Genomic DNA, 55,690 nt, shown 5'->3' on the forward strand with positions numbered 1-55,690 from the left:
TACCTGACTGATCAGCTCCCGTTTCTGTGAGGCAATTGTGTCGGCACGCTGATCAATTAGCGCCTGTAGCTGATGACGAATAGTGCCAAAGCGGCGACCAACGGCTTCTGAGCGGTCACGGGGTACCGGGCTGTAGTGACGCCATTGGTGGCGTGCCTTGTCGCGAATTTGCCGAAGGACATCGGGGTCGGCGTTTTCAGCCGGCTGGGCCAGCAAGCTCTCAAGTTGATCGCACAGCGCTTCGCGGGCTTGAAGGTTGGTCTCACGCTCTTTGCTAAGCTGATCCCGCCAAGGAGCGAGACGCTCATGAATACGGTCCGAGGCGCTGCGAAAACGAGCGGACTGTTCGCGGTTGGCCGCTGCATCACCTAGTGATTTCCACTCTTTAACCAACTGACGATGGTGACGGTCAAGCGCTTCTTCTGCCATGTGAAGGTCGTTGGCTAACGCTTCAATGCTGGCACATAGCTGCTCACGCTTTGGTCCGGCGACAAACCCACGCCAATCGCGTAACTCCGCTAGCCGTGCTGCTAAGTGCTTCAAGCGAGTTTTGAGCGGTTGAGCGGCAGCGCTTTCTAGCCCTTCAATACGAGGTTTAAGCCGCTGGTGTAGGCGGCTGGCACTTTTGAAGGCGCCACGCTCTAGCAAGCGCTCAAAGGAATCGAGTTCGCCCGCATAGGTCGTGAGTGTGGCTTGATCTTCCGCCGGAGGCGATGGGGCGGTAGTTTCGTCGCTAAGTACCGCATGGGCACGGCCCAGTAGCGCGGGGGGCGTTAACGTGTCGGGCCATTGGCACTCGCTAACCTGTGCCGCCAAGGTGGCGTGGTCACCATTAGCCAGCGCCGTTTCGATATTGGCGCTAACCGTGCACCAGCGTTGCCAAGCTTCCAGACATTGGTCGTAGTGTTGAATCGCTACCGTGTAACGCTGGCGTATGGTGTCGCTCGGCGGATGCATGTCGGAAAGCGCTTGCCAGCGCTGGCCGAGTAGCTGGCGCTGAGCGCGCAGGCTGTCTATATCCTGTACGGTCATGGCAGACGCGTGACGTAGGCCGTCGAGGGTTTCTTCAATCCCTTCCAGTAACTGTTCGCGCGTGTTTTCGGCTTCGTCGCGGCGCTCTGCTCTTTGTTGGCGAGCCTGCTCTTGTGTCTCATGATCGTGCAGTGTTTTGCGGCAATTGAGCAGCGCTTGGTGAAAACGCTGCTCCTGCTCAACGCTTGGCGGTTGAGTGAGTTGTTCCCATTGCCGTTCAAGATGCCGGAAACGGCCGCCGTAAAGCGGCTCCCACGGTGCGCGGGCATGCTGTTCCAGTTGGCTAAGCAGGGTTTCACGCTGCTGTGCTTCAGCTTCTAGCCACTGCGCATCGCTACGTAAGCGGTTAAGGCGTTCCCGCGCTAAACGAACCACTTGGCGGTCACGGCGTGCTTCTTTCAATAAGCGTTTGAGTCCCTCTTCATCCTCAATGCGCTCAGCAGCCTGGTGACGAACCGCGGCCACGCCGTTATGGCAGGCCTGATGTATCAGGTCGTTCTCATCAGTAAGCTTGCTCAATGCCATTAAGCGTAATGTTAGATTGTCGGCCTGTAAGGCCACCGCGTTTAACGCTCGCGGCTCTTCAACAAGCTCAACCAGCGCTTGACGCTGCTGCAGGTCGGTATGGCCTTCACGCCCGCTTAGCCGTTGGCAAACCGCATTGAACCAGGCTTCATTTTGCTGATGATGCGGATAAGCATCGACTAAGCCTGCGCAGTCATCCAACGCCAGCAGCGCAGCAAGGCGTATCTGGCTATCGGGATCTTGAGAGAGCGACTGCAGCGCCTGGCGCTGTTCTGATTGTTCAGGGTCGAGTCGCTGGAGGGCCTGACGACGTACTTCGGGGTCGGGATGCTGCCACCGAGGTGCGAACAGGCGTCTTAACAGTCCGTGCATGGATCATCCTGCTGGTGCGTAGCGTGAAAAAAATCGTTAGTCAGCAATACGGCGGTTGCAGTCGCCGACGCTGTCGCTTAGCTTGGCCTTACTATTTTGTAATAAGCATGGTGTGGTAAGCGACTATTTTCTAGACCACAATGCGTGATAGTACGCTACCTTTATCTTATCTGAACATGACAGGGAGTTCGGCCATGAGCCTTAACGTGGATAGTGCCGCAGTGGCCTTTACCTTTAAAGGCGGCATGCTGCCGATGACCGTCATGGAACTAAGTAGCGCTGACCCGGAACGAATCCGGCAGCAGTTGGCTGGCAAACTTTCCCAATCGCCTGCTTTCTTTCAGCATACACCGGTTGTGCTCAGCGTGGAAAAGCTAGATGAACCGCACTTAGCTCTTGAGCGTATTTGTGCCGTGTGCCGCGACCATAAGCTGCTGCCTGTAGCGGTGCGCGGTGGCGCTGAGCCTGTGCGCCAGTCGGCCTGGGCGCTGGGGCTGGGTTGGTTCCCGCCGATTGAAGAGGGGCGCCCGCGGGTACTCGAAAGCGTTAACAGTTCCGCTGAGCAGGAAGTCAGCCGTGAAGAGGCTCCCATAAGCGACGTGGACGCTCCTGCACTTGCCACTCGCTTATACCGTGGCACCGTTCGCTCGGGGCAGCAGGTTAGTGCTTCTGAGGGGGATTTGGTCGTGATTGGTGCGGTAAATGCGGGGGCGGAAGTATTAGCGGCTGGCAGTATTCATGTGTACGGTGCGCTGCGTGGCCGTGCTCTAGCGGGTATCCATGGCAATACCAAAGCGGGTATTTACTGCCGTGAGTTGGAAGCCGAGTTGCTGTCAGTGGCAGGCAATTACAAACGTTCCGAAGATATTGATGCACAGCTTCTGGGGCGTCCCACAGAAGTTCACTTTACAAAAGAACAGCTTGAAATTAAGCCATTAGGCTAATGTATTGGTATGAGGCTGCGTTGGTGTTTCATGACTAGCGACGCCGAAGACGCTATCCGTTACAGTATGGCTTGTTGATGACATTGACGTTCCCGTTATGCGCAGAGCGGCAAATGACTCGCGCTCGCGAAGAACGACTTCAAGAAGGAAGTGACTCTTGGCCAAGATAATTGTAGTGACCTCTGGTAAAGGAGGGGTCGGCAAAACCACCAGTGCGGCGGCAATTTCCACAGGGCTTGCGCTGCGCGGTAAAAAAACCGTCGTCATCGATTTTGATGTAGGTCTGCGTAATCTTGATCTCATCATGGGCTGTGAACGGCGTGTGGTATATGACTTAGTCAACGTGATTCAAGGCGAAGCGGGGCTTAATCAAGCGCTGATTCGTGATAAACGCGTCGAAAATTTGTTTATTTTGCCGGCTTCTCAAACCCGCGATAAAGATGCCCTGACCCAGGAAGGCGTCGCGGAAATTCTCGAGAAGTTGAAAGAAGACTTCGATTACATTCTTTGTGATTCACCTGCCGGTATTGAGCGTGGTGCTCAGTTGGCGATGTATTTTGCCGATGAAGCCATTGTGGTGACCAACCCTGAAGTATCGTCAGTGCGCGATTCTGATCGTATTTTAGGGTTGCTTGCCTCTAAAACCCGGCGTGCGGAGCAGGGCGAAGACCCTATCAAGGAGCACCTGCTGGTCACCCGTTATAACCCGGAACGCGTCACCTCCGGCGATATGCTGACGCTGGACGATATCCGCGAAATTCTGGCGATCAACCTGCTGGGTTTGATTCCTGAGTCAGAAGCCGTATTGCGTGCTTCCAACCAGGGCGTGCCAGTGACTCACGATATCGCGAGTGACGCGGGCCAAGCCTATAGCGACACCGTATCTCGCCTGCTCGGTGAAGACATGCCGCTGCGTTTCCACGAAATGCAACGTAAAAGCCTGCTGAGCCGCATGTTCGGGGGAGGTCGTCGATGAAACTGCTGGAGTTCTTGAAGCGTGAGCGCAGGAAATCCGCCTCGGTAGCCAAAGAACGTTTGCAAATTATTGTGGCGCATCAGCGTAGCCAGCGCGGTCAGCCCGACTATATGCCGCTGCTTGAGCGCGAACTGCTTGAAGTAATTCGCCGTTACGTGCATGTAGATGACGATGCCATTCAGATTTCATTGGATAGCGAAGACAACTGCTCCGTGCTGGAGCTAAACGTTACGCTTCCCAAGAGCGGATCTTGACTTGAGAGCGAGTATTAAGCGCTAGATCAAAGCGCGTAAGACGCGGCGAAAGGGGTGGCGGGTGTGCTACGCTTGGGCTTTTCATTGCCCAGCGGAGTGTTTGTTCATGGCGCCACCCAATGCTGCCCCTGCCAGTTTTCTCTGGCATGATTATGAAACCTTCGGGGCTGACCCGCGTCGCGATCGCCCAGCCCAGTTCGCAGCCCTGCGCACTGATGCCGAATTGAACGAGATCGGCGACCCGATTGAGCTCTACTGCAAACCGGCCGATGACTATTTACCGCAACCCGCCGCCTGTTTAATCACCGGTATCACTCCTCAAAAAGCCCAACGCCATGGCTTGCCTGAAGCAGAGTTCGCGGGCGAAATTCAGCGCCATATGAGCGAGCCAGGCACCTGCGTAGTCGGCTACAACAGCCTGCGCTTTGATGACGAAGTGTCCCGCCACCTGTTTTATCGCAACCTGCTCGACCCTTATTCCCGTGAGTGGCAAAACGGCAATTCCCGCTGGGATTTGATTGATGTGGTTCGCGCTTTTTATGCGTTGCGGCCTACCGGCATCGAGTGGCCACTGCGCGAAGATGGCGCGCCCAGCTTTAAGCTTGAGCACTTAACGGCAGCGAACGGTATTGCCCATGAAGGGGCTCATGACGCAGTGGCCGATGTGCGCGCAACAATCGCCTTGGCGCGTCTTCTCAAGGAGCGCAATGCAAAGCTGTTTGATTACTTGCTCGGCCTGCGCGGTAAGCGTGCGGTGGCTAAACAGCTCGACTTGCCCAATGCCAAACCGCTACTGCATATTTCCCGCCGTTATCCCGCTAGCCGTGGCTGCAGCGCCCTGGTGATGCCGTTGGCTGAACACCCGACCAACCCCAACGGGGTCATCGTTTACGATTTAAGCATTGATCCCAGCGATATGCTTAGTATGTCGGTGGAACAGATTCGTGACCGTGTGTTTGTTAGTCAGCAAGATTTGGCCGAAGGCGATGTACGCATTCCGCTGAAAGTGATTCATATCAACCGCTGCCCGGTGGTCTTTCCTGCCAGTGCCTTAAAAAATGTCGATGGGCCACAAAAGGGTGAGTATGGCTCTATCGTTGAACGTTTAGGCTTGGATGTGACGGCCTGTCGGCAGCATTGGAAAACCCTGCGTGATGCCAGCGGTGTGGCTGAGAAGGTCGCAGAGGTATTTAGCGCAGGCTATGAAGATGCGCCGCAAGACCCAGATCTAATGCTCTATTCAGGCAGCTTCTTTTCCGCCGCCGACCGCCAGCAGATGGAGCGTGTGCGTGAAATGGAGCCGTGGGACTTAGTGGGGCAGCGTTTTGCGTTCCAAGATCCACGCTTGGAAGAGATGTTGTTTCGCTTTCGTGCGCGTAGCTACCCCGACACCTTGGAAGGCGAAGAGCGTGAGCAGTGGGAGGCGTATCGCTGGATGCGCATTAATGACTCTGCGCTAGCGGGCTTTACGTTAAAGGCATTTGCGCGGGAGATCGCTCAGTACAATCAGCAAACGCTTACTGATCGCGAGCGGCAGATTCTGGAAGAGTTGGTGATGTTCGTCGAAGCCATGATGCCGGCTCAGGCGTTTGACGCCTGAGCCGTTATCAATAACGAGTCGTTACGATTAAGTGTTACGGGGTGGCTTGCGGTTCAAGCACGCTGGGCAGTGGTGAGCGGGCCTCCCGATAATCGCTGACATCGCTGGGTTCATCGCCTGGATTAAAGCGCACGTCTAGCATGTGTTCGCGTAGCGATGGCCAAAGGGCCTTGATGTCATCAAGGCTAACGTTAAGGACTAATTCCGCCAGTTGTTCACGGCGGTCAAAGCGCACGTCTTCCAGGGCCGTTGCCTGCCAGTAGCGGTTGGCCATTCCAGATAAGCTGGTGTCGCGCTGGCGCAGCTGGTCGTGAACTGCTTGGCGGTGGGGCGCTAACGCTTCGTCGCTTAACTGATCGAGTCGCTGGCCAGCGTCCTCAAGAAACGCATCCATCCGCTCGGCAATCGTATCGCTGTCGGCATCTGGCGATTGAACCACTAACGCAATGCCTGGTGCTTCTAGAAGGGGCGAATAGCGAGCGTTAACGATGTAGCCGAGTTGCTGTTCAGTACGCAGCTGCTGGTAGAACGGCGTATCCAACCACTGGGCAATCACGCTGGTCGTTGCTTGCTCTTCAGGGGTTTGATCACGAGCTTGCAGGTAGCGCAGCACCAACGATTCATCTCGCGAGCTATGTGGGTGCAGTACGGCGTGCTCTTCATTTACCGCCAGCGGGGTTAGGCTGGGTATCTCCTCGCGGGTTAAGCGTGGACGTAGCTCGGCGCGTATCAGCTCTGCTTGTTCGCGAGCCAGCTCGGCATCAAGATTGCCGACTGCCATGGCATCGACATAGAGGTCATCCAGAAAACGTTGGCGAAAATCCTCTAGGTGGTGACGGTCAAAGCGTTCGCTGGCGGCGAGCAGTTCAGCAGTGGACCACTGCGGTGTGAGCAAGGCTTCGCCCAGTGTTCGGCTGGCTTGTCCATACAGCGATGACTGAGGGGCATTGCGCCATTCACGCTGCAGCTGGTAACGCACACGCTCAAAAGCGCCGTCGTCAATCTCTGCATTTTTAAGCTGCTCAATCGCCTGTTCGATCAGGGGCGTTTGCCCATCCCGCCAGCCTGAGAATGAGAGCGTCATGCCGCGGGAGTGCGGGTAAGCGCTAAACGATTGGCCTGCCAGCCACGCCGGGTAGAGAGATTCATTCAGGCTATCGTTAAGCCAGCTGGCGAGCAGCCGGGTAAGCACCGCTTCGTGGGCGGAGTAGCTGGCGGTTGGATTTTGCAGGCTGACACGCCACTCGACGCTGGGGGTATTAAAGCGCGCAGCCTGCATGTGCCAAGCGGTAAACGATGGCGTATCGATTAGCAGGCTAGGGTGATCATCCTGTCCTTCCAGCAAGGTTAAATCATTGGCGATAAAGGGGTTGGGGCCGGGCAGTGCTAAGCCGCTTAAGGCTTGACCCGGCTGGTCGGGTGCTTGCTCGCGCCACTCAGTGTTAAACCAGGGGGATACAGTATCGCTCTCTACGTCCGGCGCTGAGTAGAAGCGCAGCATATTATCCGCCGTTAGTGCGTCCAGGTACTCTTGTTGACGCTCGACATCAGGGCCATCCATGCGGTAAGCCGCGTACTGCACATCTTCTACCGGGTAGCGCGATAGGTTCATGGAGAGGCGCGTCGCTTCCTGCTGAGGTGCGCCATGCTGCTGGAAACGGAACCCCTGCTCGTTAAGATCTGCCTGCTCCTCGTAGCGCCACTCGGCGAGGCCGTCGTTACGCAGTTGCTCAATGGCCGCCAACAGGGTGGCTTCAATATCGTCCAGGCGCTCGGCGCCCGCCGGGGTCAGGCTGATGGAAATAGTGAACAGTGCCTCGTTTCCGTCGCCCCGGCCAACGCCAGCGGAAAGACCGTCGGCAAGCCCTGCATCGCGCAGTACCGCCAGCAGACTGCCATCGCCTTCATCGCCGAGTAAATGGGCGATCAGTTGTGTTGGTTTTGTGCGGTAGTCGTCGGTTGGGTCGGGCACTGGGAAGTAGAAGCGTAGCTGGCGCCGGTTTTGCAGCGATTGGCGTTCGATATAGCGGGGGAGGGTATCCGACTCCACTAACGGCGCTTCTATACTCGGCACGTTCAAATCGTTGTCGGGAATAGCGGCAAAGCGTTCAACGACCCACTCTTCCAGCTGATCCAGTGGTTGGGGCGCGACAATGGCCAGGTTCATGACATTGGCGTCGTAATGCCGGTGATAAAAATCAATCACTCGCTCGCGCAGAGGTGTTTCGCCCTCAGGTGGGCTGGCTAATGTCTCGCGGCTACCGACGGCAAACCCAGTGGTGGGGTTATCAGGGTTGAGTAGCTGATTAAGGACATCGTTTTCACGCCGCGATTCGTCACGGATCCGCGCCATATACTCCGAGTGAACAATATTGCGCTCGCTTTCCAGGTGGTCCGCATTGAACAGCGGCGAAAGGAAAAACTCGCTGAAGCGGTCAAGCGCGCCCTGAAGTGCCGATGGCTCGATATCAAAGAAGTAGTTGGTGTCCTGCTGTGCGGTAAAAGCGTTGTGGGAACCCGCATTATTGGAAATGTAGCGCTGGTAGCCGTCGGATTCTGGGTAGGGTTCGGTGCCTAGAAACAGCATATGTTCGAGAAAATGCGCTAATCCCTGAAGATCATCGGGATCTTGGGCGCTGCCGACCCGTACATTCATCGACGCTGCCGCTTTGTCAGCTTCTGGGTCGCTGACCAGTAATACATTGAGGCCATTTTCAAGCGTCAAAACCCGGTAGTCGCGGCTGTCATACGGGCTAATGATCGGGGTGACTGTATCAGCAATGGCGTCGGCAACGGCGTCATCATTCGCGGCGAAGGCGATTGGCATCATCGCGATGCTGGCAATAACGCCAAGCAGTGCACGCTTGGGGAAAAGCCGCCGGCGGGTTAAGCAAGGGGATCGCAACATTACAGCTCCTGAGACACAGCCCATCGCAGCATCGACCCGGTGGGGTGGGCACAAGCCGATGACTGATAGGCGGGATTATTGACATATTTAGATACCGGAAAAGCGCCCAACAGTTCCAAAGGGGCGGGCGCTAGTAGTGAATTAAGCGTTTCAGTATCGGTATCGGGGTTGAGCCAGGTGGATAGCGCATGATTGGGAATCACCACCGGCAGGCGATCCGTTAGTGGTGATAGCAGAATATTAGCGGGCACGGTAATCAAGGCAGTGGAATCGGTGAACGCCGTTAAGGTGGTGTGATAGCGGCACCACAAAGCGCCCAGCAGTAGCGGTGCCCGGGACACCTGAGTCACTAAAAAAGGCTGTTTGCTGCGTGGCTGGGTTTTCCATACATAGAAACCGCTGACCGGAATAACGCAGCGGCGTGCAACGAAAGCATCGCGAAACATCGTCCGAGATTCCAAGGTTTCAGACCGGGCGCAGTGCGGTGCGTGATCCAGCACTTCCAGCCAAGGCGGCGTAAGGCCCCAGAAAACTGACGAGAGCCGATATTGGCCCTGCTCAAGGCGAATCGCCGAAATGGGCCGTCGAGGTGCTAGGTTCGGGGATTCTATCAGCGGGTCCTGAAGATCAAGTGTTGGCAATAAACGGGTTAGCGGTAAGTTTTGCACATGCAGTCGTCCCGTCATGCCTGTCTCCTTAAGCAAAATCGTCGTGGAAGTGGCCCTGGATGTGAGGAATTCGCGCAATTAAGCACGAATTGTAGCGTTTTAGTGTCGAAAACAGTGTTCGATGTAAGGTATCCTATAGTAACCCTTACTCCCGCTAAAGTGCAGTGAGGCATTCCTCCTCGTTTGCCGTTGACCTTAAGAGATCGCCATGGCCCGTCCTAGACAGCATGCGCCCGATGCCCTCCATTCGCAGGTCATGCACGCTTGTGATGAGTGGTTGGCTGAGCAGCCAGTCCATGGTCTTTCACTGCGTGCCCTGGCCAGGGAAGTCGGCTGCGCCCCCAGCACGCTACTCAAACTATATGGCAGCTTCAATAACTTGCTGCAGCACGTCAATGTGGAGACGCTGGCGCGCCTGCAGCACACCATTACTAGTTTAGTGGATGATGATCCTGAACCATGGTTACGTTCGTTAGCCCGTGCCTACTGGCTTTTCGCTGAACAAGACTGCTACCGCTGGCAGTTGCTTTTCGATTACCCGTTAGCCAAGGAAGGTGAACTTGATCAGCGCCAGAGCGATTTGATCGAAGCGCTGTTTACCCAAGTAGAAGCGTCGCTTAAATCCTACCAGCCAGCGCTGGATGATCTCGAAGCCCGCCGTTTGGGGCGCACGCTGTGGGGCAGCGTTCATGGTTTAGTCCAGCTAGGGCTTAATGAGCGATTGGGCTATTGGCAGGGTCAGCAATTAAAAGTAGATGAGCTGCTGGATCAACTGATGAGTACCATTCTGGCGGGTCTGCGCCATCGTGAGGCGGCGACGTGAGTGGGTGGGACAATGCGGCTCGCCAGGTGCTGCGCTGGCTGATTTTTATCTCCATGCGCCTTTGCTACCGGCTGCAGGTTCATGGGTGCCACCATATTCCTAAGCATGGGGCGGCGCTGGTGGTGTGTAACCACGTAAGCTTTATGGATGCCTTGGTGCTCGGCGGTGCTAGCCCTCGGCCGCTGCGCTTTGTTATGGATCAGCCGATTTTTGATTCCCCTTGGCTGAAGTGGTGGTTCCAACTGGTCGGCGCTATTCCCATCGAGTCTGATCGGCGCAGCCCCGGCGCCCTCAGGCGTGCCTTGGATGACGTAAGCGCAGCCCTTCGTCAGGGCCAGGTCGTGATGGTATTCCCTGAAGGCAGGTTGACCCCGGACGGTGAAATTCACGCTTTTCGCCGTGGCTTGGAGACAATCCTGGCGCGGGATGATGTGCCGGTAATCCCTGCTGGATTGGCAGGCTTGTGGGGTTCCTGGACGTCTCACCATGGTGGTAAGGCGCTGAAGAAATACCCCAAGCGGTTTCGTGCGCCGGTCAGCTTGCACTTCGGCCCACCGCTCAATCGTCTGGATGCCGATGATATGGCGCTGCGGCGGTTTCTTGAGGCAAGAGTAAGAGCGTTAAAAGCGGTGGCTGACCAGGATCTGGCCAACCGCCATTAACTTGCCTGTAACTGACTAGCGGCGTGGCAGGCGTATTTTTTGCCAGCAGCGTGCCGAGGTAATGAGATTGTCTCGGATCTCTAGAATCTCCATGCGCATATTGTCGATCTGCAGGCATGCCGGGCCTTCCGGGAAAGCTTCAAGGTGTTCAAGGATTAGCCCGTTAAGCGTCTTGGGGCCATCGGTAGGTAGCTGCCAGCCGAGCATCTTATTAATCTCTCGAATATTGGCGGTGCCTTCGATCACATGGCTGCCGTCGTCCTGCTGGTGAATCTCTTCATCTTCAGAGACATCGGTGGTGAACTCACCAACGATCTCTTCGAGAATATCTTCCAGCGTGACCAAGCCCTCAACATCGCCATACTCATCTACCACGATGCCAATGCGCCGCTTCTGCTTTTGAAAGTTGAGCAGTTGGGTATGGAGAGGTGTCGACTCGGGAATAAAATAGGGCTCGCGGGCTTCCTGAACAATGGATGCTTTGGTGACTTCATCCCGAGAGAGAAAGCGTGCCGCATTACGCAAATGCAGCATACCGATAATATTATTGATGTCGCCTTTATAAACCGGCAGTCGGGTGTGCTGACTGGTACGAATCTGAGTCAAAATATCTTCAAGCGTGTCATCCAGGTCGATACCCAAAACCTCATGGCGGGGCACCATAATGTCATTTACGGTGACGTTCTCAAGGTCAAGAATCGACAGGAGCATGGCGCGGTGACGGTAGGGAATCAACGTGCCAGCTTCGTGAACCACCGTGCGCAGTTCATCACGCGTTAGGCTGTCACCGCCGTTATCGACGCTTTTAACGCCCACTAGCCGGAGCAGGCCGTTAGACATCACGTTAACCAGCCATACCAGCGGGTAGAGCATTTTCAGCAGCGGCTCAAGGGCATAGGACGTGGGGTAGGCAATCCGCTCGGGCTTAATCGCGGCGTAGGTCTTCGGCGTCACTTCGGCGAAAATCAAAATCGTGATGGTCAGCAGGGCGGTAGAGATAGCAGGCCCTGATACGTCACCAAAGAAGTGAATGGCAATAATGGTCGCAATTGAGGCCGCCAGGTTGTTGACGAAATTATTACCGATCAGGATAACGCCAATCAGGCGGTCTGGGCGTGTGAGCAGGCGCATGACCCGTTTGGCTCTGCGATCTCCGCTGTTGGCTTGATGGCTCAAGCGGTAGCGGTTAATCGACATCATGCCGGTTTCAGAACTGGAGAAGAAAGCAGAAAGCACTATCAGTAAGGCTAGCAGGCCGAACAGTAACCCCAGGGGGAAGTCGTCGCTCAAGTCGAAAAGTCCTTTGTGGCGGATTAGGCTCGATTTGTAGAAGGTAGCGAGTGGTGTGTCAAGACAACCAAAGGCGTGGTCACGCCCCCGTTAGTGATTGAGCCGTTATCTGTTGAGCAGTATCTCAAGTACGAACTTACTGCCAAAGTAGGCTAACACCAGCAAGCCGCATCCGCCCAGCGTCCAGCGGACGGCACGCATGCCGCGCCAGCCAAAGCGGTAACGGCCAACTAACAGGGTCGTGAATATTACCCAGGCCAATAGCGAGAGTACGGTTTTGTGCGCCAAATGCTGGGCAAAGAAGTTGTCCAGAAAAATAAGCCCGCTCGCGATGGATAGGGTCAATAGAATAATGCCCGCCCAGACCAGCTCAAAAAGTACCCGTTCCATCGTGGTTAGCGGCGGTAACGACTGCACAATGCCGCGAATATGGTGGTGGCGTAACGCCTGGTTCTGTAAACCGACCAGCACCGCCTGAACGGCGGCGATCGCCAGCACGGCAAACGCCAGGGCTGAGCTTATCGCATGTAATAAAATGCCCGGTGTAAGGCCGGTATGGCCGCCCTGATTCGGTAGCCAAGTAGCGGCAAGTAGTGCAACACCCGCCAGCGGAAAGAGCGCAATACCGGCGTTAAGCACCGGTTTAAACAAGCTGGCCACCAGCACGACGTTGACAGCCACCGCCATTAATAGCGTGGCGCTAGTGGTAAAGCCTGGAAGCAGGCCAGGGGATTGGCCGACTAATTTGACCACCACAGGAATATGCAGCAGTAGGCCCAATACGGCGAGCAGGCGCACCATGCCCTGGCGGGGAGGCACACGCCGGAACAGCGTCATGCCCTGCCAAATGGCCGCGGCAACATAAAGAACAAAAGCAATCGTGGCGAAAGGGAGCGCCTGCATGATGCTATCCGTGCGCCTTGCAGCGCGTTGCTGTGAATAAATAAACGAATTAAGTGTGATTGCGACGAGAATCTATCCAACTACTATAACGAATCCAAGCGGCGTCGCCCAGCAGGGCAAACGTAGGAAAATAGGTATGGCGCTCAATGCACCCCATGGAGACTCAAAGCATGAGCGCGTATAATCTTTTTACTAATGAGTCCAGGGCGTGCGCGCCAACGGCAGTGACGGAGGCAGAGAGGCCCCATGTTCCAGAATCTAAGTGAGCGTCTTTCCCAGACGTTAAAGTCGATTAAGGGTCAGGCTCGCCTGACCGACGACAATATTAAAGATACCCTGCGCGAAGTACGCCGCGCACTGCTTGAGGCCGACGTAGCGCTGCCGGTTATCAAGGAGTTTATCGAACGCGTGCGCGAGCGGGCGGTCGGGCAGGAAGTATCCAAAAGCCTGTCGCCAGGCCAGCAGTTCGTCAAAATCGTCCAGCAAGAGCTGGAAGCGATTATGGGCGAAGCCAACGACGGCTTTGTGCTTAAAGGCTCCCCCGCCGTTGTGTTAATGGCTGGTTTACAGGGTGCGGGTAAAACCACCTCTGTGGCCAAGCTGGCCCGCTACCTGCGCGAACGCGAGAAAAAGAAAGTCTTGGTAGTGTCTGCCGACGTTTATCGACCGGCGGCCATCGACCAGCTTGAAACCTTGGCCAAAGAGGTTGAGGTAGATTTCTTTCCTTCCCGCTCTGACCAGCAGCCGGTCGCGATTGCCGAAGCGGCTATCAAACACGCCAAGATTCAGTTTCACGATGTGGTGCTGATCGATACCGCCGGTCGTCTGGCGATTGACGAAGCCATGATGGCGGAGATCCAGGCGCTGCATAAAGCAGTCTCGCCTCAGGAAACGCTGTTTGTCGTCGACGCCATGACCGGCCAGGACGCCGCCAATACCGCCAAGGCATTTAGCGAAGCGTTGCCGCTAACCGGGGTGATCCTCACCAAGGCGGACGGTGATGCTCGTGGTGGCGCGGCGCTGTCGGTACGTCACATTACCGGCAAGCCCATTAAGTTTATGGGTGTCGGTGAAAAGGTTGACGCCCTAGAGCCTTTCCACCCAGACCGGGTTGCCTCGCGCATCCTGGGCATGGGCGACATGCTGTCGTTGATCGAGGAGGCCGAGCGCACCGTCGATAAGTCCAAAGCCGAGAAGTTGGCCAAAAAGGTCAAGAAGGGTGATGGCTTTGACCTGGAAGATTTTCGCGACCAGCTCCAGCAGCTCAAGAAGATGGGTGGTATGGGCGGCCTAATGGGCAAGTTGCCGGGTATGGGGCAGATGGCTGAGATGGCTCAAGGCCCTGGGCCTGAGAAAGAGCTGGGCAAGTTGGAAGCGCTAATTAACTCCATGACGCCTAAAGAGCGCCGCAAGCCCGATATTATCAATGGTTCGCGCAAGCGCCGCATTGCCTCGGGTGCCGGCCTGCAAGTGCCTGATCTTAATCGTCTGCTCAAGCAGCATAAGCAGATGCAGAAGATGATGAAGAAAGCAGGCCAGAAGGGCGGCATGCAGAAAATGATGCGCGGCATGTCCGGCATGATGGGCGGCGGTGGCCCAGGCGGGCCCGGAGGAATGGGCGGACCCGGCGGTATGGGTGGCCCAGGCGGATTGCCGCGGCGTTAAAACACTAACAGTAACGTGCTGATGCGCTTGGTGAGGTTGACGGCCTGTGAGTTTTCTGGCTGTCAGGCTTTCCAAGCCGAGCGCATTTGCGTAGAATGCGGCCTCTTCATGCGTGGGTGTTGCCTAAAATACGTTAAAAACGTAGCGGTAACAGTCTCAGTGAAGGCCTTAATGGTACTAAGCATGCCTTATGCGGGCTTAGCGCCAAGAAAACAGCACGAAGAGTGTTCCGATAGCGGTTTGCGCTAACAACACACTCTCGTAACCTCAACCGAAGGATAGTTATCGTATGGTTACCATTCGTTTGGCCCGTGGTGGCGCCAAGAAGCGTCCCTTTTACCACCTGACCGTTACTGACTCTCGTAACGCCCGCGACGGTCGTTTCATCGAGCGTATCGGCTTCTTCAACCCGGTTGCCCGTGGTCAGGAAGAGCGTCTGCGCGTTGACCTAGATCGCGTTGTTCACTGGCAGAGTCAAGGCGCCCAGTTGTCTGGTCGTGTTGCTGAGCTGGTTAAAGAAGCACGCAAACAGGCGTAAGCCTGCATTGTGGGTTCTGTAATGTGACATTAGATGAATGCTGGGTTAGCTGAGGTCGTCAATGACGCGTTTTGAAATAAGCCAAACTGACGACACGCATGTGGTGCTAGGCAAGCTGACTAGCCCTTATGGGGTGAAAGGTTGGCTCAAGGTGTACTCCTACACTAGCCCGATGGACAGCATTCTCGAATACCCGGAATGGTGGGTGCGCCAAGGTGAAACCCTTAAGCGCATGAGCATTGTTCAGGGGCGCCGACAGGGCAAGGGAATTGTAGTGCAGCTTGAAGGGGTCGATGACCGTAGTGCGGCGGAAGCATTAGCCCAAACGGACATTCTGATGCCCAAAGAAACACTACCTAAGCTTTCTGACGGCGAATACTATTGGCATGAGCTTGAAGGCATGACGGTCTTCACTCAGGCTGGCGAGCGGTTAGGGCGGGTAAGCTACCTGTTTGAAACCGGCGCCAACGATGTCATGGTGGTTCGCGGCGATTCAGACGCAATCGACAAGCGCGAGCGACTGCTGCCATTTTTGCCAGATGATGTCATTGTTGAAATCAGTTCCCAAGAGGGCCGTATGGTCGTCGATTGGGATCCTGAGTTTTGACCAAACATATGAACAGTTTGAGCAATGATGCATCTACCGACTCAACTGAGTTGGATAGTGGCAACGTTCCGTCAACGGAGAGTGAAGCAGTAGCGCCTGCAATGTGGATTGGGGTTGTATCGTTGTTTCCCGAAATGTTCGACGCGTTAACGCAACAAGGCGTGGTCGGGCGAGCGGTAGAGAAACAGCGTATCGCACTGGAGTTTTGGAACCCGCGGGATTACGCCACTGACCGCCATCGTAGCGTCGATGACCGCCCTTATGGCGGTGGTCCAGGCATGTTGATGAAAGTCGACACTCTGCGCTCAGCGATCTTTGCGGCTCGTGAGCGGGCGCAACAAGCCACTGGCTTATTGCCGACGGTGATCTATCTATCGCCTCAAGGGCGCAAGCTGGATCAGCAGGGCGTTCAAGCACTGGCTTCCGCCGGGCCTTTAGTGGTCGTGGCAGGGCGCTATGAAGGCATTGATGAACGCGTGGTGGAGAGTGACATCGATGAAGAGTGGTCGATTGGTGACTATGTGCTGAGCGGCGGTGAGCTGCCGGCGATGGTGCTGATCGATGCAGCGGCAAGGCTGATACCCGGCGTGCTGGGCCATCAGGATTCCGCTGTCGAAGACTCGTTTAATGACGGTCTGCTAGACTGCCCGCACTATACTCGTCCGGAAATAATTGACGGGCGCCAAGTGCCAGATGTGCTGCTAAGCGGTAATCATGCAGCTATCAAGCGTTGGCGATTAAAGCAGTCGCTAGGCCGGACATGGCAACGCCGTCCAGACCTGTTGGAAGGGCGAACGTTAGATGCCGAACAGCGCACGCTGTTAAATGAGTTTATCGAGGAACACGCTCTGTCCACTAAGTAGCTTGTTTTTCAACTAGTTTTATCAATTAGGTTGTTATCAACTGCTTAAACCAGAGCGGCGGTGCAGGGCGGATACGGCAGTAGCTTACATAGAAGTCTATGTTTGAATAACTAGCCAACGTACCTGTGTCACCCATAACGACTCCCGCGAAGCTCGTTTCGAGCGCCGGGATCACGGCTTCCGCCACCCATGATTGAGCGGTTAAGCCAACACGTTATTCAGGAGTATGAAGATGAGCAGCAAAAGCAAAGTGATCCAGGCGATCGAATCTGAGCAAATGGGCAAGGAAATTCCTCCCTTTGCCCCCGGCGACACCATTATCGTTCAGGTAAAAGTAAAAGAAGGCACCCGCGAGCGTCTGCAGGCGTTTGAAGGTGTGGTCATCGGTAAGCGTAACCGTGGCCTGAACTCCGCGTTCACCGTGCGTAAAATTTCTCACGGCGTTGGCGTTGAGCGTACCTTCCAGACCTACAGCCCGCTGGTTGACTCGATTGAAGTCAAACGTCGTGGTGATGTGCGTCAAGCCAAGCTTTACTACCTGCGCGAGCGCAGCGGTCGTTCTGCACGTATCAAGGAAAAGCTGGCTTAAACGCCACTGTTCCGTGGGCGTACGCTGTGCTTCTATACGCGTGGCGCCCAGATACCAAGACCCCGTCACCGCTTTGCGGGGCGGGGTTTTGTTTATACAGCTGCTTGATAAAAAACAGCCGGAGACTGCTGCCGTATGAGCGTGATTGATGCTTTCCTGGATGCCCTCTGGCTCGAACAGGGCGCCAGCGATCATACGCTAGCTGCCTATCGGCGTGATTTAACCGCGTGGCAACGTCATTTGGAGAGCCATGGCGAAGCGCTTCTGGCGCCACCGCCGGAACGGATTAGCGAATGGTTCGTCAGCCGCCGGGAACAGGGCTATCAACTGCGTAGCAATGCCCGACTATTATCGACGCTGCGCAGCTTCTATCGTTGGGGGCGTTTAAACAACCAAGTGGCGAGCGATCCGCTCACTGATATCAAGCTGCCGCGCGTCATTCCTGGCTTGCCTAATACGTTGGAAGAAGACGAAGTAGAGCGCCTGCTGATGGCGCCAGATACGGAGACACCTTTAGGCGTGCGCGATCGTGCCATGTTGGAGTTGCTTTACGCCTGTGGCCTACGGGTATCAGAGCTGGTGGGGCTGACCGGTGATGCCGTCAACTTGCGCCAAAACGTGGTGCGGGTGCGCGGTAAAGGCGATAAAGACCGCCTGGTGCCGATGGGGGAAGAGGCTGCGGATTGGATTGCGCACTATATGGAGAACGCGCGGCTGGCGCTGATGAGCGACCCGACACGCCCAGCGCTATTTCCGGGCCGGGGCGATAAAGCCATGACTCGGCAGACGTTTTGGCACCGCATTAAGGTGCATGCCATCACGGCAGGGATTACCCGGCCACTGTCACCACACACACTTCGCCATGCATTTGCGACCCATTTATTGAATCATGGGGCCAATTTGCGGGTCGTACAGCTGCTATTGGGTCATAGTGATTTATCGACGACTCAAATTTATACCCATGTGGCCCAAGCGCGCTTGGAGAGCTTACATGCAGAACATCACCCACGAGGTTGAATTGATAATGCGTCAACGCCGTTTTTTAGTATTCCCATTACTGATCGCGGGCAGCCTATTACCCGCTGCCGCTCAGGCTGATGCGATAACAGACCGTCTTTCAGAATCCCTTAGCGTTAATGGTCAGGCGATGCCTGTGGAAACGGTGACGGAGACGCCCATGAGTGGCGTTTACCATGTGCGGCTGGAGAGTGGCGAGTCTTTCTACTCCAACGCGGACGGTAGCCACTTCCTGGTCGGCGACCTTTATGAAAATGCATCTGATGGTTTAGTCAATCTAACCGAGCAAGAGCAGAACCAAGCGCGCGCCGATGCGCTGGCGGCGGTGCCGGAAAGTGAGTTAGTGGTTTTCCGCGGTGCCGATGAACCCAAAGCAACGGTGACCGTGTTTACCGATCCTAGCTGCCCTTATTGCGCCCGCTTACACGATACCATCCCCGAACTCAATGAGCGCGGCATCGCCGTTCATTACATGGCGTTTCCACGTGCGGGCATGGCCAGTGACGCTGGCAAAACGCTGCAACAAGTGTGGTGCTCGGACAACCGTAGCGAAGCGATGACCCAAGCCAAAGAAGGCCAAGCTATTGCAAGCTCGGCCAATTGCGACAACCCCGTGGCAGGTCAGTATGAGCTGGGCAAGGCCTTGGGCGTGCAGGGTACGCCAGCGATTATTTTGCCCAATGGGCAGCTCGTCCCTGGATTTGTGCCACCCGAGCGGCTCACCGCCATGTTAGGCTTGGATGACGACTGACATAAGCAATAGTGCCGCGCATATAAACGGCACATCATGTTGAGCAATTGATTTAAGAGGCGGCACCTGCAGGTGCCCAACACAGAAGGGGAAGTATTTTGAAACCGGTGAGAGTAGGTATTTGTGGTTTAGGCACTGTCGGTGGCGGCACCTTTAATGTATTGACCCGCAACGCCGCCGATATTGCGCGTCGCGCTGGCCGCCCTATTGTGATTGAGCAGGTTGCTCACCGCAGTATTCACCCTGACTGCGATATTACCGGCATCAATGCTACCTCTGATGTGTTTGAAGTCGCCACCAACCCTAATGTCGATGTGCTGGTGGAGTTAATTGGCGGTTACGATATCGCTCGCGAACTGGTGCTGACGGCGATCGCCAATGGCAAGCACGTGGTCACCGCCAACAAAGCGCTGATTGCTGTACACGGCAATGAAATCTTCAAGGCCGCTCATGAGAAGGGCGTTATCGTGGCATTTGAAGCCGCGGTCGCGGGCGGTATTCCGGTGATTAAATCACTGCGCGAAGGCTTAGGTGCCAATCGTATTGAATGGGTGGCGGGCATTATCAACGGCACCGGCAACTACATTCTGACCCACATGCGTGATGAAGGGCGCGCCTTTGAAGACGTGCTCGCAGAAGCCCAAGCGTTGGGCTACGCTGAATCCGATCCCACGTTTGATGTGGAAGGTATCGACGCCGCGCACAAGTTGACGATTTTGGCCTCGATTGCCTACGGCGTGCCGCTGCAGTTTGAGAAAGCCTTTACCGAAGGCATTTCGCGGATTACCGCGGAAGATGTCGAGCAGGCCGATAACCTTGGCTATGTGATCAAACACCTGGGTATCTCCAAACGCACCGACCAAGGCCTGGAGCTGCGCGTGCATCCCACGCTGATTCCTAAAGAGCGCCTGCTGGCCAATGTGCATGGCGTGAAAAACGCGATTGCGATCATGGGCGATGCCGTTGGGCCGACGCTTTACTACGGTGCTGGTGCAGGTGCAGAGCCGACTGCTTCAGCAGTCGTGGCCGATTTGCTCGACGTAGCCCGGGATATCTCCACCGATCACCACTACCGGGTGCCTTACTTGGCGTTCAGCGGCATTGACGAAGATGTCAGCCAACTACCCATCATGCCGATGGAAGACATCATCACCGCTTACTATCTGCGTCTACTGGCGGTAGATCGCCCCGGCGTGCTGGCGCGAGTAGCAACGATTCTGGCCGAACAGGGCATCTCTATCGAAGCGCTGATTCAGAAAGAGGCTACCGAGGGTGAATTGGTGCCGATCATTCTGCTGACCCACCGCACCAAAGAGAAGCAGATGAACGAAGCGATTCGTGAAATTGAGTCGATGGCCGATATTGCTGGGCCGGTAACACGCATTCGCGTGGAAAGCCTGGACGAAGGGGAGTAGCCCAGATGCGCTATATCAGCACGCGTGGGCAGGCGCCTGCGCTCTCTTTTGAAGAAGTAGTGCTTACCGGCATGGCCAGCGACGGCGGACTGTATGTGCCGGAAACACTGCCTGAATTCTCCCGCGAAGAGCTCGCCGATATGGCCGGGCTTTCCTATGCGGAGATCGCTTTTCGGGTGATGAAGCCGTTTGTGAACGGTGAAATCGACGACACGACGTTCCGTAGCATTGTGACCGAAGCCTACGCGACGTTTAATCACGATGCGGTCGTGCCGCTTAAGCAGCTAGATGCCAATCACTTTCTGCTTGAGCAGTTTCATGGCCCGACGCTGGCGTTTAAAGATGTGGCGCTACAGTTGCTCGGTCGCTTGCTGGATCACTTCCTGAAAAAACGCGGCGAGCGCGCAGTGATCATGGGGGCGACCTCAGGCGATACCGGTTCGGCGGCGATTGAGGGCTGCCGCCACTGCGACAACCTGGATATCTTTATTCTGCACCCGCACAAACGCGTCTCGGAAGTTCAGCGTCGTCAAATGACCTCGGTACTGGCCAATAACGTCTTCAATATTGCTATTGAGGGTAATTTCGACGACGCCCAGGCGATGGTCAAGGCAAGCTTTGCCGACCAAACGTTCCTTAACGGCACGCGCCTGGTGGCGGTAAACTCGATCAACTGGGCGCGTATTATGGCCCAGATCGTTTACTACATCGCCTCAGGCGTTGCGCTGGGCGCACCGCACCGCGAGGTGAGCTTCTGCGTACCGTCCGCCAACTTCGGTAATGTGTTTGCAGGCTACATGGCCTACAAAATGGGCCTGCCGGTGAAGCAGTTCATCATCGCCACCAACGCCAACGATATTCTGCATCGCACGCTGGCTGCTAACGACTTCTCCAAAAAGGAGTTGGCGGCCACCCTGGCGCCTTCCATGGATATCGTGGTGTCGTCCAACTTCGAGCGCTTGCTGTTTGATGCTTACGACCGCGACGGTATGGCCGTGGCAGCCCTGCTTGAGCGTTTCCAGCAGGAGCCCTCGGCCCTGGCTGATGCGCCGCTGGCCAAGCTGCGCGAGAAGTTCTCAAGCTATAGCGTGGACGATGCAACGATTCTGGAAGTGATCCGAGACGCTCATAAACGCACTGGTGAGATGCTCGATCCGCATACGGCGACCGGTTATATTGCCGCTGAGCGCGCCCGGGCTGATCAGTCAACGCCGGTGATTACCCTGGCGACGGCGCATCCGGCCAAGTTTGCCGAAGCCGTGGTGAAAGCGGGCTTCCTGGGCGTGCCACTGCCACCGCATATGGAAGACCTGATTGAGCGCGAAGAGCGCTACACAGTGCTCCCTGCGGAACTTGCCGCCGTGCAGCAGTTCGTTGCGGAAAACCGGCGTTAACGAATTAATGGCCTCAGTGACTGATTTACCCCATCGCACGCTGTCGTCTAGCAAGAGCGAGCCGCGCTTAGAGCCTCGTCCAGTGGATGAGGCTCTCTATGCCCGTGCCCAGGAGGAGGGGCTAAGCGAACTGCAGGCGCGTTTGCTGGCCTCGCGCTTACCGGGCTACAGCGGTGAGTTGCTACCGTTAATTGCACCTAGCCTGCGTTATTTGGCCCACCCGGAGAAACTGGCTGACGGTCGCCGCGCCGCTGAGCGCATCGCTCAGGCGGTGGCAGAGGGTGAGGCTATCGGCATTCTCACCGACTACGACGTGGATGGCATTACCTCCCACGTGGTGATCCGGCGCACGCTGGTGGAGCTGTTTGGGGTGCCGGAAGGCAAGCTGCACAGTCTGATCGGCCATCGTATTAACGACGGCTACGGCATCAGCTTGCCGCTGGTAGAGCGCACCCTGGCGCAAAAGCCGTTTCCGACCCTGGTGATTACCGCCGACTGTGGCAGCTCCGATGAGCCACGGATTGCGCGCCTAAAAGCGGCGGGTATCGACGTGGTCGTCAGCGACCACCATGCGCTGCCTATCGAGGGGCCGCCCTCTTCTGCTTATGCCTGCGTAAATCCTACCCGCTCGGACTGTGACTATCCTGACAAAACCATCGCCGGCTGTATGGTGGCATGGCTATTGATGTCGCTTGCGCGCGGAGTATTGATCGAGTGGGGAGCGCTGCCGGATTCAACACCTAAACTGTCGCCCTGGCTCTCTTACGTCGCGCTAGGCACGGTAGCGGATTGCGTTTCCCTGGGTGGCAGCCCCGCCAACCGCGCGGTGGTTAATCATGGTTTAACGCTGATCAATCGCATGGACGCCGCGTGCTGGCGCGCCATGGCCACGCGCTTAGGCGCCGACAGCGTGCCGTTTAACGCGGAGACGTTAGCGTTTCAGATGGGGCCGCGTATCAATGCCCGCTCGCGGCTGGACGACCCCTACGCGGCGCTGCACTTTATGCTGGCCGAGAACGATGGAGTCGCCAATCGCCAGCTCGACGTGCTGGATCAGGATAATCAGTCCCGTAAAGCAATTGAGGCCGATATGGCCGCCGAGGCGCGCACTCTCGCCACAGCGGCTCTGGACGCCGACGAGCCCGCCGTGGTGGTGCTGCTTGAAGACGGGCACCCCGGCGTACAGGGTATCGTCGCCTCGCGGTTAGTGCAGGCCTACGGGCGCCCGGCACTGGTGCTAACTCAAGCAACAGCACCGGGCATGCTCACCGGCTCTGGCCGCTCAATTGACGGACTGCACCTGCGCGATGCTCTTCAGCGTACCTATGAGCTTGCTCCCGAGGCGTTGCCACGCTTTGGCGGCCATACTGGCGCGGCAGGGGTAGGCGTGCCACGGGATCAGCTTGACGCCTTTAAAGCGGCTTTCTTGAGGGCTGTAGGCGAGCAGTTGGAGGGACGAACGCTCTATCCGCGCCTATGGACGGATGGCGAGCTCTCCACGGCACAGCTTTCGCTGACCACCCTGCAGGAGATCGAAACCCTTGGCCCCTACGGGCGTGAATTCGACCCGCCGCTATTTGAAGGCCGCTTTATTGTCGAGGCGCTGCGCCCGGTGGGTGCCGACGGCGCGCACCTGATGCTGGAGCTCTCCACTGGCCCGGTGACCTGCAAAGCGATCTGGTTTCGTGCGTTAACACCGGGGGAGCTGCCAGGGTTTAACGTGGGCGATACGCTGCACTGTGCCTATAAGCTCAATCGCAACCGCTGGCGCGGCCGCGAGACGCTGCAGTTAATGGTCGAGCATGCCAGCGCTATCTAAACTAGCCACTTAACAACCTCAACAGCCTAAGTAAGGACGCTCCCATGCGTGTTGAAGATTTACCCAAGGATCAACATCGTCCCTATGAAGATGTGATGGCGATGCTGCTGGGCACGTTCTTTGTCGCATTGGGGGTGACCTTTTACACCCATGCGGTGTTGCTGACCGGCAGTACGGCAGGCTTGGCGCTGCTATTAAGCTATATGACCAGCAGCGTGACCGGCTGGGGCTTTGGGGTGTACTTTTTTGCCATTAACCTGCCGTTTTACTACTTGGCGGTTAAGCGCATGGGCTGGAGTTTTACCCTACGTACCTTCGCCGCTATTGGTCTGGTATCGCTGTTTTCGGAGCTAACCCAAGGCTGGGTGCAGTTTGACAGCGTGCCCTCGATCTACGCTGCGTTAATGGGCGGCGCGCTGATGGGCATCGGTATGCTGATGCTGTTTCGTCACCGCACCAGCCTTGGCGGTATCAATATTCTTGCGCTCTACTTGCAGGATAAACATGGCCTGCGTGCAGGCTACGTTCAACTGGCCATTGATGGCGTTATCCTGCTGATTGCGTTAACGCAGCTACCGCTGGATCGCGTGGGTTATTCGGTACTAGGGGCGCTGACGCTCAATCTAATTATCGCCCTGAACCATAAGCCAGGGCGCTATATTGGAGTGAGCTAAAGGCGTTTAGCCAAGCCAGAACCACCACACTATTAGTATGATGAGTCCCAGGCCTGCCAAATTGATCAATAAGCTCATGAGGCGTCCTCCTGGCTGGCTTTCCACAGCCGCAAGCGGTTGGCGTTACTCACTACGGTGATGGAAGAGAGTGACATGGCAGCGCCCGCTATCATCGGTGAGAGCAGCATGCCGGTGATCGGGTAAAGCACCCCCGCCGCGATGGGAATGCACAGCAGGTTGTAGCCAAAGGCACCCACCAGGTTCTGTTTGATATTGCGTAGCGTGGCGCGACTGATCTCTATCGCAGACGCCACCCCGTGCAGCGAGCCACGCATTAGCGTGATGCCCGCGCTCTCAATCGCCACATCGGTGCCTTGACCAATCGCAAAGCCCACATTTGCTCGGGCCAGCGCTGGGGCATCATTGATGCCATCGCCCACCATGCCAACGATTTCCCCCGCCTGTTGACGGCGCTCGATCTCGGCGTGCTTGTCTTCAGGCAATAAGCCCGCGCGAAACTCATCAATGCCCACTTCCCGGGCAATAGCTTTGGCGGTATGCTCGTTATCCCCGGTTAACATCACGATGGTTAAGCCGTCTTTTTGCAGGCGCTTGATCGCGGCAATAGTATCGTGACGAAGCGGGTCGCTGATGCCAAACAGGGCGGCCAGCTTGCCATCCACCGCTAGATACACCAGTGTGCGGGCCTGCTCCTCCATAGCGTGGGCCTGCTCTTCACCTGCTTTGAGATCCACTCCAGCCTCGCTTAACAGGCGTGCATTGCCCAGCAGCAGCGCTTTGCCGTCGGCGGTTTGGGCTTTTACCCCGCCACCGGTCACACTGTCGAAACCATTAATCTCGGCAGGGGCAGCGTTGTGTTCATCCGCATAGTTCATTAACGCCGCTGCCAGCGGGTGTTCAGAGCCGCGCTCAAGTGCGTTCACCAGCGCCAGTACGGTGGATTGCTCCACGCCAAACATTTGTGCATCGGTAACGCTGGGCTTGCCCTGGGTGAGCGTGCCGGTCTTATCAACGACTAGCGTGGTCAGCTTGCTAGCGGTTTGCAGCGCCTCGCCGCTACGTACCAGTACCCCGTGCTCTGCCGCTTTACCGACGCCGATCATGGTCGAGATTGGCGTGGCCAGGCCCAGCGCGCAGGGACAAGCAATGATCAGCACGGTGGTCGCCGTCACCAGCATATGGATCACCTGGGGAGCGGGGCCTAGGTTGAACCACACCAGGGCAGTCAGCACGGCAATAATCATCACCGAGGGGACAAACACGCTGGAGACCTGGTCGGCGAGCTCGCCAATCGGAGGCCGCGAGTTCTGAGCGCTCGCCACCTGCTCGGTAATCTGGCCCAGCCGGGTGTCGGCGCCTACTCGCGTTGCTTGATACACCAGCCCACCGCGGCCATTCACCGTGCCAGCGCTGACGTCATCCCCCTCACGTTTCGCTACCGGTAGGGGCTCGCCAGTAAGCATCGACTCATCAATATGGCTTTCGCCTTCGGTTACCTGGCCATCCACAGGCAAGCGTTCGCCGGGCCGCACTCGAACTTGGTCGCCTGCTTGCACGGCATCAATCTCAATTTCCTGCTCATGGCCGTCGCGAATAACCCTCGCTGTTCGGCTCTGTAAGTCAAGCAGGCGCTTTAAAGCATTGCTGGTCCGGCCGCGGGCGCGCAGTTCCATGGCATTGCCGAGCAGAATCAGCCCGATCACCATGGCGGAGGCTTCAAAATAGATGCCTTGAGCGACTTCCGGCAACCACGGGGCGAACAGCACCACCGTCATGGAGTAGAGCCAGGCAGTGCCGGTGCCTATGGCAACCAACGTATCCATATTGGCTTGGCGATGCTTAAATTGCTTCCAGGCGTTGACGAAAAAGTGTCGCCCAGGGAAGGCCATAATGCCCAGAGTTAATAGACCAATCACCAACCAGTAGAGACGCCCCAGCCCCATGGGATGAGGGTGGAAAAACAGCATGCTAACCATGAGTGGAATCGCCAGTGCCAACGAGATGGTGCTGCCGCGTAGCCGTTTTTGGTAGGTCTTGGCATCCTGCTCTGCCCGGGTGCGTTCGGCTTCCCGCATATCCACAATCGGCTCGGCACCATAGCCCGCTGACTCAACGGCGGCGATTAACGCTTGGGTCTCGGCACTGCCAAACACCTGGGCGGAGTGGCTGCCAAAGTTGACGCTGGCGGTGTCCACACCCTCGGTACGTTCAAGCGCTTTCTGAACGCTGTTGACGCAGCTGGCGCAGGTCATCCCGCTAATTGCCAAGCGCTGTTTCTTGCTTTGCCCTTGAGAATGGGAGTGAACACTTGCAGTTTTTTCAGCTTCGGCATCAGCGGGTGCCGCGGTTTCTGGCTGCTTATCAGCATCGTCTGGGGCTGCTTCCTCCAGCGCTGCTTCGCCTGGCGGGTAGCCCGCCGCGGTCAAGCGTTGATCAAGCTCGGCGTCGGTTAGAGTCGAAACAACCTCGAGGCGTTTTTCGCTAGGCATGCCGGTGACGTCTGCTTCAGGGTCACCACTTTGAATCGCCTCGCGCATACGCTTGACGCAGCCCTGGCAATTCATGCCGGGGATGGTTCGCGTGGTGGCTCCATTGGCAGGGCTTACGCTTGAGGCGGCTTCGGTAGAGGCGTCGCTCATGGGGTCTCCTTGGTAGACGTGGCGTCAGGAAAACTCTCAATCAGGCGGCACACGCTGTGGCCGTCGGGGGAACCGTCGGGCATCTGCTGCCAGCTCTCCATGGCCTGTTCCATTCGTTCGGCTAGCGCTTCCAGCTCGGCAATGCGTGCGCGAATTTGTGGCAGGCGGCTGGCAAGTAAGTCGCGTACCAAGGGGCAGGGGGAATCGCCTTGATCGGCATGAGTGAGGATGTCGCGAATTTCCGCCACGCTAAACCCTAGTTTGCGCGCCCGCTGGATAAACCGTAGCCGCTCTAAGTCGTTATCTGAAAATAGCTGATAGCCGTTATCCGGGTGGCGCTGAGGAGCAAGTAGCCGCTCACGAGCGTAGTGGCGCACGGTCTCCGCAGTAACCCCGCCACGTTTGGCAAGCTCGTTAACTTTCATGGCCTGTTCTCCCGACCGGTTAAATAGTCGCTATTGAGTGTAGAACCTATGGGTTACCCATAGGTCAAGGGTGCCTTTATTCAATCAGCTGAAATGACTAAAACACTGATTTAAAACGGTCGTGCGACTAATGTATAAGCCAGAAATAAAATAAAACGAACGTTTGCCCTTGAACCTTTGGCTCAGTTGCGAGAAAACAGTCATGTAAAAATAAAGAGGGTGGATCGTCGGTATCCACTGGATCATCGGGAAGAGAGGCCCACTATGAATAATAAATTTAATAAGCTCACCCTGGCTGCTGCCATTACGGCCGCTTTCGCTAGCCAAGCCCACGCGGGCGGGTATCAAATTAACGAGCAGAGCGTGAGTGGGCAGGGTTATGGCCATGCCGGGCGAAGCTCTAACATCCATGATGCAACCATTGTGTACGGTAACCCGGCGGGTATGTCGTTTTTGGATCGTGCGCAAGTGACGGTTGGGGGAACCTATCTAAACGTAAATACTGATCTTTCTAATGTCGAAGCTAGCCGCTTTATTGATTCGGGTGTGGCCGCTGGCGGGGCCCCCAATGGCAATCAGATTCCCATCGGCAGCATTCCTGGGGGGAATGATGGCGATATGGTGCCAGGTACTCCCATTCCTTTTGCATTCTATGCGCAGCCAGTGACTGATCAGTTAGCGTTTGGGTTCGGGGTATATGCACCCTTTGGCTCCAAAACCGACTACGAAGATGATTTCCAGGGACGCTATTTTGGCGACTATACCGAAGTCAAGGTGATCAGTGCGCAGCCGACGGTTTCTTATCGCTTTAATGATCAGTGGTCGGTTGGTGCGGGTATTACCTATAACCAAGTGGAAGGTGAACTGCGTCGCCAGCTACCCTCTGAAGCTACGTTTAATCCAGCTACCGATATCGACTCGCGCGTTGACGGCGAAGACGAAGCGTGGGGCTACAACTTAGGCGTGATCTATCGCCCGATACCCGAAACCACCTTGGGTCTGACTTACCGTTCAAAAGTGGACTACACATTGGAAGGGGATTTTAGCGCTACCGATCCCCAGGGTAATGTCCTTCGCTCAGATACCGCGAACCTGGATTTAACCACCCCGGAGACGGTTAACTTCTCCGTAACCCAGCAGATGACCGATCGTCTCAAACTGATGTTCGGGGCGTCCTGGGTTCGCTGGAGCCAATTTGATCAAATTTTGGTTACCGGTAGCCAAGGCGATACGATTACCCAAGAAGTTCAGAACTATTCAAACGCCTGGGCGTTTGCCTCCGGCGGCGAGTATCAGTTAACGAAGACATTAGCGCTTCGTGCTGGGGTAACGTTGGACTTTACACCCACCAATGATGAAGACCGCAGCGTGCGTATTCCTTCTGACGATCGGCGTATTTTCTCGCTGGGGGCAGGATGGAGCCCAACGCCTGATATGACCATTGACGTGGCGTACTCCTATCTCACGGAGCGAGGCACCTTTGTTGAACAGGATCGTAACGACCTGCTCCAAGGTGCAGGCGGCGCGTCCTACTCAGCCGACTACAAAAACGAAGCCCACGGTTTTGGTGCGCAGTTAACCTATCGCTTTTAAGCTTTAGAGAGCTAAACCCCCATGAAACCCGGCGCACGCCGGGTTTTTTATTGCCTTGTGACAGGCCATTGGATGCGGGGCGTGTCGGCTTTCGTTACACTATGCGCTTTTCTGATCGATACACCTCTGTACGACCAGATACAGACAAAGCTAGGGCGATCCCATGTTGGAAACCAACCCGATTCACAACCAGATCAAGGACCTGTCTGAGCGGACAGACGTTCTTAGGGGGTATCTTTGACTATGCCGAGAAGAAAGATCGGCTAGAAGAGGTCACCCGCGAACTGGAAGACCCCAATGTCTGGAATGATCCAGACTACGCGCAGAAATTAGGCAAAGAGCGTGCCTCCCTTGAAGCCATTGTGGCGACCATTGATGACCTTGAGCAGGGCCTGGGCGATAGCCGGGATCTGTTAGAGCTTGCCGAGATGGAAGAGGACGAAGGCACCGTTGATGAGGTGCGCCATGAGCTGGACGGCATGCAAGCCGCGCTGGAGAAGCTTGAGTTTCGGCGCATGTTTTCCGGCGAAATGGACCCAAATAACGCCTATCTGGAAATTCAGTCCGGTTCCGGTGGTACGGAAGCCCAGGATTGGGCCAATATTTTGCTGCGCATGTACCTACGCTGGGCGGAGAGCCACGGCTTTAAAGCCGATATCACCGAAATCTCCGCGGGCGAAGTGGCGGGCATTAAGTCAGCCACTGTGCATGTTCAGGGCGATTACGCCTTCGGTTGGCTACGTACCGAAACCGGTGTGCACCGGCTAGTGCGTAAAAGTCCGTTCGATTCCGGCGGTCGTCGGCACACCTCCTTTGCCTCGGTCTTTCTGTCACCGGAAATTGACGACAGTTTTGAAGTGGAAATTAATCCCTCGGACTTGCGTGTTGATACCTACCGCTCAAGTGGTGCAGGCGGTCAGCACGTTAACACTACCGATTCAGCGGTGCGGATCACCCACGAACCGACCGGCATCGTAGTGGCCTGTCAGGGCCAGCGCAGCCAGCACGCCAACCGCGACTTTGCCATGAAGCAGTTAAAGGCGCGGCTCTGGGAGCACGAGATGCAGAAGCGAAATGCCGCCAAGCAGGAGGCCGAAGACTCCAAGGCGGATATCGGCTGGGGCAGCCAGATCCGTTCTTACGTGCTTGACGACCAGCGCATCAAGGATTTGCGCACCAGCGTGCAGTCCAGCAATTGCGATAAAGTGCTCGACGGGGATATTGATCAATTTATCGTTGCTAGCCTAAAGCAAGGTTTGTAATTTTTTTTAGCGTTTGAACATGAACAGGGTGCCCCATGGCTAACCAAGACGCGTCTCCTGCAGACAACGAAAACCACCTGATCGCCGAGCGCCGTGCCAAGCTGACTGCTCGCCGTGAGCGCGCCGCTGAGCAGGGAAAGAGTGCGTTTCCCAACGATTTTCGCCGCGACAGCTTAACCGTTGAGCTGCAAAATGCCTTCGGCGATAAAGACAAGGCCGAGCTTGAAGCGCTGGATCACCACGCTGCGGTGGCCGGTCGTGTGATGCGTCAACGTGGCCCCTTCATCGTCATTCAGGACGTGGCTGGGCAAATCCAGCTCTACGTGGATAAAAAGGGCCTGCCCGCCGACGTACTGGAAGACGTTAAAAGCTGGGATATCGGTGACATCGTTGCTGCCCACGGGCCGGTGCATAAATCTGGCAAGGGCGATCTGTACGTGATGATGAAGGAGGCGCAGCTGCTCACCAAGAGCCTGCGTCCGCTGCCGGATAAGTTTCACGGCCTCACCGATATGGAAGCCCGCTATCGCCAGCGCTATGTGGATCTGATCATGAATCCGCAGTCGCGCAAGGTGTTTGAAACCCGCGCAGCGGTGATCAGCTCCATGCGACGTTTTTTTGAAGCGCGCGGTTTTATGGAAGTAGAGACGCCGATGCTCCAGCCGATCCCCGGCGGCGCGGCGGCACGGCCGTTCATTACCCACCACAATGCGCTGGATATCGACATGTATCTGCGTATTGCGCCAGAGCTTTACCTCAAGCGTCTGGTGGTGGGCGGCTTTGAAAAAGTGTTCGAGATTAACCGCAACTTCCGCAACGAAGGGTTATCAACGCGCCACAACCCAGAATTCACCATGGTGGAGTTCTACTGGGCGTACGCGGATTACCGCGACCTGCTGGATATGACCGAAGCCATGCTGCGCACCGCGGCTGAAGAAGTGCTCGGCAGCGCGGTGATTGAGTATCAGGGAGCGAGCTACGATTTCGGCAAACCTTTTGCCCGCTTGACGCTGCGTCAGGCGATTCTTGATCACGGTGACGGCATTGCCGACAGCGATTTGGATTCGCTGGAAGCGGCGCGGGCCACTGCTGAGAAACTCGGCATCAAGGTCAAGGAGAGCTGGGGCCTGGGCAAGGTGCAGACGGAAATCTTTGAAGAGGTGGCCGAGCACAAGTTGGATCAGCCCACCTTTATCACCGAGTACCCGGCTGAAGTGAGTCCGCTTGCTCGGCGTAATGACGCGAATCCCTTTGTCACCGACCGCTTTGAGTTCTTTGTGGGCGGGCGCGAAATCGCCAACGGGTTCTCGGAGCTCAACGACGCCGAAGACCAAGCAGAGCGTTTCCGCGCCCAATCAGCGGAAAAAGACGCTGGCGACCTGGAGGCGATGTACTACGATGCGGACTATGTGCGCGCACTGGAGTACGGCATGCCGCCTACCGCGGGAGAAGGTATCGGTATTGATCGTCTGGTGATGCTGTTTACCGACAGCCCTTCCATTCGTGATGTGCTGCTGTTCCCGGCGATGCGCCCCGAAGTGGTTTAAACCATTCGATAGCGGATGAAAAGTTGGTAAGGGCGCGTTATAGCGCCCATAATGGTCAACGTTTCGACGGCGAGGAGAATCCCATGAAACTGCTTAACCGCTCCGCACTGAGCGTCAGGCCGACCCAGCCCTTTGTGGACTGGATCAACGCGCTGGAACCCACCATGGGAGACGACGACCTGACCCTGGACGACGTCGAACGTGAAAGTACCATTTATCTGATTCCAGAGATGGATACTCCAGAGGCGCTGGAAACGTTTGTGCGCGAGCGCTGTGTGGAAATTCTCGAGACTGAGTTGCGCGCTTGGGAAGAGGATGAGCGCCAGTGGCCGGACAAGATAGATTGGGCACTGTTTCAAAAATTTGTGCGCGTTGAACATAGCTACCTAGCAATTGATTTGGACGACGAAACAGCCCTTGAGATTTCCGAAGTCGATGATGCATTGTTATTAGACAGTGAGCAGGATTAGCGTGCTAATATTTTAGGCAAGCTCAGTGCTGCCTGCGCGGCTGTTTGATACAGCCATTTAGCGCACTAGGAAACCGGCTTAGGCCGGTTTTTTTGTTTTCAAGTTAATTGTTTTGAAAACAATGGCTTTGAAGGCGGCGGTTTTGAAAATAAGCATTCTGAAAACAATGGTTTTAGCCGTTTCGTTTAGGAACACTCTTCCCTAGGACTTCGCTATGCGACTGTTTGAAACCCGCCCTGGCGACGATGGCCTGCCTGGGCCTGAGCGTGCCTTGGCCGTGCTGGCGTTGGTAACCGGTACCTTAATGGCGGTGGTGGACACCACCATGATCAATCTGGCGCTGCCCACCATCGCCGCGGATTTAAATGTGTCGGCATCTCGTGCGGTATGGATCACCAACCTCTTTCAAGTGGTCTGTGCGGCGTTTTTACTCGTGTTTGCGGGCATCAGTGAGCTGATCACACGGCGCAGGCTTTACCTGTTCGGGCTGGCGACCTTTGTTGCCGCTGCGCTGGGGGCAGCGCTATCGCGTAACCTGGAAACGCTGCTGGTATTTCGCGCTTTCCAGGGGCTTGGCGCCGCCGCGACGCTCTCCATTGGTCCGTCGCTGTATCGGGCTATTTTCCCTTCGCGATTGCTGGGCAGTGCGCTTGGCTTGAGCGCGTTGGTGGTGGCCGGTGGCTACGCCGCGGGGCCCACATTGAGCGGTGTGATCTTGTCCTTTGCTGATTGGCCCTGGCTGTTTGCTTTAAATGTGCCGCTAGGTCTCTGTTCGCTTTGGTTGGCCAAGCGCGCCTTGCCGCGTGAAGAGCCGCGCAAAGGCAGTTTTGATGTAGTTGGGGCGCTGCTCTCGGTCGTTATGCTGGCCAGTTTCTTTATTGCCATGGACGCTGTGAGCCACGCCGCGCCGATTTGGCAAAGCGGTGGCTGGGCGCTCCTGACGGTGCTGGCCTGTGGCGGTTTTATTGCCCGCCAGCGACGTGCGCCTTATCCATTACTGCCGCTTAGCGTATTTGCCGAGCCGCGCTTTACACTGGCCGTTTCTGCTTCAGGACTTGCCTTTATTGGCCAGGGTCTTACGTTTGTTGCCCTGTCATTTTTCTACCAGGAACAGATGGGGTTTTCACCGCTGGAAACCGCTTGGCTATTCACTCCTTGGCCGCTGGCTATCATGTTCGTTGGTCCTGTGGCCGGGCGCCTAGCCGACAGGATCAATCCCAGCATCCTTTCCAGCACAGGGCTTAGCTTGCTGATCATTGGCCTGATTGCGCTGGCGTTAGTTGATGAGTCGACCGGTGTAGCCGGCAGTTTATGGCGCACCGCGTTATGCGGCATTGGCTTTGGGCTGTTCCAGCCGCCCAATAATCGCGAAATGATGGGTAGCCTGCCGCCGGAGCGTAGCGCTAACGTTTCGGGGGTAATGAGCACAACACGCACGGTGGGCCAGTCGTTCGGCGTTGCTCTGGTTGGCGCCGCCCTGGCGTTAGGGTGGCCAGTGCAGGTAACGCTCTGGTTGGGGGCGATAACCACGCTGCTAGCGCTATTGGCAAGCGTTGCACGTATGCCACTGGCAAGGCGTGCATTACACGCTCGTCGGGCATCGTCTGCCGGGCAGTAAGCGCGTACAATAAAGTGGTTTGTGATCTCAAGGAGAACCCCATGACGCTGCAGACACAGATTGAGCAGAAGTTAGCGGCACTCGCGCCCGATGTGCTGCAGGTTGAAAACGAAAGCCACATGCACAGCGTGCCCGCGAACTCTGAAACCCACTTCAAAGTGACGCTGGTAAGCGATGCCTTCGACGGTATGATGCCGGTGAAGCGCCACCAGCAGATTTATGCGCTATTGGCCGATGAGCTGTCAGGGCCAGTGCATGCCCTGGCGCTGCATCTTTATACGCCCGCCGAGTGGCAGGCGCGTGGCGGAGAGCGTCCGAATTCGCCCAACTGTCGTGGCGGCGGAAAGTGAACCAGGAAGTTATTCGGCGCCACTATCTGGACGCCATGGGCATTACCGCCTGGGGCTCGCGCTACCAACTTCCCAATGCACTGCCTACTGAAGCCTGCGAGTGGGACGATGTTGCGCCGGCACCTACGCCACCCCGGGAGCGGCTGCAGGCGTTGTTGGATGATGCCCCTGCGCCAAGGCGGAACGCGCCTGAGCCTCAGGCGTCAGGCGAGGCTATCGCCTCGCCTTCGGCGGTACGCGCGTTGTTACTGAAGGATAAGCCCAGCTCAGAAAAATCGGACCAAGCCAAACAGAGCCAAACCAAGCAGGTTAGCGCCCAATCCGATACGGCTGAGCCTACTGCTGATGCAACACTTGCTACGCCAGCCAAGCCCCTTAAGTTCTCCCTCTCCTGTCTATGCCTTAATGGCCGCTGGCTAGTGCTACAAGCGGGCGAAATGAGTGCGCTTGAGCAGCAGTTGTTGGCTAATCTACTTCAAGCAGCGGCCATTCAGCAGAGCGCGTTGCCGGAGGTAACGCACTTTACCTGGCCGCAAATGACCAACGCCTTTGCTGTTGAGGACCCACTAGATGAAGCGCGTGAAGGGTTAGCGGCCTTTATTGCAGGCCAAGTAAGTCGGCAGGAGTGGCAGCTAACCCGGCTGCTCTGGTGGGGCGAGCTGGGCGCTGAACAAGCGCCGCTAGATCGTATAATGAACGTGAACGAAGGCCAAAGTCACACGCTTTCGCTGCCTGTATGGCAGGGCCCCTCGCTTGCTGCACTTCTCGACGGCACCCGCAGTAAGCGCGATCTATGGCCAGAGCTGCAGGCCTTAAACCAGCAGTGGACCCGCGATAGTTCACCCGGCGCTGAGCCAGCAGTTTGATGATCACTGAACTTAGCGTTGAGCATCTAGCCTTATTGAAGGCACTGGAGGGTCAGGCACAAAGCGGTACCTCCGACTCGCAAATGCTGGAAGCGCTGGGCAGCCAAGACACCTGTGTAGTGGGCTGGTGGCAGGATGAAAAGCTGCTGGGTTACGCCATCGTGGCGCGACTGCCGTTTGAGGCGGAACTTCAAACGATAGGGGTTGTGCCTGAGTGCCGCCGAAGTGGGGCGGGCTTTGCATTAATGGAAGCCGTTTTAACGCAGGCTAAGCGCTGGTCAAGTGAGCGTCTGCTGCTGGAAGTGCGAGTGGGAAATCTAAACGCTATTCGGCTCTATCAGCGCATGGGGCTTACCGAAGACGGGTACCGGAAAGGATACTACCCGGCTCAGGCCGCTCATTCGGCCCAAAGCGACCCGGCGGCACAAAGTACCGCCGGGCGCGAGGATGCACTGCTGATGTCGCGAACCCTCTAAGCTGGTCGTGAGACTCTGTCGGTCGCGAGTGGCGTCGATTAAGAGGCGCTGGCCGTGTCGAGACTATCGAATTTGCTGAGTAGGCTATTGAGGCGACGCTCCCACTCTTCGCGCTCCTCTTTCAGCTTGTCGTTTTCGCCACGCAGTTCTTCATTTTCCAGTTTCATCATTTCCAGCGCGTCAACAGTATCGGTGACTTTCTGTTCAAGCTGATTAAATAGTTCCAAACTCATGTATATCTCCCTAGCGTAAAAACGAGAACCCAAAAAAAGGTAGTCAAAAAGTACCCAAAAAAACAAGCGGAAAGCTTGTCTGCAGGGACGAATGAAGCGAGCGTAACGCCACCACCGCGCGGCGGCAAGCGCTGTTTACCGCTGTTGACGTTGATAAAGCCGTGCGGTGCTTTCACCCGCCTGGGTTTCGCGGTGTAACTGCCAGTTGGCGGGGACCTCTGGGGCAAGCGATGTCTCGGTTTCAAGGTAAATCATTGCCCCGTCACTCAGCCAGCCGCCACTCTCCAACGCCTTACAGCACGGTTCGGCCAACTGCTGATGAAAGGGTGGGTCGAGGAACACCAGTGAATAGGGCTGTGCAGGGCGTGTCAGGTAGGCCTGAACATCGTTAATATGCACCGTGCTTGAGGTAATATGCAGAGAGGCCAGATTAGTCGACAGCTGCGCTGCCACGCGTGGGTCGCGCTCGACAAAATCGACACAGGCCGCACCGCGAGAGACCGCTTCAATACCGAGTGCGCCGGTACCGGCGAAGAGGTCGAGCACCTGCTGACTATAAAGCTGCTGTCCTAGCCAATTGAACAGCGTTTCACGCACGCGGTCAGGTGTTGGACGCAGGCCTGGGCTATCCAATATGGGCAGCTGACGGCGGCGAAACTCACCACCGATAATGCGCAGTTTGCCAAGTGATTTACCAAGCGGCTTGCCACCTCGCTGAGCAGGCGTGCGGCGGGAGGCGGATGAGCGAGAGGAGCGTTGTCGTGTCATGAGGCGGATTGTAGCGGGCTGCTTATCCAAAGTCTCGGGTTAGGGTGTTAGCATAACCTTAATGTTCACTATTTATATCGAGTAACACACATGTTTGGTTTTTTTAAGCGTAAGAATAAGCAAGACCCGCAGCAGGCGCCCCAAGACTCGCAGCAGGCGCCAGAGGAAGAGCAGCGTCTAAAAGATCAGCCTCAAGAGCGAGCTGATGAGGGGGACATTGAGGCTCCAGATACCTCTTCGGAAGCCGTTGAAGAGACTCCGCCCGTGCCGGAAACTTTGCCAGAGCCAGAGCCAGAGCCAGAGCCAGAGCCAGAGCCAGAGCCAGAGCCAGAGCCAGAGCCAGAGCCAGAGCCAGAGCCAGAGCCAGAGCCAGAGCCAGAGCCAGAGCCAGAGCCAGAGCCAGAGCCAGAGCCAGAGCCAGAGCCAGAGCCAGAGCCCGTTCGTGAAACGGCGCAACGTCCTGCTTTACAGGAAAAGCCAGTCGCCGAAAAAAGTGAACAGCAAGGCGAACAGAAAGGCTGGTTTGCACGTATCAAATCAGGCCTGGGGAAAACCCGTGCCAATCTAACCGACGGCATCGCCGATCTGTTTTTAGGCAAAAAACAGATTGATGACGAGCTGCTGGAAGATCTGGAAACGCAGCTGCTAATGGCCGATGTCGGTATTGACGCGACGACCGAGATTATTGGGCGCCTGGAAGCGCGCGTCTCACGTAAAGAGCTAAATAACCCTGAGGCGCTTTACCGTGGCTTGCAGGAAGAGCTGTCCACCATGCTGGCGCCGGTCGCCAAGCCGCTGGTGCTGGAGAAGGCGGGCAAGGGGCCGTTTGTTATTTTAGTGGTAGGCGTTAACGGCGTGGGTAAAACCACCACCATTGGCAAACTTACCCAGCGTTTTCAGCGCGAAGGCAAAAGCGTCATGTTGGCCGCCGGTGACACCTTCCGTGCCGCCGCTGTCGAACAGCTTAAAGTCTGGGGTGAACGCAACCGTGTGCCGGTGATCGCCCAACACACCGGTGCGGACAGCGCCTCGGTGATTTACGATGCGGTAGCGGCTGCCACTGCGCGAGGTGTTGATGTGCTGATCGCCGACACTGCCGGGCGGCTGCACAACAAAAGCCACCTGATGGAAGAGCTGAAAAAAGTCCATCGGGTGATGCAGAAGCTAGATGACACCGCGCCACACGAGGTGATGCTGGTGTTGGATGCAGGCACCGGACAAAACGCTATTTCCCAGGCCAGCACCTTTAATGATGCCGTGCCAGTTAGCGGGATCACGCTAACCAAACTGGATGGCACCGCCAAAGGTGGCATTATCTTTGCACTGGCCAAACAGTTGGAAACACCCATTCGCTTTATCGGCGTAGGGGAGGGTATCGACGATCTGCGCCCCTTCGAGGCTAATGATTTTGTCCACGCGCTGTTTGACCGCCAAGGGGACGATGCCAACGCATGATCGCCTTTGAGCATGTGGGAAAACGCTACGGCGGTCGTTTCGAAGCCCTGGCGCATCTCAACTTTCGGGTCGCTCGGGGCGAGATGGTGTTTCTGACTGGCCACTCCGGCGCGGGTAAAAGCTCGCTACTACGCTTAGTGATGCGTCTTGAGAAACCTAGTCGCGGGCGCGTCGTCGTTGCGGGTCATGATATTGCCCAACTGCATGCCAGCCAGGTGCCGTTCTATCGGCGTCAGATTGGCGTGGTCTTTCAGGATCACCAGCTGCTATTTGATCGCAGTATTTTCCACAATGTTTCGCTGCCACTGGAGATCCAGGGGGTTGAGCCCCGTGAAGCCGCCCGTCGCGTGCGCGCAGCGTTAGATAAAGTGGGGCTGCTGCACCGTGAAAAGGCTTTGCCGATAGAGCTGTCGGGTGGCGAGCAGCAGCGCGTCGGCATTGCCCGGGCGGTGGTCAACAAGCCTGCGCTACTGCTTGCCGATGAGCCTACGGGTAATCTGGATCCACAGCTTTCAGCGGACATTATGGCGCTATTTGAGGATTTTAACCGAATTGGTACCACGGTAATGATCGCCAGCCACGACTTGGCCCTGATTGCCCGGTTGCGCCACCGCATCCTGCGTTTAAGCGATGGTCGTTTGGTGGCCGACGAGGGGGCAGCATGAAGTCCTCCGCGACGCCAAGGCGTCAGCAGGGAGCGGCATTAAAAACGCCGCGTAAAGCTGCTGCTAAACCACCGGCCGATAAACCCTCACAGCGAGGTGCACGTTCCCAACAAACGCGCTTTTCCAGCCGTCTGCGGGCCTGGGGACGCCACCATCGCAGCATGGCGTGGGATAGTTTTCAGCGCTTGGTACGTTATCCCTTGGGTAATCTGCTAACGATGTTAGCCATCGCCATTGCCCTGGTGCTGCCCGCTGCGCTGTGGTTGACCCTGGACAGTGCGCGTCTGCTGGATGCCGAGCTTGATGAAAGCGCCACGCTCACCGTTTATCTGGAATTGAGCACCGATGATGCCCAGGCGCAGCGTATCGAAGAGGCGGTCAACGCTGAGCAGAGCGTGCTTGAGACGCAGTTGATCAGCGCTGAACAGGGCATGGCGGAGTTTCAGGAGTCGCTGGGGCTGGATAATGCCTTGGCGGGTTTGGAGAGCAACCCGCTGCCCATCAGTATCGTGGTGCACCCGTCAAGCATCGAACCGGCCGCCATGCAGCAGTTAGCTGCTACGCTTGAAGCCTTTTCCGGGGTTGATGAGGTGCGTCTTGATCTGGCCTGGGTGGAGCGGCTGAGAAACCTGGCTGAACTGGGAAGGCGCGTTGCGCTGGCGCTGGGAGCGCTGTTTGGCCTGGGCGTTTTGCTGGTGGTTGGTAACACTATTCGCCTGTCGGTGGAAAGTCGCCGCCGCGAGATCGAAGTGGTGATGCTGATTGGTGCCACTCACGCCTTTGTCAGACGCCCATTCCTATACAGTGGGGCTTGGTACGGTATTGGTGGTGGGTTGTTAGCGCTCGGGTTGCTGGGCGTGGGGAACCACTGGCTGTCACTGCCGGTGGCCGCCCTGGCGGCGAGCTACGGTGCCAGCTTCTCGTTACCTCAACTCGACGTGACAGGCTCTACAATTCTGCTATCTTGCAGTACACTACTAGGCTGGTTGGGTGCTTGGTTGGCGGTAACTCGCCATCTCTCAAGTATCCGCCCAAAATGATTCAGCAGGCCGATTCAATAGCGCGTGAACCTTATTCTTGCGATAAGGTCTTTGTAAGACAGAATCATGGTAATGAGTTATTAATAAACGTGCTACGTCAACCACGATGGGTTACAGGGGAGACCACCTGCACATGAGCACTAGTCTTATACCGGTGGGGCAGCTTTCACCCGGCGGTGATTTGGGCGGTTATATCCGCGCAGTCAATGGAATTTCGGTTTTAACCGCCGATGAAGAGCGAGAGCTCGCCTATCGTCTTTACGATGACGGTGATCTAGAAGCTGCTCGGCGTTTAGTGATGTCACATCTGCGCTTTGTGGTGCACATTGCGCGTAGTTATTCTGGCTATGGGTTACCGCAGGCGGATTTAATTCAAGAAGGTAACGTCGGCTTAATGAAAGCCGTCAAGCGCTTCGATCCTAATCAAGGCGTTCGTTTGGTCTCTTTTGCCGTGCATTGGATCAAAGCGGAAATTCACGAATTTGTGCTGCGTAACTGGCGCATCGTCAAGATTGCCACCACCAAAGCGCAACGTAAGTTGTTCTTCAACCTGCGTAGCGCGAAGAAGCGCTTGGCGTGGCTGAGCAACGACGAAGTGTCCGCCATCGCCAAGGATCTCGACGTCAAGCCTGAGATCGTGCGCGATATGGAAGGGCGTCTCTCCTCTTACGATGCCGGTTTCGATGCGCCCGCAGGCGATGATGAAGAGAGTACCTATCAGGCGCCGGTGTACTTTCTGGATGACGCAGCATCAGACCCTGCCACGCAGTTGGAAGATAGTAACTTCGAGGAAGACTCGACGCGTCGGTTGCAGGTCGCTCTTGAGGGGCTTGATGAGCGCTCGCGGGATATCCTACAGCGCCGCTGGTTAGCCGATAGTAAAGAGACACTGCACGACCTGGCCGATGTCTATGGGGTCAGCGCTGAGCGTATTCGTCAGCTTGAAAAGAATGCGATGAAAAAGCTGCGCCAGAAAATGGGCGAGCCGATGGTAGCCTAACGACGTACTTGCTTATGCACTGATAAATAGTGTTGCCGCATGATCTTTCGTTTTGTTAGATGTTAAAAAACCGGCTCCTTTGTTAGGAGCCGGTTTTTTTATCGCCACCACTGCAACCGTTATTGTTGCCTAAGCAGGCTGCACCGAAGCGCGCAGTAATTGCGCAGAAAGTAGTGACCACTGATCTTCCCAGTGTTCGGTTGGCAGACGCTTGAAGTCGCTACGCACATACTGTGAAATGCGCCCCTCGGCCTGGGCTGCAAGCAGGTTTGCTGCGGCAGAAGCAGGGATGGTGGGACGCAGTCCTTCCCGTAGTTCGGCTTCGCGCAGTATCTGCTTGAGCTGCATCTCCAGGCGTTCAAAAAGCTGATTTATCCGCTGGCGTAGCCTTGCTGTTTCGCCGGTGAGTACGTCGCCTCCCATCACCCGGGCTAGCCCAGGATTTTTCTCGGCGAAGCCCAGCAGCAGCGCGAGGATTGTGCCGCAGCGGGTAGTGGCGTCGGGTACGTCGTCTAAAATGCGCGTAATGCGTTCAAAGATGCTCTCTTCAATAAAATCAATCAGCCCCTCAAACATGCGTGCTTTGCTTGGGAAATGACGGTAGAGCGCTGCTTCTGAAACACCTACCTGACGAGCGAGAGCGGCGGTCGTAATGCGTTTGCCACTGTCTTCTTCAAGCATTAATGCCAGTGCTTGGAGTATCTGCTCGCGGCGTCGAGGTTTTTGATCTTCGCTCATGATGTGCCTCCGTCGCGGTTAGCTCGCGTCCGTGATTAGGGTGCCCACCCCAGCATTGGTGAAAATTTCCAGCAATACCGCGTGGGGGACACGGCCATCAATAATGTGCGAGCTATTTACACCGCCTTTCACCGCATCCAGCGCGCAGCGAATTTTGGGCAGCATGCCGCCATAAATAGTGCCATCTTCGATCAGGGCATCGACTTGTATGGTGGTTAAGCCGGTGAGCACCTCGCCTTCAGCGTTCATTAAGCCGGCAACGTTAGTGAGCAGCATCAGCTTTTCAGCGTTAAGCGCTTCGGCAATCTTGCCCGCTACCAGGTCAGCATTGATGTTGTAGCTATGGCCCGCAGCGTCGACGCCAATCGGGGCGATCACCGGGATAAAGTCGCGCGCCGCCAGCATCTCAATCAGCTCGGTTGAGATTGACTCCACTTCGCCCACGTGGCCGATATCGATAATTTCCGGGGCCGTCATTTCAGGGCTTTGGTGCTCGACCTTGAGTTGGCGGGCACGAATTTGCGCGCCGTCCTTGCCGGTCAGGCCGATCGCCTTGCCGCCGCTCTGGTTGATCAGGTTGACGATGCTTTTATTAACCAAACCGCCCAGCACCATCTCAACCACGTCCATGGTTTGCGAGTCGGTGACCCGCATGCCGTTGACGAAGCGCGACTCGATGTTGAGCTTTTTGAGTAGGTCACCTATTTGCGGTCCGCCGCCGTGCACCACTACCGGGTTGATGCCGACTTCCTTCATTAACACGATGTCGCGGGCAAAGGAGTCAATCAGGGTGCTTTCGGTCATGGCATTACCGCCGTACTTGACCACCACCGTTTTGCCTGAAAACTGCTGAATGTAGGGGAGGGCTTCGGAAAGCACCTCCACAACGACCTGCGGGTCGCGACTGGTTGAACTCATGAGGTTGTCCCTTGCGAACGTTTATTATGCAGCTAACGTTTATGCTAATTGAGTAGTGAGGGTCGCACTTTCTAAGCGCGCGATCCCTTCAGCGCCTGACTTTGTGAAGAGCTATGTGAAAAGCTATTTGAATAGCTATTTCAAGAGCTATCTATCCAGCAATTTGCTTACTGGGGCAGCTCAATATCTGGCGCGACGCGCTGTAGCGCGTTATTAAAAACTGTTTTAATGCGCGCTAGCGCGGCATCGGTCTTACCTTCAAAGCGCATAACCAGAGCTGGTGTGGTGTTAGAGGCGCGACATAATCCCCAGCCATCCGGGTAATCAACGCGAATACCGTCCAGCGTAGTTTTGATACCTTCGCCGAAGTCGCCCTCGCGAGCAAGCTTATCCATTAGAGAAAATTTGTTAGCGTCGGTAACCGCAATATTAATCTCTGGGGTACCAACGTCTTGGGGAAATGTGGCGAAAAAAGTATCCGCATCGTCAGGCTGGTTGGCGAGAATTTCTACCAGCCTAGCGGCGGCATAGAGGCCATCGTCAAAACCGTACCAGCGCTCTTGGAAAAAAATATGCCCGCTCATCTCTCCACCCAGTTGTGCGCCCGTCTCCTTCATACGTGCCTTGATGAGCGAGTGGCCGGTACGCCACATCTCAGGCTCGCCTCCAGCCTCACTAATCACTTTAACTAGATTGCCGGTGCACTTGATATCAAAAATAACCTTGGCGCCGGGCTGGCGGGCGAGCAGGTCGGTGGCAAATACCATCAGCAGGTGGTCAGGATAAATCAGCTTGCCGGTGGGTGTGACCACGCCTACTCGGTCGCCATCGCCATCAAAGGCAAGCCCAATGTCAGCGCCCGTTTCTTGCACCTTGCGCATCAGGTCCTGCATGTTTTCCGGCTTGCCAGGATCCGGGTGGTGATTGGGAAAGTGGCCATCGATCTCATCGAACAGCGCAGTCGTATCAATGCCGAGGCGGGTTAGTAGCTGCGGGCCAAGCTCCCCGGCTACGCCATTGCCGCAGTCAACCACCGCTTTGATTGGTCGATTGATCTTAACGTCAGCTAAGATGCGCGCTAAATACGTTTCGCGGAGATCCTGCTGGCTGACACTGCCTTGACCGCTCTCCAGATCGCCGGACTGAATGCGCTCAAACAGAGCGGTAATCGCGGCACCAGAGAGTGTTTCGCCGCTCAGCACGATTTTAAAGCCGTTGTAGTCAGGCGGGTTGTGGCTGCCGGTAACCATCACACCTGACTGGGTGTTTGGCAAGATGTGGGTGGCGAAGTACAGCACCGGCGTGGGCACCATGCCGATATCAATAACGTCTCGTCCTGCAGCATTTAGGCCACGCATAAGCGCTGCTTGCAGCCGAGCGCCTGAAAGGCGACCGTCGCGTGCGACTACCACGCTGGATTCTCCCCGGGCGGCGGCTTCAGAGCCCACGGCGCGTCCGATCATTTCTACCGTCTCTTCGGTGAGCGTGTCGTCAACGATACCGCGGATATCGTAGGCGCGAAAAATCGAAGCGGGTACGGTCTGTGCGTTCATAAGCTTCCCAGCTAAACAGAAATTGCCTTGCAAAGGTTTCTTAACCACATCCTGCCAATCGCTACTGCTAATGGCTACTGACTGCCGGTGCTGCCAAACCCGCCGCTGCCCCGCAGGGAGTCTTCAAACGCGTCCACAAGAGCGAGTTCGGCTTGCACAACAGGCACAAGCACGTACTGTGCCAGGCGGTCGAAGGGAGCAAGGGTAAAGTCGCTCTGGCCCCGGTTCCAGACCGAAATCATCAGCTCGCCCTGGTAATCGGAGTCGATCAAGCCCACCAAGTTGCCCAGTACAATACCGTGCTTATGCCCCAAACCGGAGCGCGGCAGAATCATGCCCGCAAGGCTGGGGTCTTCAATATAGATGGCAATGCCCGTGCGCACGAGCTGGCAGTCGCCGGGCGCCAAGGTCAGTGGCGCGTCCAGCAGTGCCCGTAGATCCATGCCGGCAGAGCCTGCCGTTGCATAGGTGGGGAGATAATCGTGCAAGCGCTCATCTAACACTTTGCACTGCAGGCGGGGGCGGGCACTCATTGGGATTCTCCAGAAGCGTTAGTAGAGGTTGTTTCAGGTGCTGTCGTCGATAGCAGGGCGAGCGCCTGATGAATGATCGTAGCGGCCAGCTGGGTTTTTGGCTGGGGTGCTTCCGCCCGGCTTTCAACGCCTTCCGCGGTGCGCCACAGTAACCAGGCGGCATTCTGGTCGCTGCCAAACCCTAGGCCCGCCTGGGAAACATCGTTAGCCACGATCATGTCCAGCCCTTTACGTTGCAGTTTATCCTGCGCGTAGCGCTCTATTTCTTGGGTTTCGGCGGCAAAGCCAACTACCAGCGGGCGCTGCCCAGCGGGAAGCGCCGCTATGCTGGCGATAATGTCAGGATTTTTCACCAGGGTCAGGGTGAGAGTGTCGCTATCGTCCTGCTTCTTGAGCTTGTGCTCGGCGGGGGCTGGCGCACGATAGTCAGCAACCGCCGCGCAGCCGATAAATAGCGCCGCTTGGGGCGCTAACCGCTGTGCTTCACGGTGCATCTGCTCGGCTGACTCAACGTCAATTCGTGTAGCGCCCGGCGGGGTGGGTAAATTAACTGGCCCGCTGATCAACGTCACTTTAGCGCCTTGCGCCACTGCCGCTGCAGCTAAAGCAAAGCCCATTTTCCCCGAACTGTGATTGGAAATATAGCGCACCGGGTCCAGCGGCTCGCGAGTTGGGCCAGCGGTGATCACTACATGAGGGGCGCTGGCGGAGGAGTTGTAATAAGGAGAAGGTGGCGCTGCAAACAGTGCCATCACAGCGCTAAATATCTCTTCAGGCTCACTCATGCGGCCAGGCCCCACATCGCCACAAGCCTGATCACCCGCGTCCGGGCCTATTTGCTGCCAGCCATCTTGCTGCAGCTGCGTCACATTGCGCTGAGTGGCAGGGTGGCGCCACATCGCCTGGTTCATGGCTGGGGCAATTAGTTTAGGCGCTTCTGACGCCAGACAAAGCGTGGTGAGCAAATCATCAGCCATGCCGTGCACCAAGCGGGCGATTAAGTCGGCGGTGGCGGGGGCGATCAGCACCGCATCCGCCCAGCGGGCTAGTTCAATATGGCCCATGCCCGCTTCGGCTTCCGGGTCGAGTAAGGAGGTGCGCACCGGCTCGCCGGAGAGCGCCTGCAGAGTGAGCGGCGTAATAAAGGCCTGAGCCCCATCGGTCATCACCACTCGCACCTCGCAGCCCGCTTGTTTGAGCAGGCGCACAAGCAATGCGCTCTTGTAAGCAGCAATACCTGCGCTAACCCCGAGTAGCACCCGTTTGCCGGCGAGTGTTGAGGCAGTGGTGAAAGCGTTTATCTGGGTGCTTGTTGTGTCAGCAACAGAAGCCATGTTCAGTCATCCACATCAGCGTTCGTGAGGAGGCTTACCATACCACTGGCACCACCAATTTGGCATATTGAGGGGAAACAAGGGTAAGCTAGGTTTACTGAGGCTGATCGCGTGATTGGGTTTGAAGGCGGTTTGCGTTAATTACCAAGGGCGGACAACGCGGGAAGGTGCGATGGGAATCAATCACTGGCCAGAGGGTGAGCGGCCGCGGGAGAAGTTATTAAACACAGGCGCTCAGGCGCTTTCAGATGCGGAGTTGCTGGCGATTTTTTTGCGCGTCGGCGTGCAGGGGCGCTCAGCGGTTGATTTAGCGCGGGATTTGCTCACAAGCTTTGGTGGCTTACGCCAACTGCTCGAGGCTGATCAAGCAAGCTTCTGCGCTGCCCATGGGCTAGGTACCGCTAAGTATGCCCAACTACAGGCTACGCTTGAGTTGTCACGGCGCCATTTGGCTAGCCAGTTGGCGCGTGGCAATGCACTGACATCGCCTGCCTTGGTGCGCCACTATCTGAGCTCCCAGCTGCGTCATTTAGGCCATGAAGAGTTTGCGGTGCTTTTTTTGGATACGCAGCACCGAATTATTCGCTATGAATCGCTGTTTCGCGGTACCCTAGACAGCGCATCTGTTTACCCCCGCGAAGTTGCCAAGCGCGCTTTAGAACTTAGCGCTGGCGCTGTTATCCTGGCTCACAATCACCCATCGGGTGTAGCAGAGCCAAGCGATGCTGATCGACGAATCACCGAACGCTTGAAAGACGCGCTCGCACTGTTTGAAGTGCGCGTGTTGGATCATTTCGTGGTGGGAGATGGAGAAGTGGTCTCTTTTGCCGAGCGTGGCTGGCTATAAACAGAATCGACGCGCAGTACATTGCGCGACATTGTCTAAGTTAAGTGAGCAAAAAGGCGCTTATTTAACCTTTTTAGTGGGTTTTGCTTGCTGCTAGTCGGGTGCTCTGGTATAAAGTGCCACCTTTAAACTTGGGTTGAATAACGGATTTGGATAAAGCTTGGCGGTTAACGGCGCCGACACCTTCCCTGCTCCGGTTTGCCCGACAGTTTTGAACACTCAGGTTCTTATATCCTGGCCAAGCAGTTGGAGGCTCTAATGTCCAAAGTATGTCAGGTTACCGGCAAGCGTCCGGTAACTGGAAATAACGTTTCACACTCAATGCGTAAGACACGTCGTCGTTTCTTGCCGAACCTGCATACCCATCGTTTTTGGGTTGAGTCTGAAAACCGCTTCGTCAAGCTGCGCGTTTCCACTAAAGGAATGCGCATTATTGATAAAAACGGTATCGACGCAGTGTTGGTTGATATTCGTAAGCGCGGCGACGCTATCTAAGCCAGCTTTTGGCCAAGCGTTTCGGACCAAGCATTTTGGAAGGATTAAACCATGCGCGATAAAATCAAGCTGGTGTCTAGTGCCGGTACAGGTCACTTCTACACTACTGATAAGAACAAGCGGAATACCCCGGATAAGTTCGAATTCAAGAAATTCGACCCGGTTGTCCGTAAGCACGTTATCTACAAGGAAGCCAAGATCAAGTAATCGCGTAAGCGATGATGATCGGCTTTCTCTGCAGGCGAGCGTCTGTTCAAAAACCCGGCCTCAAGCCGGGTTTTTGCATGCATGCTTTTTATGCGCAGCATGCCTAGCGAACCCATCTTCATTAGGCTGTCATCACAAGCCGTTACGATGCTTAAATATGCCCGAACTCCCCGAAGTTGAAACCACCCGCCGCGGGATTGCGCCTTATATTGAAGGTCAGGAAGTCACCGAAGTACTGGTGCGTCAGCCGCGGCTGCGTGTTCCCGTGCCGGATGACTTGGCTGAACGGTTGGTGGGCGCGCGCATTGGCGTATTGAAGCGGCGGGCCAAATACCTGCAAATACCCATTCACTCTACACCGCCATCCGGTGGTAGTGCTGATGCTACGCTGCTGTGGCATTTGGGCATGTCGGGTAGCCTGCGTATTGCCCAGGTGGGGGATTTGCCTAAAAAGCATGACCATGTCGATGTGGTCACCGCTAACGGCTATGTATTGCGCTATCACGACCCTCGTCGGTTTGGCTTTGTGGATTGGCAGGCCGAGGACGAAGCGCAGGATAAGCGTCTTGCGCATTTGGGCCCCGAGCCATTGTCTGATGCGTTTAATGGCAAGTGGCTTTACACTCGCTCGCGCAATAAACGCGTGGCGGTAAAGCCATTTCTGATGGACAACCAGATAGTGGTGGGGGCCGGTAATATCTATGCTGCGGAAGCGCTGTTTATGGCGGGCATTGATCCGCGCCGTGCGGCAGGGAGAGTTTCCCGAGCCCGCTATGACGCCTTAGCCCTTGCCGTGAAAGAGGTATTGGCAGCAGCGATTACCCAGGGCGGCACTACGCTGAGAGACTTTGTTAGCGGCCAGGGCGAGCCCGGCTACTTTGCTCAGCGGCTAAATGTTTACGGCCGCCACGGTCAGCCCTGTTTGCGCTGCGGCGCGGAGCTTCGCCGCATTACGCTTGGCCAGCGCGCCAGTGTGTTTTGCCCCGGTTGCCAACGCTAATGCCTGCCTAATAAGTGCTAACGTTTTACTTAATTTTTACCTTGCCTTATTTTTGCTTTGTCCATGTTTTTAAGACCATGTTTTTTTGAGGCAAAGTTTTTAAAGACAAGGTTTTGAAAGACTAAGCTTTTTGGAGATTGCTGTGACCCAACGCCTGCGCCTGAATAAAAATGCTGACCGCCGCCTGAAAGCGGGCCATCTCTGGATCTACTCCAATGAAGTAGATATCAAAGAGACGCCGCTGAAAAACTTTGCGGCAGGCGAAACCGCCCTGGTAGAAGCCTCCAACGGAAAAGTCATGGCGGTGGCTTACGTTAATCCCCATTCGTTAATCGCGGCCCGGGTCATGTCGCGTGACCCTGAAATGCGCTTGGATCGTTCGCTGTTTGTGCACCGCTTTAACCAAGCGCTAGCGCTACGTCAGCGTCTTTATGAGCAGCCGTATTACCGCTTGATTCACGGTGAAGGCGATTTGCTGCCAGGCTTGGTGATTGATCGTTTTGGCGATGTTCTCGTCGTGCAGCTCAATACGGCTGGCATGCAGGCGTTGGCTGATGAGATTGTTGATGCGCTTGAAAAAGTCGTCAAGCCTGAAGTGATCGTTTTCCGTAACGACACTGGCGGTCGTCGTCAGGAGGGTCTCGAGGCCCACGTTGATGTTATCAAGGGCACATTGCCTGACGAAGTGGTGCTGGAAGAGAACGGCGCCCGCTTTGTCGTGCCGGTACTTAATGGCCAGAAAACCGGCTGGTTCTTCGATCACCGCGTTAATCGCGAATGGCTCAATCGCCAAGTGGCCGGTAAACGCGTGCTGGATGTCTTCAGCTACGTGGGCGGCTGGGGCGTACAGGCAGCCGTTCACGGCGCGAAAGAGGTGATTTGCCTAGACTCTTCGGGTCCAGCGCTAGATCAGGTCGCACGTAACGCCGAGCTCAATGGCGTTCAGGAAAAAGTGGCTGTTAGTGAAGGCGATGCATTTGAAGCCTTAGCAGCACTGAAGGCAGAGGGCGAGGAGTTCGACGTAGTCATTTTGGACCCGCCAGCGTTTATCAAAAAGCGCAAGGATATCCCTAACGGCGAGCGTGCCTATGCCCGCTTGAACCGCGAAGCTATGCGCTTGCTGGGTCGCGACGGCCTGTTGATGTCCGCCTCCTGCTCAATGCACCTAGCGCCCGAGCGGTTGATGGATGTGGTGCGTGGCGCTGTTCGCCACCAGGATCGTCATGGTCAGGTGATTTTTCAAGGCCATCAAGGTCCTGATCACCCAGTACACCCAGCCATTCCTGAAACGTCTTACCTGAAAGCGTTGGGTGTGCGCGTGTTCCGCGACTAGTCGACGGGAGCCAGGGTGCAGGGAGTTAGTCGATGGAGTGGGCGTTGCCCGATCCTTTTGTGATCGATATCCGTGTCGCTGATGAGGCAATTGATGCTTATCAGCACGTTAACAACAGCGAGTACCTGCGCTGGGTTGAGCAGATTAGCTGGGCGCACTCGGTTGCGCTTGGCCTCTCGCTTGAGCGTTACCGAGAGCTTGACCGTGCGATGGTGGTTCACCGTCATGAGCTAGATTACCTCGCGCCTGCTTTTGCAGGCGATGAGCTACAGTTGGCGACCTGGATTGTCGATTGCGATGAGCGCTTCAGCCTGACGCGGCGTTTTCAGCTAGCGCGCACTAGCGATTCCAAAACACTGCTCTATGCCCGCACGCGCTTTGCCTGCGTGGCGCTCTCAACGGGGCGGCCCAAACGCTTGCCCGAGGAGTATCGGCGCATCTATGGCGGCGCCGTTATCGTTGAGTGTTTGAAAGAAGAGTGGAATTTTTCGTGCAGAACCGGCAATCGTTAGATTTTTCTCCTAAAAAACGCCTTAACCGGCGTTTTTTTTGTTTTGCTTTGCTGGGGTGGTGGTCAACGTTAGCTGTGCTGTAATTTGCTTAACAAGACGACTGACCTTTAAAAGCACAGGGAAAAAACCAATGAAAATCGCCGTCCCCAAAGAGATCAAAAATCACGAGTATCGTGTCGCGTTGACGCCCACTGGTGCGCGTGAGTTAGCCGGTCGTGGTCACCAGGTCAGCGTTCAAGCTAGTGCCGGTGAAGGCGCTGGCTTTACCGATGCCGATTACCAGGCCGCCGGTGCTCAGATCGAAGCCGATGTGGACACACTGTGGTGCAATGCCGAGCTAATCCTCAAGGTGAAAGAGCCCCAGCCTGACGAGGTGGCGCGGCTCACTCCGCAGCATACCCTGTTCACCTATCTTCATCTGGCCGCCGAAGAGCCCCTTACCCGTGGGTTGATGAAAAGCGGCGCCACCTGCATCGCCTATGAGACGATTACCGATGCCCGTGGCGGCTTGCCACTACTCGCGCCGATGAGCACCGTAGCAGGGCGAATGGCCGTTCAAGCCGGTGCCCATAGCCTGGAAAAAGCCCAGGGCGGTGCAGGCGTGCTGCTGCCCGGTGTGCCCGGTGTGGCGCCGGGGAAAGTGACGGTCATCGGTGGTGGCGTCGTCGGTGAAAACGCTGCTCGCATGGCATTGGGGTTAGGCGCAGAAGTCACCATTCTGGATAAATCTCTGGCGCGGCTGGAAGTGCTGGATGACCGCTATCAAGGACGCATCAAAACGGTTTATTCCACCGCCGATGCACTTGAAACGGCCACCCGTGAGTCGGATATGATCATTGGCGCGGTGCTAGTGCCCGGCGCCGCTGCGCCAAAGCTGATCACCCGCCGCATGCTGGCCGATATGAAGCCTGGTAGCGTGTTGGTCGATGTGGCGATTGATCAGGGCGGCTGCTTTGAAACCAGTAAGCCCACCACCCACGCCGAACCGACCTATATCGTTGATGGCATTGTTCACTACTGTGTCGCCAATATGCCCGGCGCCGTGGCCCGTACCTCTACCCAGGGGCTGACTAACGCCACGCTGCCCTTCGTGCTTGCCCTGGCGGATAAAGGCTGGCAGCAGGCGCTACGTGACGACCCGCACTTCCTGCCCGGTCTTAATGTGCATGCTGGTCAAGTTACTTATCAAGCCGTGGCAGACGCCTTTGGGCTGGAAAGTAGTAATCCCGCGAGTGTTGTTGGAAGCTAATAAATACGCAGTCGTTGGCGCTACCATTGGCTTAATAGTGTGGCGGAAGTTCATCCTCGGGGCGTTGGCCGCTCTGGGGTTCGCTTGCTTGAAGTGCTTGATGCTGCTCGCGCAGGCGTTCGCGCATCAGCCCACTCAACTGCTCCAGTTTTTCCAGGCGGCGCTCCTGCTGAATCACCGCTTGGTCCAGCGTGTCCAGCCAGTGTTCTTGATGCGCTAAGCGGCTTTCTAAAGATTCCACAAGCTGGGTTAGCTCGGCAGGCGATAATTCGTGGGTCATGATAACATTGCAACCTTATGTAGTAGTATGCCAGTACTATTGGGAATGGGCCTGATAGTGCGGGTATTGTCCTTCGTCTGTTACCCATACAACAAGAGAGCTTTTTTTTTCTATGAACCCAAAAGTTGTGTTTCGCTGTTTCTTAATCAGTGTATTACTTGCCGCCCCCACGCCACTTTTGCTGGCGGGGATTGTTCATTTAACCGATAGTGCCCTCGCCGAGCTGTGGATGGCCGAGCTGGCAATCAGTGGAGTTAGCGGTGTCTATATTGCCGTTGCCATAGGTAGTTTTATTGTTCTGTGTATTGGCACATTAGCGTCTGCCGCTTTTGCGCCCTCAATCGTGGTGGCGTCCGATGCTGTGGTTCGTCCCAAGCCAGCACCGCGCCAACCTCAAGCGGCTGCTCCCATGGACGATGATGAGGAAGAAGATATTATTGACCCCAATGATGGCCGTGAAGAGGGGGAAGTGAAGTGGTTCAATACTAACAAAGGCTATGGTTTTATTACCCGCGATAATGGTGAAGATGTCTTTGTACACTTTCGCGCCATTCGTGGCCGTGGCCCGCGTATGTTAGCTGAAGGCCAAATTGTGCGTTATCACGTGATTAAAAATGAGCGTGGTTTGCAGGCCGACGATGTGAGCATTATTGAGTAAGCTTAACGGCTAGCTAAATTGATCTTAGTATCGTAAACGACCCCGCTTCGGCGGGGTCGTTTACGTTTATAGGGTCTGTTAACGGCCAGAATCAGGCCACTCGATGGCTCCCTCTTTACCGCCTGGAAGCACTTGCCAGAAGCGGTCAGGGTCATCGCCGGGGTTCCAGCCGCCCAATGAGCATCGCACCTCGGTCTGAAGCGCCTCTGCGGCTTGTTGGGCGCACTCTTGGTCGGTCATCCAAGGGGTGTGGTTGCTATCAATCCATAGGCTGGCAAAGCCATCGGCGGCTTTGTCTACTAATAATACCGGCACGCAGTCGCCCTGATACTGACCTCGGGTTTGCCATTTGCCTTTGCCTGCCGGGCTGAGCGGCGGTGCGATTAGCGTGCTTTTTAGCCACTCATTGAGTGCCTCCAGCGAGACGCTAGCCAGGTAGATTTCTATATCGGGGTAACGCTCCATCATACGTTTACCTCGCCGGAGATAAGCAGCGCTTGCAGCGTCGCTTCGTAAATCCGGCTTAAGTCGTCGAGGTCGCTAGCGCGAACGCGCTCATTGACCTTGTGGATGGTGTCGTTCAGCGGGCCTAGCTCGACCACCTGAGCGCCCAGGGTAGCAATGAAGCGGCCATCCGAGGTGCCACCGCTGGTAGAAAGCGCTGGGCGCTCGCCAGTCACCGCTTTAACGCCTTTGATGGCGGCATCGACAAGCTCGCCTTCGGCGGTCAAGAAAGGCTCGCCGTTAAGCGTCCAGTCTATCTGATACTCCAGGCCATGCTGAGTGAGAATGGTTTCCGTGCGCGCTTTGAGCTCATCAGAGGTCACCTCGGTGGAGAAGCGAAAGTTAAACACCACTTCCACATCGCCAGGGATCACGTTGGTGGCCCCGGTGCCTGCGCGCAGATTGGAAATCTGAAAGCTGGTAGCGGGAAAAAAGTCGTTGCCCGCGTCCCAGTGCTCGTTGACCAGTGCATCCAGCGCTGGCATCGCCTGGTGAATGGGGTTGCGCGCTAAATGCGGATAGGCCACGTGACCCTGCACGCCTTTAATGTGCAACGTAGCTCCCAGTGAGCCGCGGCGACCGTTTTTGATCACATCGCCCAGGCGCGTGGTCGAGGATGGCTCGCCGACAATACAGTAATCGAGGCGTTCATTGCGCTCGCGCAGATGCTCAACCACCGCGCGGGTGCCGTCGACCGCCGGGCCCTCTTCATCGGAAGTGATCAGAAAGGCAATGCGGCCGTCGTGCTCTGGATAATTCGCGACAAAGCGTTCAACGGCGGTCAGCATGGAAGCGAGGCTGCCTTTCATATCGGCAGCGCCACGCCCGCACAGCATTCCCTCTGCGTCGATGCAGGGCTCGAACGGTGGGTACTGCCAGTTGATATAGGGGCCGCTGGGCACCACATCGGTGTGGCCCGCGAAAGCCACGACGGGGCCGTGATGACCGCGCACTGCCCAAAAATTCTTTACATCGCCAAATGGCAGCCGCTCAACATTGAAACCGAGCGCTGTTAAACGCTCGATCATGAGTTCCTGGCAACCTTCGTCGTCCGGCGTTACCGAGGCTCGGCTGAGCAGCTCAAAGGCAAGTTGCAGCGTCGGCGACAGCGCTTCAGGCTCAGTTGTGGGCATGCAACGCCTCGTTCAGGGCGATGGCACTTTTGTTGGTCAGGCACTCAATGCGACCGTTCTGCGAGTTGCGGCGCCACAGCTGATCGTCCTGGCTTGCCAGCTCGCGGGCAGAAACGGTTTTTACTTCCTGGCCCTGATCATCCAGCAGCGTTACTTTGGAGCCAGCAGTAATATAGAGACCCGCTTCTACCGTGCAGCGGTCACCCAGGGGAATGCCGATGCCAGCGTTGGCGCCGATTAAGCAGCCTTCGCCGACTTTAATGACGATATTGCCGCCGCCGGAGAGGGTGCCCATGGTCGAGCAGCCGCCACCGAGGTCTGAACCTTTGCCGACCATCACACCCGCCGAAATGCGGCCTTCGATCATGCCGGGGCCTTCGGCGCCTGCATTGAAGTTGACGAAGCCTTCGTGCATCACGGTGGTGCCTTCGCCCAAGTAAGCACCCAGGCGCACGCGGGCAGTGTCGCCGATGCGGATACCGGTAGGCACCACGTAGTCGGTCATTTTGGGGAATTTGTCCACGCAGTCCACGGAGAGCGCGCGCCCCGCCATGCGCGCCTTCAAACGGCGTGCAGGTAGCTCTTCGACATCAATCGCGCCTTCGCTGGTCCAGGCTATGTTACGTAGCAGGCCAAACATGCCGGTCAGATCCAATCCATGGGGCTTCACCAGGCGGTGGGAAAGCAGATGGAGTTTGAGGTAGACCTCGGGAGCGGTCTGCGGCGGCTGATCGGCGTCCAGAAACATGGCAACCAGTGGGCGCTGGCTAGCGGAAAGCGCTTCAGCAAGCTCTGCCTGGGCGGAGTGGCCAGCGGCCTCTAAGGCTTTTGCCAGGCGTGTGCAGTCTTCAGGCAAAAAGCTAATCGCAGCGTTGCCTTGCGGTGCATCCAGCGCTTGCTGAGCAGCGGTTACCAAGCTCGCATCGGGGTTGAACAGCGGTGCCGGGTAGTAGATTTCCAGCCAATCGCCCTGAGTGTTTTGGGTGCCAATTCCAAGCGCAAAGCTCAGCATAAGAGAGTGTCCTGTAGTGATGGGTAGTGGAGAATGAAGAATGAGTGCGGCTAGCGACTAACCACTCAGCTTGTCGTAATCGCCGTCGCGGTAGCCAACCAACATGGTTGAGTCGTCTACTTCTAGTAGCGGCCGCTTCAGTAGCGTGGGATGTTTCACCAGCATCTGGCGGGCTGACGTATCAAAGGCGTCTTTCTCTTCCTGAGGGAGGTCGCGCCAGGTTTTACTGCGCTTATTGACGACATCGACAAGCGGTACACGCTCTAAAATATGCTCAAGCAGGCCCGCCGAAAGGCCATCTTTGCGCAGGTCGTAGGTCTTGAACGCAATCCCTTTGCCTTCCAAGGCTTTGCGCGCCTTACGGCAGGTGTCGCAGGTATTAATCATATAGAGCGTCAGCATACAGCCTCCTTTAAGCAAAGCGTCAACGCGGTTAGCCGCGCTCAATAAGATGACGAATACGCTGCGCCGCTTCCAGCGTAGGTGTCAACTCAGCTACCAGTGCTAATCGCACACGTCCTGCGCCAGGGTTAGTGCCGTTTCCCCCCGTGCGCCCCATTAAGCTGCCGGGTAGTACGCTTACATGCTGCTCGGCAAACAGACGCTGGGTGAAAGCAATGTCGTCGCCGCCCGGTACCGCAGGCCAGAGATAGAAACTGGCTTGAGG

At 56.3% G+C, this 55,690-nt stretch carries 57 protein-coding genes (2 of these 57 cut by a window edge); 37 read left to right on the forward strand and 20 right to left on the reverse strand.

Features of this window, described 5'->3' with window-relative positions:
- On the reverse strand, positions 1-1,929 hold the 5' portion of the coding sequence (locus ACXUPB_RS02150; protein WP_472955131.1) for a DUF349 domain-containing protein. 888 nt of this gene lie to the left of the window's left edge; only the first 1,929 of its 2,817 coding nucleotides appear in the window; the start codon lies at positions 1,927-1,929; its stop codon lies off the left edge, out of view.
- Positions 1,930-2,123: 194 nt separating this feature from the next.
- Between ACXUPB_RS02150 and minC the strand changes: the two genes are divergently transcribed.
- The 4 genes from minC (at position 2,124) to sbcB (ending at position 5,703) form a co-directional block, all read left to right on the forward strand.
- Positions 2,124-2,873 (forward strand): septum site-determining protein MinC, encoded by a 750-nt coding sequence (gene minC / locus ACXUPB_RS02155; RefSeq protein ID WP_472955133.1) that lies wholly within the window; start codon positions 2,124-2,126, stop codon positions 2,871-2,873.
- 157 nt (positions 2,874-3,030) lie between these two features.
- Positions 3,031-3,849: a septum site-determining protein MinD gene (gene minD / locus ACXUPB_RS02160; RefSeq protein WP_008958738.1), complete on the forward strand. Its 819-nt coding sequence runs from the start codon at positions 3,031-3,033 to the stop codon at positions 3,847-3,849.
- Complete coding sequence (gene minE, locus ACXUPB_RS02165; protein WP_008958737.1) at positions 3,846-4,103, forward strand: cell division topological specificity factor MinE; 258 nt, start codon at positions 3,846-3,848, stop codon at positions 4,101-4,103. Before minD ends, minE begins: the two co-directional genes overlap by 4 nt.
- Positions 4,104-4,209: 106 nt before the next feature.
- Positions 4,210-5,703 carry an exodeoxyribonuclease I gene (gene sbcB, locus ACXUPB_RS02170; protein WP_472955136.1) on the forward strand — a complete coding sequence of 498 codons (1,494 nt, stop codon included), beginning with the start codon at positions 4,210-4,212 and terminating at the stop codon, positions 5,701-5,703.
- A gap of 34 nt (positions 5,704-5,737) precedes the next feature.
- Here sbcB and ACXUPB_RS02175 read toward each other — a convergent pair whose 3' ends face one another.
- Positions 5,738-8,611, reverse strand: coding sequence for an insulinase family protein (locus tag ACXUPB_RS02175; RefSeq protein WP_472955138.1), 2,874 nt, complete (start codon positions 8,609-8,611; stop codon positions 5,738-5,740).
- A complete protein-coding gene (locus ACXUPB_RS02180; RefSeq protein ID WP_035564983.1) occupies positions 8,611-9,297 on the reverse strand; it encodes an SOS response-associated peptidase in 687 nt (228 codons plus the stop codon). Before ACXUPB_RS02180 ends, ACXUPB_RS02175 begins: the two co-directional genes overlap by 1 nt.
- Positions 9,298-9,487: 190 nt before the next feature.
- Here ACXUPB_RS02180 and ACXUPB_RS02185 point away from each other — a divergent pair, with 190 nt between their 5' ends.
- Complete coding sequence (locus ACXUPB_RS02185; protein WP_008958733.1) at positions 9,488-10,102, forward strand: TetR/AcrR family transcriptional regulator; 615 nt, start codon at positions 9,488-9,490, stop codon at positions 10,100-10,102.
- Positions 10,103-10,155: 53 nt separating this feature from the next.
- The gene (locus tag ACXUPB_RS02190; RefSeq protein WP_218927599.1) at positions 10,156-10,764 is read left to right on the forward strand and encodes a 1-acyl-sn-glycerol-3-phosphate acyltransferase; all 609 of its coding nucleotides are present in this window, start codon (positions 10,156-10,158) and stop codon (positions 10,762-10,764) included.
- Between the two features lie 15 nt (positions 10,765-10,779).
- Here ACXUPB_RS02190 and ACXUPB_RS02195 read toward each other — a convergent pair whose 3' ends face one another.
- Entirely contained in the window at positions 10,780-12,054 is a 1,275-nt protein-coding gene (locus ACXUPB_RS02195) for an HlyC/CorC family transporter (RefSeq protein ID WP_179915375.1), read from the reverse strand.
- A 105-nt stretch (positions 12,055-12,159) separates the two neighbouring features.
- Positions 12,160-12,957 carry a cytochrome C assembly family protein gene (locus tag ACXUPB_RS02200; RefSeq protein WP_035564976.1) on the reverse strand — a complete coding sequence of 266 codons (798 nt, stop codon included), beginning with the start codon at positions 12,955-12,957 and terminating at the stop codon, positions 12,160-12,162.
- Positions 12,958-13,203: 246 nt separating this feature from the next.
- Between ACXUPB_RS02200 and ffh the strand changes: the two genes are divergently transcribed.
- From ffh to ACXUPB_RS02255, 11 genes are all read left to right on the forward strand, one after another.
- Entirely contained in the window at positions 13,204-14,622 is a 1,419-nt protein-coding gene (ffh, locus tag ACXUPB_RS02205; RefSeq protein WP_035564973.1) for a signal recognition particle protein, read from the forward strand.
- A gap of 289 nt (positions 14,623-14,911) precedes the next feature.
- Positions 14,912-15,160, forward strand: coding sequence for a 30S ribosomal protein S16 (gene rpsP / locus ACXUPB_RS02210; protein WP_007111767.1), 249 nt, complete (start codon positions 14,912-14,914; stop codon positions 15,158-15,160).
- Positions 15,161-15,221: 61 nt separating this feature from the next.
- On the forward strand, positions 15,222-15,767 hold the full coding sequence (rimM, locus tag ACXUPB_RS02215; protein WP_008958728.1) for a ribosome maturation factor RimM: 546 nt from the start codon (positions 15,222-15,224) through the stop codon (positions 15,765-15,767).
- Positions 15,768-15,868: 101 nt separating this feature from the next.
- Positions 15,869-16,630, forward strand: coding sequence for a tRNA (guanosine(37)-N1)-methyltransferase TrmD (gene trmD, locus ACXUPB_RS02220; protein WP_035564970.1), 762 nt, complete (start codon positions 15,869-15,871; stop codon positions 16,628-16,630).
- A gap of 232 nt (positions 16,631-16,862) precedes the next feature.
- Entirely contained in the window at positions 16,863-17,219 is a 357-nt protein-coding gene (gene rplS / locus ACXUPB_RS02225; protein WP_035564967.1) for a 50S ribosomal protein L19, read from the forward strand.
- 135 nt (positions 17,220-17,354) lie between these two features.
- Positions 17,355-18,236, forward strand: a complete 882-nt coding sequence (gene xerD / locus ACXUPB_RS02230; protein WP_472955144.1) for a site-specific tyrosine recombinase XerD — start codon at positions 17,355-17,357, stop codon at positions 18,234-18,236.
- Positions 18,211-18,987: a DsbC family protein gene (locus tag ACXUPB_RS02235; RefSeq protein ID WP_472955146.1), complete on the forward strand. Its 777-nt coding sequence runs from the start codon at positions 18,211-18,213 to the stop codon at positions 18,985-18,987. Before xerD ends, ACXUPB_RS02235 begins: the two co-directional genes overlap by 26 nt.
- Positions 18,988-19,085: 98 nt before the next feature.
- Positions 19,086-20,402 carry a homoserine dehydrogenase gene (locus ACXUPB_RS02240; RefSeq protein ID WP_472955149.1) on the forward strand — a complete coding sequence of 439 codons (1,317 nt, stop codon included), beginning with the start codon at positions 19,086-19,088 and terminating at the stop codon, positions 20,400-20,402.
- Between the two features lie 5 nt (positions 20,403-20,407).
- Positions 20,408-21,796 (forward strand): threonine synthase, encoded by a 1,389-nt coding sequence (gene thrC, locus ACXUPB_RS02245; protein ID WP_472955152.1) that lies wholly within the window; start codon positions 20,408-20,410, stop codon positions 21,794-21,796.
- 7 nt (positions 21,797-21,803) lie between these two features.
- Positions 21,804-23,615, forward strand: a complete 1,812-nt coding sequence (locus tag ACXUPB_RS02250) for a single-stranded-DNA-specific exonuclease RecJ (RefSeq protein WP_472955154.1) — start codon at positions 21,804-21,806, stop codon at positions 23,613-23,615.
- A 44-nt stretch (positions 23,616-23,659) separates the two neighbouring features.
- The gene (locus ACXUPB_RS02255; protein ID WP_179915369.1) at positions 23,660-24,289 is read left to right on the forward strand and encodes a YitT family protein; all 630 of its coding nucleotides are present in this window, start codon (positions 23,660-23,662) and stop codon (positions 24,287-24,289) included.
- Positions 24,290-24,363: 74 nt separating this feature from the next.
- Here the strand turns inward: ACXUPB_RS02255 and ACXUPB_RS02260 are convergent, their stop codons facing one another.
- Positions 24,364-26,949, reverse strand: a complete 2,586-nt coding sequence (locus ACXUPB_RS02260) for a heavy metal translocating P-type ATPase (RefSeq protein WP_472955157.1) — start codon at positions 26,947-26,949, stop codon at positions 24,364-24,366.
- Entirely contained in the window at positions 26,946-27,374 is a 429-nt protein-coding gene (locus ACXUPB_RS02265; protein ID WP_035564945.1) for a MerR family transcriptional regulator, read from the reverse strand. The genes ACXUPB_RS02260 and ACXUPB_RS02265 overlap by 4 nt, the downstream gene beginning before the upstream one ends.
- A 264-nt stretch (positions 27,375-27,638) precedes the next feature.
- Between ACXUPB_RS02265 and ACXUPB_RS02270 the strand changes: the two genes are divergently transcribed.
- The 8 genes from ACXUPB_RS02270 to ACXUPB_RS02305 all read left to right on the forward strand — a co-directional run bounded on the left by ACXUPB_RS02270 (position 27,639) and on the right by ACXUPB_RS02305 (position 35,556).
- Positions 27,639-28,967 (forward strand): OmpP1/FadL family transporter, encoded by a 1,329-nt coding sequence (locus tag ACXUPB_RS02270; RefSeq protein ID WP_179915367.1) that lies wholly within the window; start codon positions 27,639-27,641, stop codon positions 28,965-28,967.
- Between the two features lie 163 nt (positions 28,968-29,130).
- Positions 29,131-30,229, forward strand: a protein-coding gene (gene prfB, locus ACXUPB_RS02275; RefSeq protein ID WP_179915366.1) for a peptide chain release factor 2 whose coding sequence is annotated in 2 segments (ribosomal slippage) — positions 29,131-29,205 and positions 29,207-30,229 — 1,098 coding nt in all. Because the reading frame shifts where the segments join, the coding sequence is not laid out codon by codon here.
- Between the two features lie 35 nt (positions 30,230-30,264).
- The gene (gene lysS / locus ACXUPB_RS02280) at positions 30,265-31,776 is read left to right on the forward strand and encodes a lysine--tRNA ligase (RefSeq protein WP_035564939.1); all 1,512 of its coding nucleotides are present in this window, start codon (positions 30,265-30,267) and stop codon (positions 31,774-31,776) included.
- Positions 31,777-31,859: 83 nt separating this feature from the next.
- Positions 31,860-32,246: a hypothetical protein gene (locus ACXUPB_RS02285; protein ID WP_179915365.1), complete on the forward strand. Its 387-nt coding sequence runs from the start codon at positions 31,860-31,862 to the stop codon at positions 32,244-32,246.
- A gap of 214 nt (positions 32,247-32,460) precedes the next feature.
- The gene (locus tag ACXUPB_RS02290) at positions 32,461-33,864 is read left to right on the forward strand and encodes an MFS transporter (protein WP_035564936.1); all 1,404 of its coding nucleotides are present in this window, start codon (positions 32,461-32,463) and stop codon (positions 33,862-33,864) included.
- Between the two features lie 41 nt (positions 33,865-33,905).
- Positions 33,906-34,214: a BolA family protein gene (locus ACXUPB_RS02295; protein ID WP_035564934.1), complete on the forward strand. Its 309-nt coding sequence runs from the start codon at positions 33,906-33,908 to the stop codon at positions 34,212-34,214.
- Complete coding sequence (locus tag ACXUPB_RS02300) at positions 34,211-35,080, forward strand: hypothetical protein (RefSeq protein ID WP_035564932.1); 870 nt, start codon at positions 34,211-34,213, stop codon at positions 35,078-35,080. The genes ACXUPB_RS02295 and ACXUPB_RS02300 overlap by 4 nt, the downstream gene beginning before the upstream one ends.
- Positions 35,080-35,556: a GNAT family N-acetyltransferase gene (locus ACXUPB_RS02305; protein WP_035564928.1), complete on the forward strand. Its 477-nt coding sequence runs from the start codon at positions 35,080-35,082 to the stop codon at positions 35,554-35,556. The genes ACXUPB_RS02300 and ACXUPB_RS02305 overlap by 1 nt, the downstream gene beginning before the upstream one ends.
- A 38-nt stretch (positions 35,557-35,594) precedes the next feature.
- Here ACXUPB_RS02305 and zapB read toward each other — a convergent pair whose 3' ends face one another.
- Both zapB and rsmD read right to left on the reverse strand, forming a co-directional pair.
- Positions 35,595-35,789: a cell division protein ZapB gene (gene zapB / locus ACXUPB_RS02310; protein ID WP_035564924.1), complete on the reverse strand. Its 195-nt coding sequence runs from the start codon at positions 35,787-35,789 to the stop codon at positions 35,595-35,597.
- Positions 35,790-35,924: 135 nt separating this feature from the next.
- Complete coding sequence (rsmD, locus tag ACXUPB_RS02315) at positions 35,925-36,557, reverse strand: 16S rRNA (guanine(966)-N(2))-methyltransferase RsmD (RefSeq protein WP_035564922.1); 633 nt, start codon at positions 36,555-36,557, stop codon at positions 35,925-35,927.
- Positions 36,558-36,647: 90 nt separating this feature from the next.
- Between rsmD and ftsY the strand changes: the two genes are divergently transcribed.
- From ftsY to rpoH, 4 genes are all read left to right on the forward strand, one after another.
- Entirely contained in the window at positions 36,648-38,012 is a 1,365-nt protein-coding gene (ftsY, locus tag ACXUPB_RS02320; RefSeq protein WP_472955162.1) for a signal recognition particle-docking protein FtsY, read from the forward strand.
- A complete protein-coding gene (gene ftsE, locus ACXUPB_RS02325; protein ID WP_035564792.1) occupies positions 38,009-38,677 on the forward strand; it encodes a cell division ATP-binding protein FtsE in 669 nt (222 codons plus the stop codon). The genes ftsY and ftsE overlap by 4 nt, the downstream gene beginning before the upstream one ends.
- Positions 38,674-39,717 (forward strand): permease-like cell division protein FtsX, encoded by a 1,044-nt coding sequence (gene ftsX, locus ACXUPB_RS02330; protein ID WP_179915363.1) that lies wholly within the window; start codon positions 38,674-38,676, stop codon positions 39,715-39,717. Before ftsE ends, ftsX begins: the two co-directional genes overlap by 4 nt.
- Before the next feature lie 133 nt (positions 39,718-39,850).
- The gene (gene rpoH, locus ACXUPB_RS02335) at positions 39,851-40,717 is read left to right on the forward strand and encodes an RNA polymerase sigma factor RpoH (protein ID WP_035564787.1); all 867 of its coding nucleotides are present in this window, start codon (positions 39,851-39,853) and stop codon (positions 40,715-40,717) included.
- Between the two features lie 129 nt (positions 40,718-40,846).
- Here rpoH and slmA read toward each other — a convergent pair whose 3' ends face one another.
- The 5 genes from slmA to coaBC form a co-directional block, all read right to left on the reverse strand.
- Positions 40,847-41,455 carry a nucleoid occlusion factor SlmA gene (gene slmA, locus ACXUPB_RS02340; RefSeq protein ID WP_035564785.1) on the reverse strand — a complete coding sequence of 203 codons (609 nt, stop codon included), beginning with the start codon at positions 41,453-41,455 and terminating at the stop codon, positions 40,847-40,849.
- Between the two features lie 18 nt (positions 41,456-41,473).
- Entirely contained in the window at positions 41,474-42,373 is a 900-nt protein-coding gene (gene argB / locus ACXUPB_RS02345; RefSeq protein ID WP_035564783.1) for an acetylglutamate kinase, read from the reverse strand.
- Positions 42,374-42,540: 167 nt separating this feature from the next.
- Positions 42,541-43,926: a phosphomannomutase/phosphoglucomutase gene (locus ACXUPB_RS02350; protein WP_179915362.1), complete on the reverse strand. Its 1,386-nt coding sequence runs from the start codon at positions 43,924-43,926 to the stop codon at positions 42,541-42,543.
- A gap of 74 nt (positions 43,927-44,000) precedes the next feature.
- Complete coding sequence (dut, locus tag ACXUPB_RS02355) at positions 44,001-44,459, reverse strand: dUTP diphosphatase (RefSeq protein WP_101147431.1); 459 nt, start codon at positions 44,457-44,459, stop codon at positions 44,001-44,003.
- Positions 44,456-45,793 carry a bifunctional phosphopantothenoylcysteine decarboxylase/phosphopantothenate--cysteine ligase CoaBC gene (gene coaBC, locus ACXUPB_RS02360; protein WP_179915361.1) on the reverse strand — a complete coding sequence of 446 codons (1,338 nt, stop codon included), beginning with the start codon at positions 45,791-45,793 and terminating at the stop codon, positions 44,456-44,458. The genes dut and coaBC overlap by 4 nt, the downstream gene beginning before the upstream one ends.
- Positions 45,794-45,965: 172 nt before the next feature.
- Here coaBC and radC point away from each other — a divergent pair, with 172 nt between their 5' ends.
- The 7 genes from radC to ald all read left to right on the forward strand — a co-directional run bounded on the left by radC (position 45,966) and on the right by ald (position 51,436).
- Positions 45,966-46,640 (forward strand): RadC family protein, encoded by a 675-nt coding sequence (gene radC / locus ACXUPB_RS02365; RefSeq protein WP_035564777.1) that lies wholly within the window; start codon positions 45,966-45,968, stop codon positions 46,638-46,640.
- 258 nt (positions 46,641-46,898) lie between these two features.
- On the forward strand, positions 46,899-47,135 hold the full coding sequence (gene rpmB / locus ACXUPB_RS02370; RefSeq protein WP_008959893.1) for a 50S ribosomal protein L28: 237 nt from the start codon (positions 46,899-46,901) through the stop codon (positions 47,133-47,135).
- 51 nt (positions 47,136-47,186) lie between these two features.
- Complete coding sequence (gene rpmG, locus ACXUPB_RS02375; RefSeq protein ID WP_007111734.1) at positions 47,187-47,342, forward strand: 50S ribosomal protein L33; 156 nt, start codon at positions 47,187-47,189, stop codon at positions 47,340-47,342.
- 157 nt (positions 47,343-47,499) lie between these two features.
- Positions 47,500-48,342: a bifunctional DNA-formamidopyrimidine glycosylase/DNA-(apurinic or apyrimidinic site) lyase gene (gene mutM / locus ACXUPB_RS02380; RefSeq protein ID WP_179915360.1), complete on the forward strand. Its 843-nt coding sequence runs from the start codon at positions 47,500-47,502 to the stop codon at positions 48,340-48,342.
- 142 nt (positions 48,343-48,484) lie between these two features.
- Positions 48,485-49,675: a class I SAM-dependent rRNA methyltransferase gene (locus ACXUPB_RS02385; protein ID WP_008959891.1), complete on the forward strand. Its 1,191-nt coding sequence runs from the start codon at positions 48,485-48,487 to the stop codon at positions 49,673-49,675.
- 32 nt (positions 49,676-49,707) lie between these two features.
- Positions 49,708-50,187 (forward strand): acyl-CoA thioesterase, encoded by a 480-nt coding sequence (locus ACXUPB_RS02390; protein WP_179915359.1) that lies wholly within the window; start codon positions 49,708-49,710, stop codon positions 50,185-50,187.
- Between the two features lie 130 nt (positions 50,188-50,317).
- The gene (gene ald / locus ACXUPB_RS02395; protein ID WP_179915358.1) at positions 50,318-51,436 is read left to right on the forward strand and encodes an alanine dehydrogenase; all 1,119 of its coding nucleotides are present in this window, start codon (positions 50,318-50,320) and stop codon (positions 51,434-51,436) included.
- 31 nt (positions 51,437-51,467) lie between these two features.
- Here ald and ACXUPB_RS02400 read toward each other — a convergent pair whose 3' ends face one another.
- Positions 51,468-51,716: a SlyX family protein gene (locus tag ACXUPB_RS02400; protein ID WP_179915357.1), complete on the reverse strand. Its 249-nt coding sequence runs from the start codon at positions 51,714-51,716 to the stop codon at positions 51,468-51,470.
- Between the two features lie 112 nt (positions 51,717-51,828).
- Here ACXUPB_RS02400 and ACXUPB_RS02405 point away from each other — a divergent pair, with 112 nt between their 5' ends.
- Positions 51,829-52,374: a cold-shock protein gene (locus ACXUPB_RS02405; protein WP_035564769.1), complete on the forward strand. Its 546-nt coding sequence runs from the start codon at positions 51,829-51,831 to the stop codon at positions 52,372-52,374.
- Positions 52,375-52,452: 78 nt separating this feature from the next.
- On the opposite strand, the gene ACXUPB_RS02410 is transcribed toward ACXUPB_RS02405, so the two are convergent.
- The 5 genes in view from ACXUPB_RS02410 to dapC are tightly spaced (at most 57 nt apart) and all read right to left on the reverse strand, a layout consistent with a single transcriptional unit that may run on beyond the window.
- Positions 52,453-52,842, reverse strand: coding sequence for a hypothetical protein (locus ACXUPB_RS02410; RefSeq protein ID WP_179915356.1), 390 nt, complete (start codon positions 52,840-52,842; stop codon positions 52,453-52,455).
- Positions 52,839-54,011, reverse strand: coding sequence for a succinyl-diaminopimelate desuccinylase (dapE, locus tag ACXUPB_RS02415; RefSeq protein WP_035564765.1), 1,173 nt, complete (start codon positions 54,009-54,011; stop codon positions 52,839-52,841). The genes ACXUPB_RS02410 and dapE overlap by 4 nt, the downstream gene beginning before the upstream one ends.
- A complete protein-coding gene (gene dapD, locus ACXUPB_RS02420) occupies positions 53,998-55,023 on the reverse strand; it encodes a 2,3,4,5-tetrahydropyridine-2,6-dicarboxylate N-succinyltransferase (RefSeq protein ID WP_179915355.1) in 1,026 nt (341 codons plus the stop codon). Before dapD ends, dapE begins: the two co-directional genes overlap by 14 nt.
- Positions 55,024-55,080: 57 nt before the next feature.
- Positions 55,081-55,425: a Spx/MgsR family RNA polymerase-binding regulatory protein gene (locus ACXUPB_RS02425; RefSeq protein WP_179915354.1), complete on the reverse strand. Its 345-nt coding sequence runs from the start codon at positions 55,423-55,425 to the stop codon at positions 55,081-55,083.
- A 31-nt stretch (positions 55,426-55,456) separates the two neighbouring features.
- Positions 55,457-55,690, reverse strand: partial view of a succinyldiaminopimelate transaminase gene (dapC, locus tag ACXUPB_RS02430; RefSeq protein ID WP_179915353.1) — the 3' end only. Its footprint extends 963 nt past the window's final position; 234 of the gene's 1,197 nt are visible here — the last part of the coding sequence; its start codon lies beyond the right edge, outside the window — the gene reads right to left on this strand; it ends in the stop codon at positions 55,457-55,459.

The sequence above is a fragment of the Vreelandella sp. DA03-1M genome (assembly GCF_055725665.1).

Coding starts and splice junctions, on each gene's coding strand:
- minE (WP_008958737.1), top strand. CDS start 3,846: ATGAAACTGCTGGAGTTCTTGAAGCGTGAGCGCAGGAAATCCGCCTCG.
- ACXUPB_RS02250 (WP_472955154.1), top strand. CDS start 21,804: ATGGCCTCAGTGACTGATTTACCCCATCGCACGCTGTCGTCTAGCAAG.
- ACXUPB_RS02295 (WP_035564934.1), top strand. CDS start 33,906: ATGACGCTGCAGACACAGATTGAGCAGAAGTTAGCGGCACTCGCGCCC.
- radC (WP_035564777.1), top strand. CDS start 45,966: ATGGGAATCAATCACTGGCCAGAGGGTGAGCGGCCGCGGGAGAAGTTA.
- rpoH (WP_035564787.1), top strand. CDS start 39,851: ATGAGCACTAGTCTTATACCGGTGGGGCAGCTTTCACCCGGCGGTGAT.
- ACXUPB_RS02265 (WP_035564945.1), bottom strand. CDS start 27,374: ATGAAAGTTAACGAGCTTGCCAAACGTGGCGGGGTTACTGCGGAGACC.
- ACXUPB_RS02270 (WP_179915367.1), top strand. CDS start 27,639: ATGAATAATAAATTTAATAAGCTCACCCTGGCTGCTGCCATTACGGCC.
- ACXUPB_RS02425 (WP_179915354.1), bottom strand. CDS start 55,425: ATGCTGACGCTCTATATGATTAATACCTGCGACACCTGCCGTAAGGCG.
- rpmB (WP_008959893.1), top strand. CDS start 46,899: ATGTCCAAAGTATGTCAGGTTACCGGCAAGCGTCCGGTAACTGGAAAT.
- argB (WP_035564783.1), bottom strand. CDS start 42,373: ATGAGTTCAACCAGTCGCGACCCGCAGGTCGTTGTGGAGGTGCTTTCC.
- xerD (WP_472955144.1), top strand. CDS start 17,355: ATGAGCGTGATTGATGCTTTCCTGGATGCCCTCTGGCTCGAACAGGGC.
- dapD (WP_179915355.1), bottom strand. CDS start 55,023: ATGCTGAGCTTTGCGCTTGGAATTGGCACCCAAAACACTCAGGGCGAT.
- ACXUPB_RS02305 (WP_035564928.1), top strand. CDS start 35,080: ATGATCACTGAACTTAGCGTTGAGCATCTAGCCTTATTGAAGGCACTG.
- ACXUPB_RS02400 (WP_179915357.1), bottom strand. CDS start 51,716: ATGACCCACGAATTATCGCCTGCCGAGCTAACCCAGCTTGTGGAATCT.
- sbcB (WP_472955136.1), top strand. CDS start 4,210: ATGGCGCCACCCAATGCTGCCCCTGCCAGTTTTCTCTGGCATGATTAT.
- mutM (WP_179915360.1), top strand. CDS start 47,500: ATGCCCGAACTCCCCGAAGTTGAAACCACCCGCCGCGGGATTGCGCCT.
- ftsY (WP_472955162.1), top strand. CDS start 36,648: ATGTTTGGTTTTTTTAAGCGTAAGAATAAGCAAGACCCGCAGCAGGCG.
- zapB (WP_035564924.1), bottom strand. CDS start 35,789: ATGAGTTTGGAACTATTTAATCAGCTTGAACAGAAAGTCACCGATACT.
- coaBC (WP_179915361.1), bottom strand. CDS start 45,793: ATGGCTTCTGTTGCTGACACAACAAGCACCCAGATAAACGCTTTCACC.
- ACXUPB_RS02390 (WP_179915359.1), top strand. CDS start 49,708: ATGGAGTGGGCGTTGCCCGATCCTTTTGTGATCGATATCCGTGTCGCT.
- ffh (WP_035564973.1), top strand. CDS start 13,204: ATGTTCCAGAATCTAAGTGAGCGTCTTTCCCAGACGTTAAAGTCGATT.
- ACXUPB_RS02175 (WP_472955138.1), bottom strand. CDS start 8,611: ATGTTGCGATCCCCTTGCTTAACCCGCCGGCGGCTTTTCCCCAAGCGT.
- ftsE (WP_035564792.1), top strand. CDS start 38,009: ATGATCGCCTTTGAGCATGTGGGAAAACGCTACGGCGGTCGTTTCGAA.
- rpmG (WP_007111734.1), top strand. CDS start 47,187: ATGCGCGATAAAATCAAGCTGGTGTCTAGTGCCGGTACAGGTCACTTC.
- ACXUPB_RS02200 (WP_035564976.1), bottom strand. CDS start 12,957: ATGCAGGCGCTCCCTTTCGCCACGATTGCTTTTGTTCTTTATGTTGCC.
- rimM (WP_008958728.1), top strand. CDS start 15,222: ATGACGCGTTTTGAAATAAGCCAAACTGACGACACGCATGTGGTGCTA.
- rsmD (WP_035564922.1), bottom strand. CDS start 36,557: ATGACACGACAACGCTCCTCTCGCTCATCCGCCTCCCGCCGCACGCCT.
- ACXUPB_RS02285 (WP_179915365.1), top strand. CDS start 31,860: ATGAAACTGCTTAACCGCTCCGCACTGAGCGTCAGGCCGACCCAGCCC.
- ACXUPB_RS02410 (WP_179915356.1), bottom strand. CDS start 52,842: ATGATGGAGCGTTACCCCGATATAGAAATCTACCTGGCTAGCGTCTCG.
- ACXUPB_RS02190 (WP_218927599.1), top strand. CDS start 10,156: ATGCGCCTTTGCTACCGGCTGCAGGTTCATGGGTGCCACCATATTCCT.
- thrC (WP_472955152.1), top strand. CDS start 20,408: ATGCGCTATATCAGCACGCGTGGGCAGGCGCCTGCGCTCTCTTTTGAA.
- slmA (WP_035564785.1), bottom strand. CDS start 41,455: ATGAGCGAAGATCAAAAACCTCGACGCCGCGAGCAGATACTCCAAGCA.
- dut (WP_101147431.1), bottom strand. CDS start 44,459: ATGAGTGCCCGCCCCCGCCTGCAGTGCAAAGTGTTAGATGAGCGCTTG.
- ftsX (WP_179915363.1), top strand. CDS start 38,674: ATGAAGTCCTCCGCGACGCCAAGGCGTCAGCAGGGAGCGGCATTAAAA.
- ACXUPB_RS02255 (WP_179915369.1), top strand. CDS start 23,660: ATGCGTGTTGAAGATTTACCCAAGGATCAACATCGTCCCTATGAAGAT.
- ACXUPB_RS02185 (WP_008958733.1), top strand. CDS start 9,488: ATGGCCCGTCCTAGACAGCATGCGCCCGATGCCCTCCATTCGCAGGTC.
- lysS (WP_035564939.1), top strand. CDS start 30,265: ATGGCTAACCAAGACGCGTCTCCTGCAGACAACGAAAACCACCTGATC.
- ald (WP_179915358.1), top strand. CDS start 50,318: ATGAAAATCGCCGTCCCCAAAGAGATCAAAAATCACGAGTATCGTGTC.
- minC (WP_472955133.1), top strand. CDS start 2,124: ATGAGCCTTAACGTGGATAGTGCCGCAGTGGCCTTTACCTTTAAAGGC.
- ACXUPB_RS02180 (WP_035564983.1), bottom strand. CDS start 9,297: ATGACGGGACGACTGCATGTGCAAAACTTACCGCTAACCCGTTTATTG.
- trmD (WP_035564970.1), top strand. CDS start 15,869: ATGTGGATTGGGGTTGTATCGTTGTTTCCCGAAATGTTCGACGCGTTA.
- ACXUPB_RS02290 (WP_035564936.1), top strand. CDS start 32,461: ATGCGACTGTTTGAAACCCGCCCTGGCGACGATGGCCTGCCTGGGCCT.
- rplS (WP_035564967.1), top strand. CDS start 16,863: ATGAGCAGCAAAAGCAAAGTGATCCAGGCGATCGAATCTGAGCAAATG.
- ACXUPB_RS02350 (WP_179915362.1), bottom strand. CDS start 43,926: ATGAACGCACAGACCGTACCCGCTTCGATTTTTCGCGCCTACGATATC.
- rpsP (WP_007111767.1), top strand. CDS start 14,912: ATGGTTACCATTCGTTTGGCCCGTGGTGGCGCCAAGAAGCGTCCCTTT.
- ACXUPB_RS02260 (WP_472955157.1), bottom strand. CDS start 26,949: ATGAGCGACGCCTCTACCGAAGCCGCCTCAAGCGTAAGCCCTGCCAAT.
- ACXUPB_RS02405 (WP_035564769.1), top strand. CDS start 51,829: ATGAACCCAAAAGTTGTGTTTCGCTGTTTCTTAATCAGTGTATTACTT.
- ACXUPB_RS02235 (WP_472955146.1), top strand. CDS start 18,211: ATGCAGAACATCACCCACGAGGTTGAATTGATAATGCGTCAACGCCGT.
- dapE (WP_035564765.1), bottom strand. CDS start 54,011: ATGCCCACAACTGAGCCTGAAGCGCTGTCGCCGACGCTGCAACTTGCC.